Origin of the sequence: Paenibacillus xanthanilyticus, from assembly GCF_042682185.1 — a bacterium.
Classification (GTDB): domain Bacteria; phylum Bacillota; class Bacilli; order Paenibacillales; family Paenibacillaceae; genus Paenibacillus_Z; species Paenibacillus_Z xanthanilyticus.
In genome coordinates, this window is sequence record NZ_JBHUHA010000001.1 from 1,090,290 (window position 1) to 1,147,960 (window position 57,671).

Sequence of the window (57,671 nt, forward strand, 5' to 3'; positions counted from 1 at the left end):
CGTTCGGCGCGAATTGGACGTAATCGAACGACTTGGCGACGTTGCTTTGCATCTCGAGCGCTTGGAATTCCGCGCTCTCGAGCATCGGCTTCGAAGCCAGCGCCTGGCCGGAAGCCGCCCAGTCCATCGAGTTCGTGGACACGTATTTCAGGAAGTCGCCAATGCCTTTGATCACCGCCGCGTCCGTCACGTCCTTCGGCACGACGAAGTTATGGGAGCCGCCATAGACCGCTTGCTTCGCTTTGCCGATCTGCGGCACCGGCGCGACGCCGTAGTTGATGCCCGCTTCGTCGAATTGCCCTTTCATCCAAGGACCGTTGAATTGGATCGCGTTCTTGCCCTGCAGGAAGAGCGTATTCTCGCCGTCCTGCTGCACGTTCGCCGGGGAGACGCCTTTGTCGACCAAGCCGCGCATCCACTGTACCATCTCGACCGCTTCCGGCGAATTGTACGCGACGTCCGTACCGTTCCACAGCTCGCCGCCGTTCTGCCAGACGAGCGACGGGAAGATGAATTGCTGCGGCCAAAGCGTCGGAACCACGTAGCCGTAGATTTTCTTGTCCTTGTCCGTTAATTTCTCGACCGCGGCGTCGAACTCCGCCCGATTCGTCGGCGGCGCCGTGATGCCCGCCTTCTCGAACAGGTCTTTGTTGTAGTACATGACGAGCGGATGGATGTCGAGCGGGATGCCGTACCACTTGCCTTCGATCGTCTCGTAGTTGACCGGCGCTTCGACGTAGTCGGCTTTGTTGATGCCTGCCGCGCCTGCGAGATCGTCCATGGGCTGAAGCTGGCCTTTGTTCTGATAGGTCGGGATTTGGTCCACGTGCATGATGGCCAGGTCCGGACGCTCCTTGCCCGCGCTCAGCGCGACGTCGAGCTGCTTGTAATATTCGCCGTTCGGCTGGATGACCAGCTTCACTTTGTACGTATCTTGGGCGGAATTGTACTTCTCGACGATCTTCTTCATGAATTCGCCGTCCGCGCCGGAGAACGGCGTCCAGAACAGAATATCCGCCTTCTCCGCGACCTCGCTCTCGCCGCTGCCTTCCGCCGCGTTCGTGCCGGCGTTCGTGCCGGCGTTCTCTCCGCCATTGGCCGCACCGTTGTTCGCGCCGCCTTCGTTCCCGCCATTATTGCCGCTGCAGCCGGCCGCCAGCACCAGGCTCGAAGCGAGCATCATTACGCTGAGCATCTTCACTGTTCTTGTCATGTCGTAACCCCCATGGTCGTCAGATAGGATTTCTTCGTCCTTCTGATCCTCATTCTAGCCGCACGGTGAAAGCGATCACATGCCGCTTTTTTGGGAGGGGTGGACATTTTTTTGGGAGCCCGGCTCCCGGCGGACTGTCCATGCAAAATGCCCTTTTAAATCCAGTATTTCGCCTCCACCTTCCCCTCCGCCGCAATGCTGTCAGGTTAAGAGGGCTTCGCCCCGTTGACCCCACTTTTGTTGCTCCCTCCTCCCACCTCCTCCGCCGAGGAGGCTCCAAAGGGCTTTGCCCAAGCGTATGCTTCCGATGTGCGTTTTCCTTAGAAAACGCTTAGGACTCCCGTTTTCGTGCTGGCATGTTTGTTCGTGGTCGGCGGGAAGGCTTGAGTGTGGCACGCGTTTGTCCTAACGGACAAAGCTTCAGTGGGTTTTAAGCCCTTCTCAGACATAAGCGTGTTGCATCCTGTTAACTGCTGGCCGTCGCTGGCTTCTCCCTACGCTTTTCCTTAACCTGACAGCATTGCCCTCCGCCGAGGGGAATCAGAAGGTTATAGCCTATGCTTCCGAAGTCGTTTTTCTCCGAAAAACGTTCACCTCTGGACTCTGCTAATTAGCGTGACTCGTGACGCGGCCGTCTTCGATGTGTCCTGTCGAGGGGGGCTCGCTTGTCCTTTGGACAGGCTCTTGTTCGCGCTTCGTTCGTTACGGTTTGCCTTGGGGTGGTATCCTGGGGGACATTGCGCTTGAATGAGCTATGTGCTGACCTTCGCTTTCGTCCGCTTGTGCGGACACGCTTTTCGACTAGACTAATGATCGCACTTGCTATGCGGTCGTCTTCGATGTGTCCTGTCGAGGGGGCTCGCTTGTCCTTTGGACAGGCTCTTGTTCGCGCTTCGTTTGTGACGGTTTGCCTTGGGGTGGAATCCGGGGGACCTTGCGCTTGATTGGACTCCGTGCTGACCTTCGCTTTCGTCCGCTTGTGCGGACACGCTTTACTTTTGTCTTTCGGTCAAAACAACAAAAAGGCCGCCGTCCCTGTATCGGGAGCAGCGGCCTTGGTGGGCTCGGCTAGTTGCCTTCGTTGATCGCCTTGATCAGATCAAGGGCGATCTTCGGTTTGCGGTCGTAGGTGAGCAGGCCGTTAATTTCCTGTTCGACGTCGGTGAGCTGCGTATAGCAGTAGCCCTGTACGACGCCGGAGCGTATCAGCGGTTGGATCACATTGCGAAGACGCAGTTCGAAATCTTCGTCGGATGACGCGCCCGAATAACCCCAGCCTTCCCAGTCGCTCTTCTTGTAGGCGATGCCGCCGAATTCGGTGATCAGAATCGGTTGACCGTCATACGCGAAGCCGCCGACGCTAAGGCGTCTGTTCGCCGGCATGGCGGAGACCGCCTGCTCGACGCTGCCGTAACGCGCCTCCAGCACCTCGCGGCGCCATTCATAGTCGTGGATGTTGTACAGATCGGTCGCGACCATCTCCCAGCCGTCATTGGAGACGACCAGCCGGGTCGGATCGAGCGATTTGGTCAGATGGTACATGGCGAGCGCATGCTGCTGCTGACGAACGTCGATCTGGATGTTCGGCACGCCCCAGCTTTCGTTCAGCGGCACCCAGACCGCGATGCACGGATGGTTGTAGTCGCGCTCGATCGCCTCCTGCCATTCCTTGGTGAACCGGCGTGCGTATTCCTCGGAATAATCGTAGGCGTTCGCCATCTCGCCCCACACGAGCAGGCCGAGCTTATCACACCAGTAGAGGTAGCGCGGGTCCTCGATTTTCTGATGCTTGCGCGCGCCGTTGAAGCCCATCGCCTTCGTCAGCTCGACGTCCTGCCGGATCGCGTCGTCGCTCGGCGGCGTCAGATTTCCCTCCGGGAAGTATCCCTGATCCAGCACCAGCTTCATGAAGTACGGCCGGTTATTGAGGTTGAATTTGCCGTTCTCCAACGAAATCTTCCGCATCCCGAAATAGCTCGTCACCCGGTCCGCTTCGCTGCCGTCCACGAGCAGCACGAATTCCACGTCATACAGGTTCGGCCGTTCCGGCCACCATAAGCGGTCCATGCCATGGTCGTTCAGACCGGCCAGCCGGATCGTGCGCGCTTCCTCGCCGGCGCGGACGGCGAATTCGTCGCTCGCCACCGCTTGGCCTTGGAAGGAAATGCGAACCTGCAGCCGAATATCTCCCGTCCCTGCCCCGGTACCTGCCACGAAGGCGCGGATGCCGATCTCGTTCGCGTCGATATTCGGCGTGAATTTCACCTTGCGCAGATGCGCGGGCGCTACCGCTTCCATCCATACCGTCTGCCAAATGCCCGTCGTACGCGTATACCAAATCGCCCGCGACTTCTCCTCCCAGAACTGCTTGCCGCGCGGCAAGTATACATCCGTGCCATAATCCTCGGCCCGGACGACGAGCATGTTGTCGCCATTCGCTTGTAGCGCGTCCGTAATATCCGCCTGGAACGGCGTATGTCCGCCCTCGTGGCTGGCAACCTGCCTCCCGTTCACCCACACTTGCGCTGCGTAATCGACCGCGCCAAAATGAAGCACGATCCGTTTGCCGGCAAAGTGCGCGGGAATCTCCAGCTTCCTGCGATACCAGACCACGTCGTGGAAACCGGGATCGCCGATGCCGCTCAACGGGCTCTCAAAGCTAAACGGCACTTGAATCGTCTTGGCGAACGGCGTCTGGCGGTTGTGCCAGCCCGCTTGTTCGCCAATTCGGTTATCATCGAATTCGAACTCCCACGTCCCGTTCAGATTCACCCATGCGTCACGTTGAAACTGCGGACGCGGATATTCGGCTCTAGGCATGCTTGTCATCGGTTTGTCCCTCCATTAGTTAACTTGTGAGTTGTTATATGAACCAATAAGTGCTATCATGGTGCCATTGTACCGATATTCGCTTTTACCGTCAACCAATAAGTTGTTTTATTAACTCACAGATTATATGATATAGGAATCAGAAAGCGAGGATGGTTATGCATATCCAAGTTCAAACCAAATATATGGCGATCCTGGAATGCTTCTCTTCGGAGACGCGCGTGCGCATGATCGAGTTGCTCGACGAACGGCCGCGCAGCATCAAGGATCTCGCCGATACGCTCGGCGTCTCCTCCGCGATCGTCACCAAGCATATTCAGAAGATGGAGGAAGCCGGGCTGATCGCCACGCAGAACTTGGCGGGCACGCGCGGAAGTCCCAAGATCTGCTCGCTCGCGATCGATTCGCTCACCCTTCATTTGAGAGGCGCCAAACCGAAGGAGGAGGAGCGCAAATATGCCGTCGAAATCCCGATCGGGCAATACTCGGATTATGCCGTTAAGCCGACGTGCGGCTTGGCCTCCGAGTCCAAAATTATCGGCTACGTCGACGACCCCCGCTATTTCTCCGACCCCGAGCGGATGAACGCCGCGCACATCTGGTTCGGCAGCGGTTACGTCGAATATCGCATTCCCAATTATCTTCATGCCGCGCAGACCGCCCGGCAGCTGGAATTCACGCTGGAGCTATGCTCGGAAGCGCCCTATTACAACGAGAACTGGCCTTCGGATATCAGCTTCTCCGTGAACGACGTCGAGACGTGCGTCTGGACCTGTCCCGGCGACTTCGGCGACAAGCGGGCGGTCCTGACGCCCTCCTGGTGGACGCTCGGCACGCAGCACGGCTTGCTCAAAAGCTTGACCATTCATGAAAGCGGCACGTTCCTCGACGGCATGAAGCTGTCGAACGTGACGATCAACGATCTCGGACTTCGGCACGGAGAGGATTTTCGGTTCCGGATCGCTTCGCCCGAGACGGCGCGCCATTGCGGCGGGGTCAGCTTGTTCGGACGCGGGTTCGGCAATTATGCGCAGGATATCGTGGTTCACGTCCATTACGAGGAGCGAGAACGACAAGGCGAAACGACTGTCTTTTAACGGCGCGGCGCATTACCCTATTGGTTAAAAAAAGAGGCAGGCCATCGTCTTCGACAATGGTCTGCCTCTTCGTGTTGCACCCGATGATATGACGTTAGCTCGCGTCAATGAGCTGATAGCGATTGATAATCGTGCCCATACCGCCCTGCTCCAAAAACCAAAATTGCCTGCCATACGTCTCGCACAAGAGCCAATCGAACGAAGCCAGACCGGGATAACCCGCGAGCGCATGCTCGATTTCCCGTTTGAATTCCGACAGCTTGGTGTGCATCGGCACCGCCTTCGTCACTTCGGCGATCCCGCGTCGCAGATCGTCCACATTATCGGTCAACGTATAGTCAAGCGTGCGGCATAACCGGCTCAGCACCAGATCCCGGCTTCGTTTCACCGTCGGCCGCTCGTGATCGGCATAGTACAGCTGGATGCGGCAGACCAGCTGTTTCATTTGGAGGTCGTCAATTATCGCGGCTTGGCTTCTCGTAAGTTGCTGTCCTCTCATCGTTATTCCCCTATTTCGTGTAGTGAGTGGTTCAATCGGCGGCTGGTTGCGCAATGTTTATAGTCCTATGGTACTATTTCATTTACGCTAAATAAAGGACCAATATTAGCAAATTACCACCGCGATTAAAGTCTGCCATGCCTGGGAACGACCAGCTTTCCGCCTTCGGTTCGCATCGAATTTGTCGAGGAAAATAGATGGTGGTGAATAATGCCTGCGCCGGGAGGAAACAAAGAAAGAAGCGTTAACTTTCGAACGAGGAGGAATTCCGACGGATGCCCACACAAGCTTCAGCGCCATCTTCGCGGCGCCTAGACCGAAATTTGTTGTCCGGCTGGCTGTTCGGACTCGGCTTCGTCGCTTTCATCGATGAAACCGTCTTTCACCAGCTCCTGCATTGGCATCACTTCTACGACAAGGCGACTACCAACATCGGCCTCGTGTCCGACGGTCTCTTCCACGCGTTCAGCTGGTTCGCGACGATCATCTCGCTCTTCCAGCTTGCCGAACTAAGACGCGGCGGCGCCTGGAACAAGCCGCGCTGGCTGGGAGCTTCTTGGATGGGAGCCGGCGTCTTCCAGCTGTATGACGGTCTAATCCAGCATAAACTGATGCGATTGCATCAGATCCGGTACGTAGCCAATGTCGCGGTTTACGATATCATCTGGAATGCGCTCGCTGCCTGTATCCTACTGGCGGGTATCGCGATGATCCGCCGCGCTTCAGGAGCGACACACGAAGCGGACGGAGCGAGACGATGACGATTCTGCCGACATGGGGTGCCTGGGCATGGATACATCATCATCCAAGCACATTCTCGGATCCTTGGGCGGTAGCATCCTTCGTATTGGCCATCGTGTTCGCCCTTCTATCCTTGGGTTATGCTGCATCGGTAGTAAAAGTCAATCGTCGGTACGCGAAATCTTGGCCTGCAAGCCGTTCGTTATACTGGCACACGGGGATGACGCTCGCCGCAAGCGCATGCGTGTCGCCTCTCGTATTGCCAGGAAGCCATGCGATCGCCAACCACATGGTCGTCCATCTCCTGCTCGGCATGTTTGTTCCGCTGATTCTGGTCTTTGCGGCCCCAATGACGCTGCTGATGCGTGCGCTGCCCGCGCCCGCAGCGAGGTCATTCATCCGCCTGCTCAAGCAACCCGTCCTGCGAATTGTCGTTCATCCGGCCGTCGGCGCCTTTGTGAATATCGGCAGTATGTGGGCGCTGTATCGAACCCCGATATATGCGACGATGCAGGAGTCCCCAGCCTTGTATGTCGTGGTACATGTTCACTTCGCGGCGGCGGGTTATCTCTTCACGGCTAGCGTATTACGATTTGATCGCTGGATGCATGATTGGGGATTCCGCAGCCGCGTCATCTGGCTCATCATCTCGATGGCAGGTCACGGCATCTTGTCGAAGACGTTATTCGCCTCCCCACCTGCTGGCGTGCCCGCGATCCAAGCCGAATACGCGGCTCGCATGATGTATTACGGGGGCGATGCGGTAGAAATCACGCTCATTCTCAGCCTTTGTTATCTGCATTATCGTGCGCCTCGCAGGTTAAAACAATCCAGCTTGCCGTCTGCATGATTATCCCCGGATGGTCCGATAATAAGCAACGTAATTCCGATTCCGAATCCCTTTATATCCGAGAGGAGCTGCTCAAGATGAGAGAAGGACTTATTCCTGCTGTACTAGGCACGGCGGTTACCGCAACCGGAGCAGCGCTGCTTGGGAAGAACCGTCAAGTCGCGACCGCGATCATGGGCTTCGGCGCGGCGCATATCGTGCTCGGCGCGATCGATTTGGTGGAGCACCGCAAGCAGGATCAGGATCAAATTATTTAAAAGCAAAACAGCCCGGACAAATGTCTGGGCTGTTTTGTTATTTCATCCTCTATTCGGATCCGAGAGCCGGATCTACGTTCTGGCACGATGCTCGTCCATAAACAAATACTTCAGGCTGTACAACCCGCAAAGACCGACAAGACTGTACACGATGCGGCTGATCATCGACGATTCGCGGTGAGAATCCCCGCCTAACAAGGCGGATACCAAATCCCACTCGAACAAGCCGACCAACAGCCAGTTGATGGCGCCGATAATGACAAGCGTCAATGCGATTTTTCCCATAGTTCCCATCCTTTCGGCTCAGTCATATATTCACCAGACGTTCCTAATATTCGATCCCTGCCCCTCATTTATACCTCGCATGTCCGGATCCGAAACGAAATTGCGCGGACGCCGAACAGCCTCGCTTCGGGATTTGGCCCAAGGCAAGGCTGTTCGTTTATTCGTATTCGATTATTCGCCGTGTTTGAACAGTGCGTAGATCACGGACGCCGCTTGGGCTCTCGATGCCGTGGCTCTCGGTCCAAAGCTGCCATCCGGCAGTCCTTTCATCAAGCCCGCCGCCTGAATCCGATCGACGGCTTCTCTCGCGTAGCCCGCGACCTGGGATTCGTCCTTGAACGTCACGTTTTCCGCATCATTGGACCACATAATATCCAGAAGCTCAGCTGCCCGGTACAAAATCATCGCCATTTCTTCGCGCGTGATCGCGTCGTTGGCGCCGAACGAGCCGTCTGGCTTCCCGTTCACGAGTCCGAGCGCTTGCGCTTGCGCGACCGCCTCCGCGTACCACGCTTCGCCGTCCATATCGGAGAAGGTTTTCGCTTTCTCTTGGCCGCTGCCGAATTCGAACGATTCGAGCATCATCTTGACAAAAGCCGCGCGCGTCAATTCGCCGTTCGGCGCGAATTGGCCGCTGCCGATTCCGTTGATCGCGCCTCTGGCCGCCAGCGCCTCAATGCTTTCCTGCGCCCATACCGCATGACGCAGATCGCCGAATGTAACGTCCGCGTAACGGACTGCGAATTGCCCTAATTTGCCGGTCGAAGCCTGTGCTTGACCGATTGCCGCGTTGTAGCTGCCGTTCTTCACGATTGCCGCCTTGCCTTGTTCGTCGATCGCATAAACAATGACCGCATGCGGCTTCTCGCCCGCTTGCAGCGTATACGGGAACGTGACTCGGGCTTTGCTGCCACCCAGGTCCGTGACCGCCTTGCCGTCCGCTTGCAGCGAGAAGATGTAGCTAGCGCCGGACTTCAGCTGCGTTCCTTCAACATTCGCCAGCTTCGCATTGAACTGAATGCGTTCCGGCGACTTGCCGTCCGTGCCCTTTATCGATGACTTGTTCACAGTCAAGCTGCCCAAACCTGTCTCGATTCGGATGTCCGTAATCGCTTGATCCGCTTCAATGGCATGTACGGGAAGCTCCACGGTGACTTGCTTCATGCCCGCGGCTGGTTTGATCTGTACGACCAGCTGCTTGTTAGTCGCTTGTTTGAGCGCCCGCTTCACCTGCTCGGCCGAGACGTTCACGACCGCCATGCCGCTCGCGTCAACCTTCGCCTCCACGACGATCGCTTGCGGTTCCGGCTCTGCAACCGGAGGTACCGTTACGGGACCTGTCGATTGGCTCACGACTTTCAGCTCTGCCGTCGCTTCCCGCCCGCCGTCTTGCGTGACGACTTTAATCGTCGTCGTGCCAAGCGTAAGCGCCGTCACTTGACCGATTCCATCGATCGTGGCCACGTTCGGATTGCTCGAGGACCACGTCGCTGCGTCGTTCGTCACGATTGCCGGACGGAATACGGGCACAAGCCGCTGCTTCGTTCCGAGCGTCAATTCGATCGGTTGAAGCTTGATGCCCGACACCGGCACGGTGGAGAAATAAGCCGCATAGCTGTCAGTCATGCCGCTCTTGACGGCAACCGCGCGAATGACCGTATCCGCCGTCAACGCGATCGGACCGACATATTTCGAACTAGCCGCCGTCGGCAGCGTTCCGTCTGTCGTATACCGGATTTCCGCATCGGCGGTCGCTGTGCCGATCGCGACTTGCTTCGCGCCGTTCGAAGCTTTGATCAATTCGGCTTTCGGCGTTGCCGCCTGCTGCTTGGATGCGACCGGTACGCCCGGTTCGATCGTCAGCCAATCGAGGTTGAAGCCGTCGCCATTGTCCGCAATACGGAGCGTTTGTACGCCTTCATTCAGTTGAACGACACCGAACCCGGTCGTATAGGTGTCCCAGCCGCCGGTCGCCGGCAGGGCAAACGAGCCCTTGTCCGCGCCGTTCGCCGAGATCGCGGCGGATACGCCGCCCTGCGGCGTCGCGTATTGAAGCGTCACTTTGTAATAGCCGTCCGCCGGAATGTTGACCGCGTAATCGAAAGTCGTTCCCGCGACCGTATACCCGAGGTTCGTGCGGCTGCTGCCATATTGAATGACCTGTTGACCTGCCGCCGCGAATTGTTCGGCTTCGATATGGAGTTTGTTCTCGTTGTTCGCTTGGTGAACCGTCGAAGGTTCGATCGCGATCGACTTCATATCGAATTCGCCGCTGATTCCCTGCACGCGCAGCATCTGCACGCCGGCTTTTAATTCAACGCCTAGCCGTGCGCCGATCCATGCGGTCGAGTCGTGCAGATACGGGATGACGAACGTCCCGATCGTCGCCCCGTCAGACTGGAGCATGAATCCGCCGCCTTTCGGCGAGGCCGCCTGCACCGTCACGACGTATTTGCCCGCCGTTGGTACGCTGATTTTGAAATCCGCCCAATCGCCGGCCGCGAAGCCGTTAAGCCTTGCATTCGCGGTGCCCGCTTCCGCGATCGAGGTGCCTGACAATTGATAATACTTATTCGCGGTAACCGGACCTGTGCCGATATCGCTCGGCTCGGTCGTATATCCGGTGCCTTCCAGCATTACGGATGCGCTAAGCGCCTCATTCTGGCCGGAAGCGCCGCCGGAGTCGTTGCGATAAGCCGCTGCCGGAACGTGAATGTTCAGCTTGGCATTGGCATAATAAGGCTTCGTGCTGTCCCACAGCAATCGGATGCGGATGGATGACGGTCCTTCGGCCGCCGATATCGCAGCGATCGCCTTCTCGTTCGTGTCCGCAGACGCTGTTTCGTCTTCGGCAGACGGCTCGGTTGGCGAGGCTGCATGCCCTGCTGCTTCCTCTACTGCCGGAGCAGCTTCCTCTTGCGTTTCTGCAGCCGGCTCGCTTGGCGCGACGGTCTCGCCGCCCGCCTCTTCCGTCGCCGCAGCGGATGCGTCCGCGTCGGCTGCCGGTTGTTCGGCCGGGGCCGCGTTATCAGCGGTTGCCGCTTCTTCCGCAGGCGGCGCCGATTCGCCTTCGCCTGCTGCTGGTTGATCGCCCTGCTCCGCTTCTTCAGCGGATCCTTCTTCGACCGGCGCTTCCGCTTCTTGCTCTGCGCCATCGCCGGCATCAATGCCGCTCGGCTGCGCAATGGACTTCTGCCCTTCGTACGTTACGCCGCCGATCGAGATGCCCATCGCCTGCGCTTCGCTGCCCAGCCTGATCTCACCGAGCTTCTCGGTTACGAAGGTCCCGCCGTCCAAGGTCAGCGTAATTTCTTTCTGATGTACGTTGTAAGGCAATGCTTCCGGAGTCGCCGATATCGTCGCCGGTTCGAACGCCTCGGTAACAAGTCGATCCCATTGGTACGTAATAACCGATTTCGCCGGAATCGTGTCCGCGATTTGGGTGCCGTCGCTGACGATTTTGAACGTTTGCGGCTTATCCGTGCGGTTGATGACGACCGTGACGATCGTCTTCTTGTCCGGACTCATGAACGACACGTTGGTGACGCTGTCTTCCGAGCCGTAATTGCTGTCGATCCGGATATACCCCGGCTTGACGAATTTGGTGTAGTTGCCCAGCATGTAGAATTCCGGCGTCAGCCAGTAATTCTCCGGGTTCCCGGAATCCTGGACGATCATGGTCGGATCCGGCGTTCCTACCCATTGGTGAGTGGAAATGTCGCTGTCGAGCATGAGCACCCACGAGTTGTAGCTCCTCGCCCAGTTGCGGAAGTACTGCGCCATCCGGTCCGCTCCCTTGGTGCCCCACACGGCGCGTTCGGTCAAGTAGATATTCTCGTCAGGATACATATCGTGCAAGCGAGACATCTCGGTCGGCTCGCCGCCGTAATCATGGAACGCCGTGCCGTCCACCGCTTCGCGGTTCGCCGGGTCGGCCAGCAGCGGCGCCGGATAGCTCATCGTGTCGTTGAAGTTATGGTCGAAGATCCACAGCTTCACGTCGAGCCCCGCCGCCTTCAGCTTCGCGCTGAGCAGCTTCGCAAGCTCCGCTTCCTGCTGCCACGGCATCTTCGTGCTCGGATATTCGATCTCGAGCAGCGGCTCGTTCTGCAGCGTCATCGCGGAGATGTTGATCCCTTGCGCCTTATACGCTTGGATGAATTTCACGTAGTAGTCCGCGAGCACGGGCAGGTATTCGTCCTTCACCGAGCCCTTGATCATGCTGTCCGTCGTCTTCATCCAGCCCGGCGGGCTCCATGGCGACGCGAAGAACTGCATGTTCGGGTTATGCTTGAGAATGCGCTTGAGCGCATCGATAATGCCAAAGTCGATATCCTTCTGAATCGAGAAGTTCGCGAGCGTCGGGTCGGTCTGCCCCGGCGGCATGTCGTCATAGGAATAGAACTTCTGCGCCGTGAAGTCCGCCGTGCCAATCGTGACCCGCGTCATGCTGACGCCAATGCCGTCGACCGGGCTGACCAGCTTCTTGATCAATTCGTCCTGCTTCGCGGGCGACATCTTGATCAGGTTGTAGACCGTCGATTCCTCCATCGAGGAGCCGATGCCCATCATGCTCTGATAGGTCTTCGACGGATTGAGTTTAATCGTCGTGACGTTCGCGTCATCGCCGATCGCCGTCAAATCCAGATTTTTGTCTCGCTGGGTCAATTGACCGGCTTCATCGCCGGCTTGCCATTGCGGCGCATAATACCATTTCATGCTCTGGCTGTCGCGCTCGGTGGAGATCCAGCTTTCCACCTTGCCCTTACCGCCTTCGACCGGGTCTTGCGGTTCGATCTTGCCGCCAGGACCGCCGGTTGCGGGAGGCGCCGGGACGAAGCCTGCGGAGCCGAACCAGTTGAAGTTCAAGCCGCCGTCGACGAACACGAGCTTGATCGTCTGCACGCCTTTCTGGAGCGTCACGTCCTTGAGCGTCGCCGTCTTCCACGTCTGCCAGCCGCCCGTATGGCCGATGCCGCTTAACGTGCCGAGCGTCTCTCCGGCTTCGTTCAACACGCGGAAGCCGGAGTTCGTCATGCTCGCTTCGCCGCCCGCATACCGGAAGTCGATATCGTACGTGCCGGCCGTCTCCACGTTAATGCGGTATTCGAGCCATTGGTCCTTGCTCGTGTAGCCGATATTCTGGCCGCCGCCCGTGTCGGAGGTGCCTTCCGTTCTCAAACCATCCGACTTGGCCGTGAAGCTCTCGGCTTCCACCTTCACATATGGCGCGTTATCGCCCGGCTTGGCCGGAACCGGCTTCAGGGCCGGCGTCTCTTGCGCCTTCGTCAGTCCGTAGCCGTAATCGAACAGCACGTATTGCGGGTCCAGGTTGGATTTGCCCGCCGCCGGATTCGTATACGCCTCCGTATAGAACGGCCAACGAACCGGCAGCTTGCCCGCGAAGTCCTTGCCGCCAATCAGAACATCCGCGACGCCGGCGCCTTCGGTACCCGGCAGCCAAGCCGCCACGAGCCCGTCCCAATCGCCCAAGCGGTCGTTCACGATGAGCGGACGGCCAGATACGAGCACGACGACCGTCGGCACGCCGGACGCTTTCACGTTGTCGAGCGTCGCGAGGTCTTCGGTATCCAGCTGCAGCTTGTTCAGCGCGTCGCCGTTACCTTCCGCATACGGCTTCTCGCCGACGAACACGATCGCGACGTCATGACCGGCCGCCCCGCGTCCGTGCTTGTTGTACGTGACTTTCTTCGCGTCGCCAGCGACTTCGCGAATGCCTTGTAGCAGCGTCGTGCCTTCCGTCGTCTTGCCGGCCGCGCCCTGCCACGTGATCGACCAGCCGCCGGCTTGCAAGCCGATGTCGTCCGCGTTCTTGCCCGCGACGAAGATATCGTCCATGCCAGGGAGCTGCGACATGATCGGCGCTTCGCCCTCCTTTGGCTTGTCGTTCTTCAGCAGCACGAGCGACTCGGCGACCGCCTGACGGGCGAGTTCGCGATGCGCGTCCGAGCCGAAGTCTTCGGCCAAGCTCTGATCCGTCATCGGATGCTCGAACACGCCCGATTCGAATTTGACGCGAAGGATGCGCGTCACCGCGTCGTCGATCCGCGCCTGCGTGATCGCGCCTTCGCCTACAAGCGCTTTCAAGTGATCGATCGTCGCTTTCCATTCCGTCGGCATCATCATCATGTCGACGCCCGCATTGACCGAGACGCGGATTTGATTCTTCAGTCCGCTGACGGCATTGCCATCCCAATCCTTCGTAATCTGCTGCACCGCGTTATAGTCCGAGATAACGAAGCCCGTGAAGCCGAGCTGTCCCTCGCCGGTTCCCTTCAACAGATCGGTGAGCAGCCGCTTGTTGGCATGCATCTTGATGCCTTTAATGCTGTTATAAGACGCCATGACCGTCCGAGCGCCGGCATCGATCGCCGCTTTGTACATCGGCAGATTCAGCGCCGCGACTTCCGCTTCGGTCATGCCGGTAATATCGCCTTGGTTCGCGCCGCCGTCCGTCAAGCCTTCGCCGAGATAATGCTTCACGGATGAGACGACGCGATCCGTCTCGGCCAATTCTGCGCGCGATTCGCCTTGCAAGCCTTTCACGAAAGCGGCGCCCATCTCGGCGACAAGCTGTTGGTTATCGCCAAAGCCTTCGTAGGTGCGGCCCCAGTTGATATTCTGCGGATCCGCGATCGTCGGCGCGAACGCCCAGTTCGTGCCCGCCGCCTTCACCTCGGAAGCCGTCGCCGCCCCGATCTGCTCCACCAGCGCGGTATTGCGCGTGGCGCCAAGTCCGATGTTGTGCGGGAACAAGGTCGCGCCGATCAGGTTGCTATTCCCGTGAATGGCATCGACGCCGTATAAGATCGGTATGCCCAGGCGTGTTGATAACGCACCGGTCTGATAGCCGTCGACCAGTTCGGCCCACTTCTCCCGGGTGCTGTCGGACTGCTTGCCGTTCGGGAACGAGCCCCCGCCCGATAGCACCGAGCCCAGGTAATAGTCCCGCACGTCCTGCGGCGTCACGGAGGCCCGCTCCGCCTGAACCATTTGGCCGACCTTCTCGTCCAAATTCATTCTGCCCAGCAGGTCGGATACGCGCTGCTCTACAGGCGCCTTCGCTTGCAAATACAGCGGCAGCGCGGCGGTTTCCGCGGCCTGCGCGGGCGCGACGCCCGCCAGCATCGACCAGACGAGCGAAGCTGAAGCCGTTAACGCGATGCTTCTTCTCGCCTTCTTCACGTTGTACACGTTGCTCAAGTTGCTATCCCTCCAATTTGTTGTAAACGATTACAATAAATCCGGCAGCGGACGCATGTTCCGTCCTTCGCCTATGTATGTGACGGTCTGCCACACGTCCCTTCAAGGCGAAGGGACGCATAAACATGCCGTTAATACCGAAATGTCGAACCCGGCTCGCCGCTTTCGCTTATCTAGATTCGGCGACCGATTTGCCGGCGGCGGAGGAGATCGCGGAGGCGAACGCCTCCGGACTTATGCTGCCGCCTTCGAGCTTCTGCAGCGCGTCATAATACGTCTTCTGCGTCTCCGACGTGAATTTGTCCTGTGAGACCGTTCCGCTGTAGCTCGACGCGCCGGTGTAGATCTCGTTCAACTCGCGCTGCAGCGCCGATTCGCTGCCTGTCATGAAGCCGTCGTAACGCTGCGCCGGGAACGTAATGCCGTTCTGCCAGACCCTTTTGGCCCAGTTGTCCGGCTGGAACATCCACTTCAAGAAGGCGATCGCTTCGGCTTTGCGCGGAGATTGCGCGGACACGGAATACCCGCCGCCGAACCAAGCGGTCAAATCCTTCGCGGTGCCTCGGCCGCCGCCAACCGACGGAATCGGAATGGCGCCGATGTGATCTCTGACGTCCGCGGGGAAGCTGCCATCGGCCGACATGCCCATCTCCCATTCGCCCATCATGAACATCGCGGCCTTCCCTTGACCGAACAAGCTGCGCGCCGCGCCGTAGTCCTGATTGAGGAACCCGTCGCCGAAGGCGCCCGCTTCGATCCAGCGCCGCATCGCCTTCGCCGCCTCGATCGTCTCGGGACCGCCGAAGCTTCCCGTTCCCGCCATCGCTTGGGCAGCCGTATCCCACGTGCCCGTCACGCGCTGCAGCATCGTATCGAACCAGATGCCGGACGTCCAAGCTTCCCGCCCGTCCATCGCGATCGGCACGATCCCCTTTGTCTTCAGGACGGCGACGACGTCCATCAGTTCGGATTCGGTAGCAGGCGGCGCCAAGCCGTTCTCCGCGAAAATCCGTTTGTTGTAATACAACACCCAGAAATCCGAGTTGCGCGGGAAGCCGTACAGTTTCCCGTCGATGCTGTAGGAGTCCAGCGCCGCTGCTTCGAATTGATGCCCGTCCAGCTCGCTTCTGTCGATCTCCGCAAGCGCCCCGCTCTCGACGAGCGGCTTCAGGAAGCTCATATTCCCCCAGGAGCTAATAATGTCCGGCAGTTTGTTGGACGCGTTGTACACTTTGATTTTGTCCTGGTACTGCGGATCGGGCGACAGCGTCTCTACTTCGATCGTCACATTCGGATGGTCCCGCATGTAGGCGTCGATCAGATCCTGCTCCATCTTGCCCTGTCCGACCGCGCGATCGGAGTTGTTCGTGAAGAACGTCAGCGTGTAAGCCTCTTCGGCGGCGCCCTTCTCCGTACTGCCCGGGGCCGCGATGACCGCGTTGCCAGCCTCTCCGCCGGACGGACCGCTTTCACAGCCTGCGAGCAAGATCGCCGCCGCGCAGACCGCAAGCCCCGTTCTCGGTAAATGACGGACGAAGCCGTTCATGCCTTTCCCACCTTTGGTCGTAATGTCGCTATGTCTAATTATAGAAAGCCCCTCCGGTTTTTGTTAGCACCTATTCTTGCGGATTCCTTGTATAATTTTCGGGTTACGCGCCGGATCTCCTCTGTCCGGTCTCCTCCCGAAGCGGCTGGACGGCGGCGGAAAACCGATCGTTTTTCAGATGTTGTTGTACATTCTATCGATTCGGCCGGCCCCGACAGGGACGAGCGTAGCAATCGGAGGCGAATCTCATTTATAGTAGGAATAGAAACCACGTTCAAGGCGAAACGGCTATCGCCGTCTTTTAGCGGCGAGACGAGTTTCGTTCCGGATAAGCGGATTGGTTTGCGTTCACAATCCAAGGATTGGGAATGCAGCATTCCGCGACGAGAAAAAGAGGATGATGTATAAGTGTGAGACTTATAATATCCTAGATTTGAATGAAAGAGGTCCGCTTCATGCTGCTGCAACCGATTCGCAGACGTTATCTCGATATGCCGATCCGGCGCAAAATTTTGCTCTGGTTCATCCCGCTGCTCATCGTCACGATTACGGTGACCGGCGTCTTCGCCTTCCGGATCGCCACGCGCGAGATCATCACCAAGATGGCGGCCGAACAGCAGGCGACGGCCAAGCAGGCGATCGATCATCTCGATTACATCGCCCAGGACGCGATCGATATCTCGGATTACTTGTTCCTGACTCCGGAGATTCAGTCGCTGCTTCGCTCGGATGCCCGCAACAACGCGTACGTCTCGAACCAGACGATTATCGATATGATCAACCGGCTCATGGTCACCCGGCCCTACTTTCAATTCCTCACGATCTACTCCGACCGCTTCGCCCCGCTGCAGTTCAACAACAAGGGGCTGTCGTCGGCGCTGCCGTTCGAGGATTACCGCGCGATTTACGACTATGACGAGGTATTGAAGCGTCCTCAGATCGAAATGTGGAGCGTCGAGGTGCCAGGCCGGACAAAGACGATTTTCTACGGGGACATGAAGAAAAAGGTGCTGCTCACCAAGGTATTGAAGAACAATGTCACGTATGAGCCCGCCGGCATCCTGCTCCTGGGCATCGACGAGACCGACATCCGCGAAACCTACACGTCCGGGACGACCAGTCTGAAGATCGCGGTCATTAATACCGACGGTATGGTGCTCTCGGAGAGCACCGGGCAGACAGTCGGCACGCCCATGAGCGAGCTGCCGTACGTGAACGACGCGGCAAGCGGAATAAAAGAGCTCGAATCGTCCATCGATTCATCCAAGTGGGTTTTCGCCACCATGACCTCGAAGCTGACCGGCTGGCGCGTGCTGGTCGTCCAGCCGCGCAGCGAGCTGCTGGAGCAGATGAACCGGATCATGCTCGTCACGCTGCTCATCATCGCCGCGACCATCATCGTCAGCCTCTATGTCTCCTGGGCCGTAGCCGGCGTGATCACCCGACCGATCCGGCGCATCCTGCAATCGATGAAAAAATTTCAGAAAGGCCACTTCGACGAACGGGTCCAGCTCGCCGGCATGGACGAGATCGGACAGCTCGGCGCGGGCTATAACATTATGGTCGGGCGCGTGCGCGAGCTGGTCGACGACATGTACGCCGCCCAGCTGAAGCAGAAGGAAGCCGAGCTAAAGGTGCTGCAGTCGCAGATCAACCCGCATTTTCTATACAACACGCTCAATACGATCGCCTGGACGGCGGAGAAGAACGGCGACAAGGTCGTCGGCGAGATGATCTACGCGCTGTCCGCGATCTTCACCATCAGCTTGAGCCAAGGACGAGACACCATCGCGCTGGAGGACGAATTCAAGCTCGTCGAGCATTACTTGTTCCTGCAGCAGATGCGGTTCAAGGACCGCTTGTCATACGAGCTGGAATTGGACCCGCAGGCGGCGGAATTCCCGATCCCGAAGCTGCTGCTGCAGCCGCTGGTGGAGAATTCCGTCGTGCACGGCATCGAGCCGCTGACGGACGATCTTGGATACGTGCACGTGCGCGCTTCGGCAGGCGACCACGCGATCCAAGTCGAAATTACCGATAATGGCGTGGGCATCGCCCCGGATAAGCAGCGCGATATGCTGAAAGGCCTGCGCGAGGGCGGCATGAACCCCACCCGAAGCGGCCAAAGCTACGCGCTGTACAATATCGGAGAACGCATCCGAATGTTCTACGGCGACGGCGCGACGATCGATATCCAGAGCGAACCCGGTTCCGGCACGCGCGTCTGCCTCACGCTCCCTATTACGTTCACGAGGAGGTAACCGATATGCTCAAGCTGCTTATTGCCGAAGACGAGGAATTAACGAGGGACGGATTAACGTCGCTAATCGATTGGGAATCGCTCGGCGTGCGGGTTAGCGGGGTCGCCGCGAACGGCCTGGAGGCGCTGCGCCTGCTCGAAGCGGAACCGGCCGACCTGCTGTTGACGGATATCCGCATGCCGCTGGTGGACGGCCTGCAGCTGATCGGCCACATCCGCGAGCGTGGTCTGGACACGGAATGCGTCCTGCTCTCCGGCTACGGCGATTTCCAATACGCGCAGCGGGCCATGCGCCTTGGCGTGACGGAATTCCTCGTCAAGCCTTGCTCGCCGGACGAAATCAAGCGCGTCTTCCGCGACATCGCGGCCAAACGAACCGAGGAGAGGCGGCTATCCGAAGAGGTGCGCGGCTTGGAGCGCCAGCTGCACGTCAATCTCCCCCATGCCAAGACCCAGCTGTACCGGCAGTGGCTGAGCGGTCCCGCCCTGCCTGCGGAGAACCGTCGGGAGCAGCACCGCCACGCGGGGATGCCCATCGCCTTCGAACACGTCATCGTCATGGCGCTGCGCCTGGATGGCAAATCGCTAGAAAGCCTCAATTACACGCAGGCCGACGCGCATCTGCTCGCCGTTGCCGCCTCCAACGTGGTGCAAGAGACGTTGGAGCACGGCTTGCTGCAGCCCGTCGAAGTCGTCATGGAGAACGGCGCGCTGATCGTGATCACGAACGGCCTGTTCGAATGGCTCGGCGTCAAGCTGCAGGAAAGTCTGGACGCCGTGCAGTCAAACTTGAGCGCCTATCTCAAAGTAACGGCCAGCATCGGCGTAAGCGGCGCGCATGCCGATCTCGACCGGCTGCACGCCGCTTACGGCGAGGCGCTGGAGGCGCTCGAGCAGCGGTTCTTTCACGGTCCCGGGAGCTGCCATTACTACGAGAAGCTTCGTGCGCTCGGCACGCCGAGCCTGCCTGTGCATATCAACAGCGTGCAGCTGTTGAAGCTGGAGCAATCCGCCCTCGAGCATCTGCGCAGCGGCTTGTTCGCCGAGATGCTGGGCGACGCGGAGCAATGGCTGACCGTCTTCACCGCGGATTATCCGCATTCGCGCAAGCAGATCAACGACCGGGCGCTCTCCTTCTTGGGCCGCTTGATTCAAGCCGTGCCGCAGCAGCCGGCGGACGACGCCGGCTGGCTTCGCAGCTTCGAGCAGCTTCGGGAGCGGATGACGGACTTGGAGACGCTGGAGGATCTGACCGGGTTCGTCTACCGGACGATCCGTCAGATCGTCGAGCGGGTCAATCCGCAGAAGACGCCGAAGCGCAAGGTGCAGCAGGCGATCGATTTCATCGAGCTGCACTACAACGAGCACGGCTTGTCGCTCGCCGGCGTCGCCAAGGCGCTGTTCGTCTCGAGCACGTATTTGTCCACGCTGTTCAAGCAGGAGCTTGGGGTGAATTTCCTGGATTACGTGCACCAATACCGCATCGACAAAGCCAAGGCGCTGCTGCAGGCCGGCGATCGGAAGATCCAGTCCGTCGCACGGGAAGTCGGGTATTATGACGAGGCGCATTTTACGAAGACCTTCAAGAAGTGGACCGGTCTTCTCCCTTCCCAATACAAGCGGGAGACGAGCGGCTAGCGCAAATGCCGACCCTCGTCTCCATCGCGCTTCCTCCTTCGGACTCATGCCCGGATATTGGCAATTCTGGTATGCTCTTCACGCCTGATCCTTGACAGGCGGCAAAGGAGGAATAATCATGCAATATACGGCACTTGGCCGTTCCGGCCTGCTCGTGTCCAGACTCGCCTTCGGGGCGATGACGTTCGGTTCCGGCAACAACCCCAGCGTGTATAAAGTCGATCACGGCGGCGCTAAGCAGCTGATCGACCGCGCATTGGAAGCCGGCATCAATTTCTTCGATACGGCGGACGGGTACGCGGATGGCCAAAGCGAGGAAATGCTCGGCCTGCTGATCGGCTCTCGCCGTCAGTCGGTTGTGATCGCGACCAAGGCAGGCTTCCGCGTCGGGCCGTCGCTTGTGCAGGCCGGGCTGTCGCGCAAGCATCTGTTCGCCGCCTGCGAAGCGAGCTTGAAGCGGCTGAACACCGACTACATCGACCTTTACATCGTACATAAGACCGATCCCCATACGCCGCTGGAAGAGACGCTCGAAGCGCTGAACGATCTCGTACGCGAAGGCAAAGTCCGGTATATCGGCTATTCGAACTGGCCGGCATGGCTTGCCGCCCAAGCCCTGACGATGCAGCGCGAGCGCGGGTGGGCCTCCTTCATCAACGGCCAGCTCTACTACTCGCTCGTCGGCCGCGATATCGAGCATGAGACCGTCCCCTTCGCGGTGCGCAACGGCGTCGGTATTACCGTTTGGAGTCCGCTTGCGGGCGGATTCCTGAGCGGCAAATACACGCGCGAGAACCTGAAGGACGAGCAGAACCGGTTGGGCGGATTCGACTTCCTGCCGCACGACAAGGAGTGGGGATTCCGTGTGCTCGATACGGTTCGCGAAATCGCCGAAGAGCACGAAGCGACGCCCGCGCAAGTATCGCTTGCTTGGCTGCTGGCCCAGCCTCATGTGGCAAGCGTGCTCGTCGGATCGAGCAAATTGGCGCAGCTGGAGGACAATCTGCGTGCAGCCGAGCTGCGGCTGAGCGAAGCCAACGTCGCCAAGCTGAACGAATTATCCCGACCGGCCGCCCTCTATCCGAACTGGTTCATCGCGATGACGGACGACACGCAGGTCGCAGATGTGCTGCGGCGCTAATCTTGGCGTTTGGCACCTCTGTGAATGTCTCGTTAAGCATGGAAAAGCCGCGACGCCATGATGGCGACGCGGCTTTCTCGCGTTGAAGCTGGGGATGCGCGATCCGACGAACGGCTAGCGTTAAGCACGGTTCGGCTCGCGCTGCAGATCTCGGATGTCGCGCGTTCGGCAGCCGATCCTAAGATCAGCCGCCGTACCTAGGAAGGGTGTCCCCTCTTATAACGTTCTCGTCATAAAGACGCTGTATGGATCGAGTACATAATCCCCGAACGGACCACAGTAGTCAAAGCCGAATCGCTCGTACAGCTTGCGGGCGGGCTCGAAGCTCTCCTGCGAACCGGTCTCCAGGCTGATTCGCTTATAGCCGCGTTCCTTCGCCTGCGCCAGGATATGCTCCAGGATCTGTTTCGCCACGCCTTTGCGAAGATGCCGGCTGGCCGTGCGCATCGACTTCAGCTCGACATGCTCGCTGTCGAGCTCCTTGATCGCGCCGCAGCCGAGCAGCTCGCCGTTCTCCCAGGCGCTCCAGAACGTAATTTCGGGTTTCTTCAACCCTTCCAAATCCAAGGCGTGCACGCTCTCCGGAGGGGAACCCGCGAACATGTCGCGCAGATGCTCGTTCAGCAGGTCGGCCACTTCCGGGCCGTTCAAATCGTCAATGATAATGTTCAAGCTCTTCCACTCCTTCACTCTCCGCTTCTCTCAGTATACGCGATGAAGAAAGGGATAAAAATAGAAATCGACCTGAAAAGCGCTTCTCCTTTTATCCCCTGTCGAACCTCGAATCCTCCCGGTAACTCGCGAACTTGACTGGACAGTCGGACACCTAAGCCTTGTCCAATCGGCGGTGCCAACCAGGCTTAGGTGAATCGCGCCCTCTCTTTTCGGAAATACTGGTTATTCAGAGAAAGTACGGCAGATCGAAGCATGGAGGGCGGCATGATCCAACATTTGTTCAATAACTTCGCGGTCTTGACGATCGAGGTGCTGCTTGGCGGATGGCTGCTGCGCAAATTCACGGATGTCAGGCCGTTCATCCGTCGATTGTTCATCGGCGTGATCAGCGGGTCCATCGGCATTCTGCTCATGCTGTTCACGATTAATTTAAGCAACACCGTTCTCCTTGACGCGAGGCAGATCGCGATCATCATGGCCGCTAATTTCGGAGGTTTGCCCGCTTCCTTCATCACCGCCCTCATGATCGCGCTATTCCGCGTCTCGTACTTCGGCGTCAGCACAGCTGCCTACCTTGCAATGGCGAGCGCGTTCCTTATGGCCTTCGCCACAGGTTGGATCAGCACCAAGGTGCATCGCTATACGCTAAAATGGCTATTCATGATCGGCGCGACGTTGACGATCAGCGTCTTCACAATATATCTGCAGCTGCCCGAGCAAGCGCTGGAGGCGCTGCCAGCCTATGCTTTCTTCATCCTTGCCTGCGGCATATACAGCATGCTCGTCCTCGGCTTGCAGCAGCGGGTCAATGAAGAGCACCAGATTAAGACGGCGTTCACGTCGCTGGCGAAGGTGTATTACGAGACCAAGGACGCTTCGGAAATTTACGCCGCCACGTTGAAGCGCCTCATGGAGCTGTTCGGCGCGGAATTCGGCACCTTCTGCATCATTCAACAAGGACAGCTGCTGCTCGTCCTGCGCATCGAAGGCGGCCGGCAGGAGCGGATCAAACGCCTCGTGCCGGAGGACGCCCAAAGCCGGCAAGCGTTAAGAACCCGCAAATCGGTCTTCTATACGGATTGGAACCGACACCGTCCGCATAATCCCGAGGATGACGAGCTCTATCGGCAAGGCGTGCGCTCCTCCGCGCAAATTCCCTTCTTCCATGGGGATAAAGCGGTCGCGCTCGCCAATATCGGGGCTAGCAAAGCCGGCACGTTCTCGGTGGCGGACGAGATGGCATTCTCGTTCTTGAGTCCCCTCATCGGCATGGGCATCGCGCACAAGAACGCGGAAGCCAACTTTCAGATCATCAGCGAGGCGACGTCGGACGCCATCGTCATCGCCGACAAGGCTGGCCGAATCATACATTGGAACCGCGGCGCGGAGCGCATGTTCGGATACACAGCCGGGGAGGTCGCAGGCCAATCGCTGACGATGATCATGCCCGAACGCTATCGCCGGGCGCATGAAGAAGGATACGCGCGCGCGGCCGAATCCGGCACCTCCACGGTCATGAACAAGCTGATCGAAATGTACGGCTTGCGCAAGAACGGCACCGAGTTTCCGCTTGAACTAACCATTAACAACCATGACCGCACCGGCTTTACGCTGTTCATCGGGATAATTCGGGATGTTACGGTTCGAAAACTGGTGGAGAAAGAACTGCGGGAGAGCGAGCTGCGGCACCGCAGGCTGATCGAACTTAGTCCGGAGGCGATCGTCGTCGTGACGGTGGGCCGCATCGGCTTCGTCAACGCCCAAGCGCTTCGCCTCATCGGCGCCTCGGACGAGAATGACCTGATCGGGCGAGAAGTGCTCGATTTCGTGCACGAGGAAGACCGCGACGCGGTCCGGCATGCGCTGCAAAACGTGACGCTGGAGAGCGAGCCGCTCGAGAATTGGGATAGCCGCTACATTCGGATGGACGGCAGTCTCATCGACGTCGAGATTGCGGTCGCGGCGATCCCGTATCACGACCAAGTCGGCGTCATGCTCATCGTCCGCGATGTCACCGAACGCAAGCAAGCGCAGATGAAACTCGAAGCCGCCAACCAGCTGCTCACCGATTTGGCGGTGCGGGACGGATTGACGGGCATTGCGAACCGAAGGCATTTTGAAGAGCGCCTAACGGATGCATGGGCGCATGCGGTCCAGCATGAGACGACGGTGGCGCTCCTTCTATGCGATATCGATTTCTTCAAAAATTATAACGACACGTATGGGCACCCCGAAGGGGACCACTGCCTGAAGCAGGTCGCGCAAGCGCTCGAGCATGCGGCAGCAGCGGCCGGAGAAGGCGCGCTCGCCGCCCGGTACGGCGGCGAGGAATTCGTCCTGCTGCTGCCTCGCGGGAATCTGGAAGCAGCGCTGCGGGCCGCCGGCACCTTCCGCTTCGGCGTCGCGGAGCTGGCGATCCCGCATTCCACCTCGAATGCCGACGACTACGTTACGGTCAGCATCGGGGCCGCCAGTCTTCGGGCGGTTGCCGGACGCGATCCCGGCGACCTCGTCAATCTGGCAGACCGGATGCTGTACCGCGCCAAGCAGGAAGGCCGCAACCAGGTGATCGGGGCGGACTAAGCAGCGATTCAGGTCTATAAGCGGACGCCGGCGTCATGCAGGCGGGCCGCTTTTTTTGGCGAGTGAAGGAAAATTCTACTCATAAGCCGTTGCCCTCTTGCATCCGCGTCATATGGTAGTACTAGAATCCGACGATAGCAAGGGGATCGATGCCATGAATGACAGACTGCGAGAGCAGCTCGCGCAGTTAGGCGTATCCGTCGTGACATGCACGAATCGGGCCGCCTATATCGACAATCTCTTTAAGAATTTCGCAAGCCAGCGCCATGAGCGGAAAGAACTCATTTTGGTCGTAAACGATGACCAAATTCCGCTTGCCCCCTATATGAAAATCGCCCAAGCGATGGGCAATGTCCGCCTCTATCGGCAGCCCGGGAAACGATCGCTCGGCGCGTGCTTGAATTTCGCGGTACGGCAAGCCCGCTTCGGCTATGTGGCTAAGTTCGACGACGATGATTATTACGCTCCCTACTATTTGACCGAAGGACTGCTCACCTTCCGAGATTCCGGCGCAGACGTAATTGGCAAACGCTCCCACTATATGTATTTGAAAGGTTCTCGCACGCTCATTCACCGCTTTCCCCGAGACGAGCACCGTAAAGTCGCCGTGCTGCCCGGCGCCACGCTGATCATGAAGCGCAAAGTGGCCCTGCGCGTTCGTTTCCCCGATATTAGCGTCGGCGAGGATGACCTATTCTGCCTCCGCAGCCGCAGACTTGGTTACGTCGTCTATTCGGGCGGCAAATCCAATTTCGCGGCGGTCCGGCGCAAAAACTCGGTCCAGCACACCTGGGTGATCAGCGATAGCACGCTGCTGAAGCATCATAAACGGGTGCCCGGCGTCCGCAAATACAAACGGTTCGTGCAGCGCCGTCCCGAAGGCGTGGATTGAATGCGTCTCTCCCGTTCCAGCAGCTCGGCTCCGCCCGTCTCCGTCCTCGTCTGCACGAAGCGTCCGGCCTTATTGCGCAACTTGATCGACAACTACGCCCGGCAGCGTTACCCGTACAAAGAACTGGTCATCCTCATCAATCATGACGAAGAACCATTGGCCGACTATTACCGTGCCGCGCGCGATGACCGGACCATTCGCATTGCCGCGCTGCCGCCGGAAACCTCGCTCGGCGCTTGTCTGAATTACGCCGCAGGACTCGCGCGTTATGACTGGATCGCCAAATTCGACGACGACGACTATTACGCGCCGAACTACCTGTCGGAGAGCGTGGACACCATGCTGCGCACGAACGCGGATATCGTCGGCAAACGCGCGCACTATATGTATTTGAGCGGACGCGGCTTGCTGCTGCTTCGTTATCGCCGCATGGAGAACCGTCCTGTCGATCAGGTTCAAGGCGCGACGCTCCTCTTCAAACGGAGCGTGCTTCGCCGCATCCGATTCCGCGACGCGAACCGCGGCGAATGCGTGCGATTCTGCGCCGACGCGCGGGAGGCCGGCTATGCCGTCTACGCCGGCAGCCGCCATAACTTCGCCGCGGTCCGCCAAGCGGACCGCATGGCGCATACGTGGCGGGTGCGGGACCGGAAGCTGCTCTCGCAGAATGTCCGCAAGCTGAAAGTAACGGATTTTCGAAGTTTTGTAAGCAAGTAAAAGCGGCTTGTAACGCTGCCTATGCCGCACACTGACGAGGCATAGGCTTTTTTGCGACGCTTGATTGAAAGCCGGTCGAATGGGATAAGGTTAAAGTAGGATCGAATCGTCAGGAGGATGAACATGAAAGTACAAGCGTCGATCATCGTCGCGTTCTTGTTCGCGCTCATCATTGCGCTCTTCGCCGTCGTCAACGTGGAAGCCGTACCGGTCGACTATGTATGGGGGCAGTCGAACGTGCCGCTTATTTTGGTTATTATCGGGTCGGCGCTGTTCGGCGGACTCGCCGTCGGCCTCTTCGGCCTCGTGCGCCAATACCGGCTGACCCGCCGTATTCGGGCGTTGGAGAAGCAGGCTGCGGGGCTGCAAAGCTTTGAAGGCGATTACGTCCCTGCGGCGCAGGTCAAAGCAGCGTCTTCCGGTCCGCTGGACGAGCCGGATCGCACTCAAGAACGTTTGACGTAATAAGCGCCGTAGAGCGTCTACATCTGGCTATCCCATCGTGTCCCCCTTTGTTCGCGTTAGGCGTGCGGCCTATCGGTACAATAGGGGTTTTTGCCGTGGCGGCATCGGACGGCGAATAGGCAATAAACCATAACATTTTCCCCAAAGCCTGTCTCGTTTGCGCCGGTAGACACGTTATAATGAGGAGAGAAAGCAGCATTTTCCATTCTAAATCTCGGGAGTGAACCACGTATGGCTAAACCGATAGTCGGGTTGCAGTTGTATACGCTGCGCGATCAAACGGAGAAGGATTTTCTGGGCACGATACGTAAAGTGGCGGCAATGGGGTATCGGGCGGTGGAGTTTGCCGGGTATTTCAACACGCCCGCGGCAGAGTTGAAAGCGCTTTTAGAAGAATTGAACCTGGAGGCGCCATCCGCGCATGTCGGCTTGAACTTCAAGGAACCGGACAAGATGTGGAGCGATCTGGCCAAGCAAATCGACTATGCCAAGGAAATCGGTCTTACCTATATCGTCGTCCCCGCCGCGCCGGTGCCGGAAAGCCCGACGATCGAGGATGTGAAGCAGCTCGCTTCCATTTTGGAACAAGCCGGCAAGCAAGTGACCGAAGCGGGTCTGAAGTTCGGCTACCATAACCACGATTTCGAATTCCGTCTCGTCGAAGGCAAGCCGGTCATCGATCATTTGCTGGAACTGGTGCCGGCCGAATATTTGATCGCCGAGTTCGACTTGGGCTGGGTGCACGTCGCCGGTCACAACCCGGCCGAATACGTGAGCAAATACGCGGGACGCGTGCCGCTCGCCCACTTCAAGGATTTCGGCGACGGCCGCAAGGATACCGAAGTCGGCACGGGCACGGTCGACCTGAAGAGCGTCCTGGCGATCGCGGAGGACGCGGGCGTCCGGTATTACATCGTCGAGCAGGAAGAATTCGCTTCGTCGTCGCTGGAGAGCGCCGAGATTTGCTTGCGCTTCTTCCGCGAGAACGGCGTCCTGTAGGCGGGACGTCCGCGTAACAGCGCAGTTATTCGCTAGTATATGGATATATCGTCCGATAGAGCTGGCCGGTCATTGACCGTGCCAGCTTTTCATTTACATTCCTTTCGACTCCATGTCGCAGCACAGGCAAAAGAGCCCTTCACCAAGAAGGGCCCTTCGCTTCAATGCTTAGCTTTAATGCTTAGCTTTAATGCTTAGCTTCCTTGCGCGGCCAGCGCCGGCATCGGTTCCGGTCTCGCGCAGCTGCTCGCCATGATATAGTGTACGCCGTCGCGCGAAGCATCGTGGATGCCGTGCATCGCTTCAAGCACGTGGTACGCCATCTCGCCGCTGGCGCGGTGCGGGCGGTTCTCCGCGATGGCGCGGGCCATGTCCGCCACGCCGATGCCGCGGTTGTTGTGCGTGTAGCCGTGCGTCAGCGGGATCTCTTCCCAGTCGCCGCCCGCGCGGCGCAGCTTCACGGTGCCGCCGAAGTTGTTCGGATCCGGCACGAGCAGCGTCCCCGCGCTGCCATGAATCTCGATGTTCGGCAGCGACGTCCCCGCCTTCGCGTCGAAGCTCGTGATCAGCGTGCCGACCGCGCCGCTGGCAAAATCCAGCACGCCCGCAAGATGCGTCGGCGTCTCGACCTTAATCGTCTGCCCACGCTTCTTCTCGCTCGTGATCGTGCGCTCCGGGTACGTGATCACCGCGCTGCCGGTGACGCGACGGATCGGACCGAGCAGCGTCACGAACGCCGTCAAATAATACGGGCCCATATCGAACATCGGTCCGCCGCCGATCGCGTAATAGAACTCCGGATCCGGATGCCAGCTCTCGTGGCCGCCGCCCAGCATGAAGCCGGAGACCGAGACCGGCTGGCCGATCGCGCCTTCGTCGATCAGCTTGCGGCAGGTCTGAATGCCGCCGCCAAGGAACGTCTCGGGCGCGCTGGCCACGCGCAGTCCCTTCTCCGCCGCGAGCGCCAGCACCTCGCGGCCTTCCTCGCGGGTGACCGCAAGCGGCTTCTCGACGTAGACATGCTTCCCGGCTTCGAGCGCGCGCTTGCAGATCGAGGCGTGCGCCGCGGGAATCGTGAGATTCACGACGATCTCGATCTCCGGGTCAGCCAACAGCTCGTCGACCGTGTACGCCTTCGCGACGCCGTATTCCTCGGCACGCTCCCGCGCGCGCTCGATATCCAGATCGGCCGCGGCGACGAGATCGATCTCGGGGTACTCCAGCAAATTCTTAAAATAAATCCGGCTAATATTGCCGCAGCCGATAATGCCCGTCTTAATCGGTTTCATGCGTCAATTCCTCCATTCGCTTCTCGCGTACGCCCTTCGCTACCCTCTTGCCGCCCACAGAAATCCGCGCCGCATCAGTTCGAGCGTCTGCGGCATCGCCACGATGTTCGCCTGATGGCCGAGCGAGTTGTAATAGACGCGCCCGCTGCCCCACGTCTTGGTCCAGACGACCGGCATCGCCACATCGCCGAACGAAGTCGTCGCGTGCACCTTGATCGCCGGATCGACGTGCATGTAATACTGCTCCGAGCACACCTCGAAATCGCCGATCCCCGCCGTCAACGGTTCGTCCTCGCTCACCATGTTGACCATATACCGCACGCCGTCATTGCCCGGATGCGCCACCCATTGTCCGCCGACCATGTGCTGGAATTCGACTTCATTGCGGAACGAGTCGCCCATGCCGCCGTGACAGCCCGCGATGCCGCAGCCGGCGCTCACCGTGTCGAGCAGCGGCTTAAGCTGCTCCTTCGTGATCGTGCCCATCGTCCAGACCGGCACGATCAGATCCTGCTTCGCCATCAGCTCCGCATCCGCGAACGCGTCCAGCGAGTCGCTTACCGTCACGTCGAATGATTCCTTGCGTAGCACATCGGCGAAAATCTCGCCCACTTCCTTCGGCTGATGGCCGTCCCATCCGCCCCATACGATCAACGCATTCCGCATATCCGCATCTACCTGCTTTCCTCGAATTCGCTTAACGACACCCAGCGGCGCTCCGCGATGGAGCGGTCCACGGCTTCCAGCACGGCCTGGCACGCGACTCCGTCGACGAAGCTCGGCGAAGCCGGACGGTCCTCGGCAATGGCGTGCATCAACTCCAAGACCTCATGCGTGAACGTGTGCTCGTACCCGATCGTATGACCGGCCGGCCACCACGCATCCATGTAGGCATGCGACGCGTCGGTCGCCAGCACGCGACGGAAGCCCTGCACGTCATCCGCATCGTCCGTGAAATACACCTGCAGCTCGTTCACCCGCTCAAAATCGAACTTGATGCTGCCTTTGCTGCCGTTGATCTCGAACGCATTCGTACAGCGATGGCCGGCGGCGAACCGCGTCGCTTCGATGCTGCCCAGCGCGCCGTTCTCGAAGCGGGACAGGAACAGCGTCGCGTCGTCCACGGTAACCGCGCCGCGCGGCGCGTCCTTGTCGCCCTTGGCCGACAAGCCCGTCATCGCGGTCGGCATCGGCCGTTCCTTGACGAACGTCTCGCTCATGCCGATCACTTCGCGGAATTCGCCGACCAGGTAGCGGGCCAGATCGATGACGTGCGCGCCAAGGTCGCCATGGGAGCCGGAGCCGGCGATCTCCTTCTGCAGCCGCCAGACGAGCGGGAAGCTCGGATCGAGAATCCAGTCCTGCAGGAACCAGCCGCGGAAGTGGTAGATCTCTCCGATGCGGCCCTCGCTGATCAGCTTCTTCGCCAGCTGCACCGCCGGCGCGAACCGGTAATTGAAGCCGACCATATGCTTGACGCCCGCGGCTTCGGCCGCCTTCAGCATCTCCACGCTGTCGGACAGCGTAAGGGCAAGCGGCTTCTCGCAGAAAATATGCTTGCCTTCGGCGGCCGCGGCCAGCGCGATCTCCTTGTGCGCGTCGCTCGGGGCGTTGATATCGATCACATCGATATCGTCACGCTTCACCAGCTCGCGCCAGTCCGTCACGGCGCTCTCCCAGCCGAATTGCGCGCGCGCCGCTTCCAGCGCGTCCGCGTCGCGGCCGCAAATCGCTTTCATGACGGGTTTCGCCGCCGATTGCGGGAAGAACATCGGAAGCGCGCGGTACGCGTTGCTGTGCGCCTTGCCCATAAATTTATAGCCGACCATGCCGACGTTAACGGATTTCATTTGGCAGCTCCACCTTTCTTCTCCTTGGAAAATGGATGTGCATGAATGATTGATTCCTGCTTGTGCCCGAACGGAAACGCTGGACGTTAACCGCCCGACGATCCACGCGCGATCAGCTCGACCGGCAGCTTGAGCTCGAAGGACGAGGACGTCTCTCCCTTCGAGAGCGGAGCGAGCAATTGATGGGCGGCCTGGCTCCCCATCTCGTAGAAAGGCACCGCGACCGAGGACAGCATGGGCTCGGTCAGCTTCGCCCCTTCGGTATCGTCGCAGCCGACGAGACCATAATCGCGACCAGCGAGCAGCCCCTTCTCCTTCAACCCTTGCAGCACGCCGATCGCCATCCGGTCGCTGCCCGCCACAATCGCGTCCACCTCGCCCGAACGAAGGCGCTGCTCGATTTCGGCCGACAGCCGGTAACCGCTCGTTCGGCTGTAATTGCCGACCAGCACATGCCCCGGTTCGAACGCCGCACCGCGCTCCAGCAGCGCCTCTTGATACCCTTGCAGCCGATCCGCGCTGTTCGAATACGACGGAGGTCCGTTCAAGAACCAGATCCGGGAATAGCCACGATTCAGCAAATGATGGACCGCCGCCCGCGTCCCTTCGGCATGATCCGCGTCTACCGTGTTATAGCCGGCTCCCGCGAATCGCTGGCTCACCAGGCAAAATTGCCGGCCGGCCGCCGCAAGCTCCGCCAGCGCAAGCCGCTCGGGCTCGATGTCCTGCGCGCCGAGAATCAGACAGGCGTCGATCTTCTGGGCCTGGAACAAACGCTCGTATTCGCGCGGTTCATCGGGTTCGCGGAACAGAAGAAGCAGGTCGTAGCCGTGCCGCCTCGCCGCAGCGCCGATGCCGCTGAGCAGCTCCGAGAAGTAATGCGTGGAGAACAGATTCACCTTCGGCAGCAGCGGCAGGATGACGCCCAGATTCCCGCTGCGCTTGCGGGCGAAGCCCTGCGCGAGCGCGCTCGGCACGTAATTAAGCGCTTTCGCCGCCTCCATGACGCGTTCTCTCGTCTTCTCCTTGATCGGGCCGACGCCGTTCAGTACCCGGGATACGGTCGCCTCGGAGACGCCGGCGAGCCTGGCCACTTCTTTTCTGTTGATAGAGATTCCTCCGCCTTCGATATGCTGAATGATAAATATGTACGCGCGTACATTTTCGCATGCGCAAGAATTGTCTGTCAATAACCAAGTTGTCAAGGCGAAACGGCCGTCGCCGTCTTTTAGTCGAAATACAAGATGAATAAATAAACGTGAAACTATACATTCTTGTATTTCGCAAAAGCCCCTTCGCCTCGGTTCAAAGCACCTAAACGGCGCATTAAACCGATGGCGAAGAGGCCATCCACCATTGCGGAGCAGCTACAGCGAACCCGCGTTCGCCGTCGCCGCACTGCGTTCATTGATCGTCCACTTATCAGCTGGCAGCTTGATCGTCCGTCGCTTCCGCCGATTCCCCGGATTCGCGTCCTATGCCATAGGGCAGCTCGACCGACACCTCGCGCTTCGCTTCGGCAGACCGGAGTATCCCGTCGATGATCGCCTGCTGAATGACGATTTCGTCGGCCGGGATCGGCGCGGGACGTCCATCGCGGACGGCCTCCGCGAAATCTCTGATCTTCTCGAAGAATAGATCCAAATCATGGCCGATCAGCGGCACCTCGGTCGTCGTATGCCCGCCGAACTCATCGTGGAACAAGGTCATGCCGCCGATTTTGCCATCCCAGACGCCGGACCACGGCCCCGTCCCGAACGGCTGCACCTTCAGCCCCGCATCCGTGCCGAGGAACATCGTCGAGCCGAGCGAATCCATGTGCATCGCCCACGAAATTTTGAATTGGAGCACCATGTCATTCTCGAAACGCACCATCGCCGCGCCGAAATCCTCGACCTCGAACTGGTCGGCTTCCCGATGATAGAGCGGATTGCGGCCGAAATGGTTCGACGTGAACGCCGACACCGCCACCGGGCGCGGATGTCCCATCGTGTTCAGCGCCATGTCGAGCGAGTAGCAGCCGATGTCGGCCATCGCGCCGGCGCCGGCCAGCTCCTTGCGGATGAACGTGCCGCCCGGCATGCCGCGACGGCGTCCGCCGCCCGTCTCCGCGTAGTACACCTGCCCCAGACGTCCGCTCTGCACGATCCGCTGCAGCAGCTTCATGTTCGGGTCATACCGCGGCTGGAACCCGATGGACAGCATGCAGCCGGATTCGCGCGATGCTTCGACCATCTCGAGCCCTTCCTGGAGCGTGACCGACATGGGCTTCTCGAGCAGCACCTGCTTGCCCGCCCGGAGAGCGTCCACGGCGATCCGATGGTGAGAGGCGTTGGGCGTACAGATGCTGACCGCGTCGAGCTCTTGGCGGAGCAGCTCGGCATGGCTGTCGTACGCGGCTACATCGCCGAGGCCGTGACGCTCGATGAACGCGGCCGCGCGCCCGGGCACGATATCCGCGACGGCGACGACGTCGACGAAGGGCAGCTTGCGGTATGCGGCCGCATGCGCGCCCGCGATGCCTCCGCTGCCGATAATTCCGATTCTTACGTTGTTCATTCGGATGTCTCCTTCTGGAGGGGATTCGTTTTGGCCATCGCTTGGCGCTTGCGGTACGCGGCTGGCGTCAGGCCGAATTTCTTCTTGAAGACGGGGTACAAGTAGTTGACGTTGGCGTAGCCGTGCGCCTGCGCGATCGCGTCGATCGGCTTCGTGCTGACGGCAAGGTCCGAGCAGATGCGCGTCATTCGCATCTCTTCAAGCTCTTCCCGGAACGACAGACTCCCCTCCTGGACGAAAATCCGCTGCAGCTGCCGAGGGCTCACTCCGGCCGCCAGCGCGACTTCCTCCAGCGTGATCGGTCTAGAGGCGTTGTCCTCCATATATTGCTTCGCCTGCCGATACCGGTGGGCGTTCATGTCCCGCTCCGGGATCGACACGGTTTGCTCCGCCGGGGCGAACGGCCGGACGGCGCGAAGCAGGATTTGAATGATGGCGCTCTTCAGCGAGGTATAGAACCCGACGCGCTGCTCGTCATAGATGCGATACGCGTCCATGAAGCAGTTCATCGCGTTGAACCGGTCGGCGACGGGAATCGCGGAGGAGCTGCCAAGCAAGCGCACGCATTCCTCGGCTTCGCCGCGCTCGATCGTCTCGCCCCACGCCGCGCCGACCGCCGCCCCGCCTTCATCCAGCGGTTGAATGTCGACATGCAGGCAGAACTCGTACATCGGCTCTTCCTCATCGGACCACTGCTGATGCATGACCCCGGGGCCGGTAATGTAGAACATGCCCGCCTTCAGCTCGTATTCATGATGTTGGAACGCCACCTTCCCGCGCCCTTGCGGGATAAAATGCAGCTCGTACTCGGAATGTTGGTGGAACGAGATCGTCTGGCCCGGCGAGAAGGCGGTCAGATGGCAGCGCAGCACCCGGACGCCGTAACCGCCCCAACGGAATTGCAGGTCCAGCCGGTCCAGCACGTCCCATCTCCGGTTCGACCACAGCCGGGTGAACAAATCATATTGGCGCAGCTGCTCCTTCGCGGCCGCGATTCCGGGTTCCTCCTGCTTCTTCATCGCCTTCCCCCTCCTCCGACCGATCATGCAAAATGAGATATTCGCATGATCGATCAGCGTTTTATTTGATAGGGCTCTTTATTGCTCGAGTTCGTCCAACCTTACGGACCGGCCGGATTGGGCGGACCGATTCGCCGCTTCCATCAGTGCGGTCAAATCGCGGGCGAACGTCAGGTTCTCCTCGGCTTCCGTCCCGTGCTGAATGTGCGCGATCCATTGTTGGAACGCCATCGGCTCGCGGTCGCCCACCGGCACTTCTTCCCAGCCCTCTTGATTGCTGACCAGAAGCTTGTTCTCCGGCAATCCGTACAATAAGGTTCCCTTCGTGCCGTGAAGCTCGATCGAGAACGGCGAACGGTCATTCACGAAGCCCGCTTCGACGACGCCAATCGCGCCATTCGCGCAGCCGAGCAGCACGATCGCGTTGTCCTCGACCTCTTTGCCCGTCACATACCCATATTGCGCGCTTACCTGCTCGGGCTGGCCGAGGAACAGACGGACGAGATACATCGGATGACAGCCCAGATCGATCATGGCGCCGCCCGCGGTCTCGCTCTTGTTATAGAAATGCGCCGGCAGCCAGTTCGCGGTCGCCCCGTTGTGGGATAAGCGCACGCGCGCCTGCGTCAGCGTCCCGAGTCGGCCCGATTCCAGCACGCCGCGTATTGCAACGGTATAGGCATCGTACAGTCTCGGCAGCGAGACAGCCATGCGGACCCCGGCCTTCTCGACTTCGCTCCGCACTTCATTCACTTCCCGCAGCGTCGGCGCGATCACTTTCTCCGTGAAAATATGCTTGCCCGCCCGGGCCGCCTGCACCATAATGTCGCGGTGCTTCGTGGTCGGCGCATCGATGACGACGGCGTCGATATCGTCGCGGCCGAGCAGTTCCTCGAGCGACGAGACGAACGGCGCGCCGTATTTCTCGGCCATCCGCTTCCCGCGTTCGGCGTCTTCGTCCCAGATCGCGGCCAGCTCGCTGTCCGGATGGTTCAAGATTGCTTGCGTGTATTCTTCTGCATGCACATGCCAATAACTGATTTTCCCGATTCGAATCATGGTTGGCTCGCCCCTATCTATGAATGTACGACATCACCGTTAAGGTATCACAGGTTCGGCTTTAATGTTATGCATGAACGCGCCACTTCAACTATAAATTTACGACATTATCCTTTCTTCTGCTTGCGGACGCCAATCTCCTTCTGTCGTAATTTTATAGTCCGGATTGCGCGTAATCGTAATAGTCGCATCGCATGCGCTATGCTACATTGGGAGTGACCAACGAGCATGACAGCGCTTTACCAAACAAAACTAACTAAGGGGATGGGAAGGACATGACTCAAACCTTTCGAATTGGCATTATCGGCTGCGGGGGCATCGCCAACGGCAAGCATCTGCCGAGCTTAAGCAAGCTGCCCAATGCGCAGCTGGTCGCGTTCTGCGACATCGTCTCCGAACGCGCGGAGCAAGCCCGCGAGAAGTACGGTACGGATGACGCCGCGGTCTACGCGCAGTATACGGAATTGCTGCAGGACGAGACGATCGAGATCGTCCATGTCTGTACGCCGAACGACTCCCACGCCGAGATCGCGATCGCGGCGCTCGAAGCCGGCAAGCACGTGATGTGCGAGAAGCCGATGGCCAAGACCGCGGCGGACGCCAAGCGAATGGTCGAAGCGGCCAAGCGGACCGGCAAGAAGCTGACGATCGGCTATAACAACCGGTACCGGCCGGACAGCCTCCATTTGAAGCGGCTTTGCGAAGAAGGCGCGCTCGGCGACATCTACTTTGCGAAAGCGCATGCCGTGCGCCGCAGAGCGGTGCCGACTTGGGGCGTGTTCCTCGACGAAGAAAAGCAAGGCGGCGGACCGCTGATCGACATCGGCACCCACGCGCTGGACTTGACGTTGTGGATGCTCGACAACTACAAGCCGAAGCTCGTGCTCGGGACCTCCTATCACAAGCTGTCGCAGCGCGAGAACGCCGCTAACGCTTGGGGCCCTTGGGATCCGGCCAAGTTCACGGTCGAAGACTCCGCCTTCGGCATGATCGTCATGGAGAACGGCGCCACCATCATGCTCGAGTCGAGCTGGGCGCTCAATACGCTGGAGGTCGACGAAGCCAAGTGTACGCTGAGCGGCACCGAAGCCGGCGCCGATATGAAGAACGGGCTTCGCATCAACGGCGAGCAGCACAGCCGCCTGTACGTGACCGAAGTCGACCTGAAAGCCGGCGGCGTGGCGTTCTATTCCGGCAAAGCGGAGGATGCGGCGGACGTCGAGATGCGCATGTGGCTGCAGGCGATCGAACAGGATACCGACCCGATCGTGACGCCCGAGCAGGCCTACGTCGTCTCCCAAATCCTCGAGGCGCTCTATGAATCCGCGCGCACGGGCGAAGCGGTGTATTTGAACCAAGCTTAGAACGCGATTGACGGCGCGGCATAGCTGCCCCCGTTAACTTATGGGATAGTACGGATTTGCGACACGTTTCGACCGTGACAGCGACAGGGTTGTCACTATCGAACCGATTGCATCGCGTCCAAGACAACTAAGATCAGTCGCTGGTTGTTCGCCGATCGCAGCGGGAAGCGAGTGCAAATGAGCTGATGAATCAGAGGAGCCCTTCGTCATCTTCGATGGCATGGGGGGGGCTCCTCTTCGTCGGTTAATGCGTCGCGCCTTCAATTCTTAATCGCGCTGAGGCACGGCAAGAGCTATAATGAATGCGTATACATTGCAGACCGCAAACAAGCGCACAGATGCCATCATGTCTATTGGCCATGCTTTGTTTGTGCGCAGGCATGCTTTCCATATCTAATTTATAGTCCGCCTCGTTGCGGATTCTCTCTATCGCTCTTATGCAAGACGAGTCCGATTTTGCGAAAGGTGAAGGTCCGATGACATACCCCAAGGAGCTGCGCGAGCATACCCGTTTGGACGAGAAGACGCATCCCGTCCAGTTCTTCTTCAACCGCTGTCCGAATGCGAAAGACGGCCAACAAATCCTCTTTCTGCATTGGCACGAGCACTTCGAGATCATCGTCATGCAGCAGGGCGCGGGCGTGTTCCATATCGACAGCCAGCCTTACGAAGCCGTCCCCGGCGACGTGTTGATCGTGCCGGCCGGCGGTCTTCACGTCGGTTACAGCTCCTGCGAGGGCGATGTGGCCTTCCTCTCCATCGTGTTCAACAGCGCCTTGTTTCAGCATTGGGTCCATGATCCGATCCATGCCCAATACGTGCTTCCCTTCCTGGAAGGGCGCGTCCACTACCCCGTGAAGCCCTCCGCCTCGAATCCGGACGTGATGCGGCATTACGGCCTGCTCGATCAAGCCGCGGCCGAGTTCGCGTCCAAGGAGCCCGGTTACCTCCTGATCGTCAAGGCACAGCTGCACATGCTGCTCACCCACCTGTCGCGCGCGTTCCTGCCGCTGCAGCTGCCGGAATTTCGAGCTCGGCCGTTCATCCATAATCGAGAGAGATTCAAAGCGCTAATTCTTGATCTCGAAACCCGCTATGCGGACAAGCATTCCGCGGCCGACGCCGCCCGCGCGATGAACATGAGCCTGCACCATTTCTGCAAAATGTTCAAAAAGCTCACCGGCCGCACCTTTATCGAATACGTCCACGTATGCAAGGTCAACGAAGCCGAAAGGCTCCTGCTGGAATCGGATCTGACGATGACCGAGATCGCGGAGCAGATCGGCTGCGACAACCCGAACTACTTCACGAAACTGTTCAAACAATACAAGGGTGTCGCGCCGTCTCTTTTGCGCAAATCAAACCACTCGCCAAAATAAGGAATTTCCACCCATAAATATGGAACCTAGGTCTCTAGTCCGACACCCGGTGATTCGATATGCTGATATGGTTGTATGACCAAATCTTTCCTATGCCACCGATTAGGAGTGTGTATCATGAAGAAGAAGTGGATCATTGCCGGGGCTGCCGGCCTCTTCCTGTTAAGCACCAGCGCAGGCGTTTATGCAGGTTCCAATTTGCAGCAGATCAAGGCGTTCCTCGATCCGTCGATGAAGTTCCTGGTGAACGGCAAACCGTTCCAGCCGCAGAACGACAAAGGCGCGGCGCTTGCCCCGATCTCCTACAACGGCAGCACGTATCTGCCGGTTCGGGCGATCTCGAACGCGCTCGGCGTCAGCATCGAATATAACGGCGCGACGAATACCGTCATTCTGGGCGAGAAGCTCGCCGGCGTACCGATCGCCGATAGCTATAGCAACAGCAGCGGTCGTCGGACGAAAGATCCTCAATCCACCAGCTACAACGGCAAAGACTACAAGGACGTCCACTTCAACAACTTGAACGGCGCGCGCTCGGACGGATTCATGCTGTACCCGAAAGGCAAATACCAGAAGCTCGTGCTGCAAGCCGCCGCGATCGGGGAGGACATCGAGGAATTCTTCGTCTCCGACAGCGATACCGACGTGAAGCTGAAGAGCGATTCCATCGCGGTCGCCGACGGTCTCAAGACCTACGAGATCGACATTAGCGGCTACGAATCGCTGTTTGTTCATGCGAAGATCAAGGATGGCGGCAGCTTCTTCGTGCCGCTGACGACCTCGTACTTTAAATAAGGGACAAGCCATTCGCGCGATTAGCCTTAACTTGTCCGCAAGCCCGACGAAAAGCCGCTCCGTTCACAACGGAATGCGGCTTTTCGTCATGGATGAAGGGCGAACCGAAAGTCCGTACGCAGCCTCCGCCAGTTCCACTAGGGCCACTACGCAACCGTTAGTAACCACATCCGCATGTGCATCCAAGCAAACGCCTGCCCTGCCGCATACCGTATACCAAAACGCGGGGAGTGATCGGGATGGTGAATATTGCGCATGGCACGACCCGGGGCGCTGCCCGGAAACGAAACGGTCGCCGCGAGACTCGTACGGAAAGCGGCATCCGCGACGACCGATTTCCGTCTGTTCGCGCAAGCCGTAAACAGAACTTGAATGCCGAGTCAAGTCAGTCAGCCCCCGCCTCCGGAAAGGCGAATGCCAAGCGCGGCGACCAAACAGCCAAAAGCGTCACCCGTCTGGCCGCCTCCCTGCTCCCTTGGTACAAGAAGCTGGCTAGCGACAAAGCGTATGCCTGGTCGATCTATCTGGCCGCGATGAAAGGCGACGCCGACGAGCTTCGCGACCTCGTCACGCCCGAAGTGAAGCATGACGGCGTGCTCTCATTTACGGCGACGCCGGGCCGAATCATCGTCAGTCTGCGGCTTCGAGGGGCGATGTTCTCGAATCGGTTCGACGTGAAATAACAAATCGCAACTTAAAAAGCCGCTAACGCCTCCCTTTCCCAAGACGGCGTTAGCGGCTTCTATTATCGCGGTTCAGCAGCAGTCAGCTCCGTCACCGTAATCCCTTCAAACCGCGCTCTCCCCCGGCAACCGAACCCGAACCGTTCGTCCTCGAACGCGGTCAGATCGTCGTAGATGACCGTCTCGTTCAGCATGACGAACAACCGCTCATGGTGCTTCTTGAAGCGGAAGGCATGCAGAACCTGCTGCTCCAAGTCTCCCGCGAGCCGGATCGGCGGCAAGTCGAGCTTATCGCCGGCGCGGCACATCTGGCCGCGCACCTCCGCCGACGCGAAGTCCGCCTCGAACTTCAAGTAATTCGTCGCATCCACGTAAGCTGCGTAGAAGACGGCCGATCGGCTAGCGGCCTGCGATTCGCGGGCGAAATCAACTTGGACTTGGCATCCCGCCGGCAGGCGATCGGTCGAGAAGACGGCATGCTCGGCTGCCGGTCTATCTGTCCCGCAGACGAATGCGCCTTGCTCGAACGTCCATGCGGCGGCGGCTCCGCCAGTCTCCGCGGCTTCGAACAACGCCGCGAATTCTCCGTCGGCCCCGGCCGCGCATTGCAGATGGCCCGTCACCTCGACCGACGCGAACGACGCCGCAGAATAGCGGGTAGCCAGACCAATCGCCCCGACCTGCAAGCTATATCTTTCGCCAAGCCGCGGCAGTCCGTCGAGCAGCACGCGGCAATAGCCCCCGACCTTCTCGATCCGCAGCTGATGGCTGCAATCGAAGCGGAAGTCCTTCGGAAGCATAACTTCGCTTACCTGCCCGCGGATCCCGCCGCGAACCTCATGCATCGACAAGCTTCTTCGCCCGGCATCAAGCTGCACGAGGATATAATTGCCATCGTCCTGATAGCAGGCGTAGACGCCATAGACGCCGCCGGTAAAATAGTGGTGCCCCCTCAAGCTAACCTCGCCAACGTAATGCCGGAACGCGGACGCGGAGACGATCGCCCCGGCACAGGCGCGGCTCGTTTGGGTCAGTTCGCCCCCGCGCTGCTCCCATTCCCCGGCCAGCACCTGCCACCTGACCTCAGCCGGCTTGCCGTCCGCGTCCTCGAACAAATCCCGAAAAGTCGGCATGGCCGGCGCATCCTGCGGGACGTACGTCGGACCCGGCGTCCACATCCGTTCGCCGTTCCAGAGCAGCGGATCCATCCGCAGCTGGCGCTGTTCGCGTGCGGGATCCAGCGGCTGCGTCGCATCGCGGCCATGATAGACCATCCACAGGTCCACATTATTCGGCGCCAAGGCGAGCGAATGATGGCCGGTTCCTTCGACGCGCGCGTTCCGCCGGATAACCGGGCCGTACGTATAGTCGTCCGGGTATTTGCGCCAATTCCGCCCGTCCGCCGACACGGCGTAACCGACGTAGTAGTGCTCATGGGTGAACGCATTGCCGCTATACATGACATAATGTTTGCCTCGGCGCCGCAGGTAGAACGCGCCTTCGATCGTATGCCAATCGCGGCCGTCGCCGAACCGGTTGCGCGCGAATATCTCTTCGTCCATCGAAGGGGTCAGCACGAGCTCCGGCTTGCCTTCCGGCGTCAATAGATCGACCATCCGGTCCCTCAAGATGACCGTACCCGGCCGCGATGCCGCAGTGCCGGTATAATCGTTGACGGAATAATAGAGATACAAGTCGCCGTCTTCCTGGCGCACGACATGCGCGTCGATGCTGAAGTTGCCGAAGAACGTCTTCACATAGCGGAAGGGTCCCCCGGGCGAGCTCGATACGGCGACCTTCATGAATTCGAGATGCACGTCGTCTTCTTGTTCAGGCATCGACGAATAGTACATGTAGAAGGTACCATTCTCGTAAATGACCGACGGCGCCCAGAAATTCTTCTGTCCTTCCTGCTGAAGCGCGCAGCCATGATAAGTCCAGCTGACCAAGTCCTTGGAACGGAGCAGCTTGACGCCATGTCCGCCGGTGGCATAGGCGTAATATTCGCCGTTATGCTTCAGCACGTACGGATCAGGCAGCACTTGCGCTTCCTGCTCCTGGTCGCGGTTCTCGACCTCGACCGTCAGCGGATTCTGATAAGCAGCGCCGCCCAATTGCGGTAAATAGTAAGCCTTTTGGTTCATAGTCGCCCTTCTTTCCCTCATAAGTCCAGCCTGCCGGGAACGCGCGCGTCGTCCGGGCCGCAATCTTTAACGTCATCGTAAAACATTCGCACCTCTAGCTTGAAGGACTTATTTTTGGGTTTGTCCGGCTTTTTCTTTGAGACTTCCTACGCCGCGATTGTTCCCGATTTCGCGGCCAGCACGTTCACCGCCCGTCACCGCCCCGTCTAAACTCCCGATTGCCCAGCTCGACCTTCGCGCTCTGCGTGGACAAGCATGCCAAAAAAGCGCCACGGGGTGGAGATCCCGTGACGCCCGATTTGTCCGCATCGAAGAACGCGGGTAATACGTGACTTGAGCAGCGTCAAGCCGAGGCAGGCGCTTAGCTGCTCGATTGTTCGGTCTTAAAGGTTCGGATGAGTTCCGCTACGCGATGATTCAGATCCCGCATGCGTTCCGCCGAAACGGACAGCGCTTTGGATGCCGACTTCTGATCAGAGGAAGATGCGCTGATCTGCTCGGTCGCCGCGGCCGCGTTGTGCGCGACATCGGCGATTTGACGGATTGAGGCGACGACCGTTTCCTTCAATATTCGGACTTCGCCTACCCCGTCGTTCACGTCTTGAACCGAAGCAAGAATGGCATTGACGGTTTCGGCGACGGATTGGAAGGCAGCAGCCGCCTCCTTCACCATGCCGGATTGTTCCGCCGCAAGCGTCTCCGTTCGGCCCATGACGCGCATGGCGTCCGCGAACTCTCTGCCCAGACCGTCGATCGTCTCGTAGATCTCGCTCGTCGACGAGGAAGCTTGCGTCGCCAGCTTCCGGATCTCCGAGGCCACGACGGCAAAGCCTTGTCCGGATTCCCCGGCCCTCGCCGCTTCGATGCTCGCATTGAGCGCCAGCAGCTTCGTTTGGTCCGCGATGCCGTAGATCGTATGGACGATTTCCCGAATGCCGTTCATGCGGCTTGCGAGCGACCCGATTGTCTCGGTGATTTCGCCGTTGGCCTGATCCGTCTCCTTGGCGTGCGTTTGGAGAGATCCCATCTGATCAGCGCCTGCGACGAGCACGCTCTCTGCTCTCTCGGACAGCGAAGCGATATTCGCAGCGCTTCCGTGAACGCGCTCGACGAGCTGCGACAGGTGCTGCGTCTTAAGGTTCGCGCTCTCCGTCAGCGCCGCCTGCGTAGCGGCGCCGTGCGCGATGTCGGTCAGCGCATGCTCGATCTCCTCGCTCGTCGCCGACGTCTCCACCGCGATCGCGCTCACTTGGTCCGAGGCGCGTCCGACCTCGGATAACGAATGATTCACCGTGCCGATCAGCGTCTTGGTCCGATCGACCATCGCGTTGAAATCGTTCGTGAGCGCGCCGAACTCGTCGTCGTTAATCGCTTCAAGCGACAGGGTCAAATCGCCGTCGGCCATACGGCTTACGCCTGCTCGCAAATGGCGAATCGGACGGATAACCGAGCGGATAATGACGAATCCAAGCAGCGACGTGACGATCACGCAGGCAAGAATAGCCCCAAGAGAAATCGCCACGATCCGCTTGTAATCCGCCTTGGCCTGTTCCAACATGCGCGAGTTGTCCTCGCCATACAGGTCGCCGATCTCGTCCAAGGCCGATTCCGTGGCGTCGAAGTGCTCGAAGCCTTCGCCGAACGATCGCTCGTTCGCCTGCTTGCGCGTCGCCGGATCGGAGGATGCGAGCGAAGTCGTGATGTCGCCGCTTATTGTCGAATAGGTTCCGAATGCGTCCTCGAATTTCTGAATAAGCTCTTCTTCGCCGGCGATCGATGAACGATTCTCGCGATAGGCGCTGAAGCGCTCCTGGATCTGTCCGAGCTGCTTCTCGTAATCTTCCTTCTGCTCGTTGAATTCATCCGTGCCCGGCTCGAAATTATACATGGCGCGTTGGGCAATCAGCAATTGGTGCAAATCCACGCCGGCGGCCCGAATGTAATCGGTATTGACGGCATGTACGTTGATCGTATCCTCCAGCGCCTGTTGAACGCGCGTCAAGCCGATCATCCCGACTGCCCCGATCAACAAATTCGTCATGACGACGATCACGATCGTCGCGACCACTTTCGCCCGAATCGATATTCTGCGGTGCATAGTTATGAATGCTCCTTTCGATAAATAAGTCGTACTTCATTTATCGTCAAGCGCATCCTTATTTTACACTGTAAATAAATTGCTGCAGATCGCCTGCGCCAAGACTAATCTCCGCCTGAGCTGGGAATTCTATCATCGGGCACAAGCGATTGCATATAGGGCGTCATACCGTCAAATACCGCCGAATTACTTCGTCATTCAGCGCCTCGGGTCCGCCCTCCCAAGCGACTTGCCCTTTCTCCAGAATGTAAAAATAATCGCCGACGCTCTTCACGAACTCCAGGCTTTGCTCCGCCAGTAAAATGGCCGTGGCGCCTTGCGCTTTGATCGAACGGATTACGTCCCGAATTTCCTCGACGATGGAAGGCTGGATGCCTTCGCACGGCTCGTCGAGCAGCAGCAGGTCCGGCTCCGACGCGAGCGCGCGCGCGAAGGCGAGCTGCTGCTGCTGGCCGCCGCTCAGATCCCCGCCGCGCCTGCCGTACATTGTCGGCAGCACCGGGAATTTGTCGACGGCCGCGTCCGGCACGACGCCGCGCTTCCCGCGGCCTGCTTCCAGGCCGAGCAGCACATTCTCGTACACGGTCAGCTGGGGGAAAATCTCGCGTCCTTGCGGCACGTAGCCGATGCCTCGCTTGGCCCGATCGCCCGGCGGCCGCCGCGTCAAATCCGCGCCTTTGTAGGCAACCGCCCCGCGCCGCGCTTTCAGCGCGCCCATAATGCTTTTCATGAGCGTTGTCTTGCCCACCCCGTTGCGCCCTAGCAGGCAGACGCATTGGCCAGGTCGAACCGATAGCGTAACATTCCGCAAAATGACGCTCTCCCCGTAGCCCGATTCAAGCGCTTGTACGTCCAGCATCGCTCTCCCTCCTCTTTCCCAAATACACTTCGGCGACGCGTTCGTCCCGCTGTACGTCTTCCATCGTGCCTTCCTTCAGCAGCTCGCCCTCATGCATGACCGTTACTTTGCTGGCGAAATTGCGCACGAATTCCATGTCGTGCTCGACGACGATGACCGATTGCGTCCTCGTGATCTCTCGCAGCAGCTCGCCTGTCTTCTCGGTCTCGGCATCGGTCATTCCGGCGACCGGCTCATCCAGCAGCAGCACCTTCGGCTCCTGCATGAGCAGCATGCCGATTTCCAGCCACTGCTTCTCGCCGTGCGATAAGCCGCCCGCGATCCATTCGCCCTTGCGCTCGAGGCCGATCATGGCCAGCTGCGCCTCGATGCGCTCCCGCTCCTCGCCCGTCAGCTTCGCCCGCATGACCGCGAAGACGCCCCTGCGCTGCTTCATGGCCAACTCCATATGCTCGCGCACCGTCAGCGTCCGGAAGATCGACGGCGTCTGGAATTTGCGTCCGATGCCGAGTTCGGCGATCTGGTGCTCCTTCTTCCGGGTAATGTCCGTGCCGCCGAACACGATTTTGCCGGTTGCCGGCTTCGTCTTGCCGCAGATCATGTCCAGCATCGTCGTCTTGCCCGCGCCATTGGGCCCGATCAGGAATCGCAGCTCCCCTTGATGCAGCGCAAGACTCATCCCTTGTACCGCCTTGAACCCGTCGAATTCGGCCGTGAGCGAATCACACTGCAGGATAACGGGCGGAGTCTGCTCCTTCATCGGCGACCCTCCTCCTTCTAAGTCGTTTCAACTGACCGAGCAAGCCGGCTGCCCCCTTAGGCAGGAACACCACGACGACGACGAACAGCGCCCCCATCAGGAACAGCCACGCGTCCGGGTAGGACTCGCTGAACGCGCTCTTCGCGGAATTGAGCAATACGGCGCCAAGCACCGCCCCGATGAGCGTCCCCCGTCCGCCGATAGCCACCCACAGCACCATTTCGATCGAAGTGACGATCCCCATCATCGACGGTGAAATGATGCCCACGTGAAGCACGAACAGCATGCCCGCCAATCCCGCAAGGCCCGCTGACACGCTGAAGACGACCATCTGGTAGACCGCAGGATCAAAGCCGATGAACCGCACCCGGTTCTCGCCGTCGTTAATGGCTCTCAGCACTTTGCCGAACCGGCTGCCGACGAGCAGCCGGCAGAGCGCGAAAGCAGCGATAAGGACGACTACGGTCACCAGGTAAAGTACCGTCTTCGTCGTCTCCGACGCGATCGGGAAGCCAAAGATCTTCGAGTAGCCGGTCAGCCCGTTCGTCCCGCCCGTATACGCCTGTTGGCCGATGAACAGCGTCGTGGCAATAATTACGAGCGCCTGCGTGAGTATCGTAAAATAGACGCCTTTGATCCGGTTGCGGAATGTAAAGTAGCCGAGCGCCAGCGCCAAGAACGCGGGAACGAGAATGCCGGCCGCCAACGCGAACGGAAAGCTCGCGAACGGCTTCCAAAACCAAGGCAGCGCCGTCAAGCCGCTCCACTCCATAAAATCCGGCAGCCGGCCGCCGCTCGCATCCAGCTTCAAGTACATCGCCATCGCATAGCCGCCCAGACCGAAGAACACGCCATGGCCCAAGCTGAGAATGCCCGTATAGCCCCAGATCAAATCAAGCCCCAGCGCGACGATCGCATACGCGAGGAATTTGGCCAGCAAATTAAGACGAAAATCGCTCAAATACAGCGGCGCGCAAAATAACAGAATCGCGACGGCCGTATAGACCGCGAGCAGCCACAGCCGCTGATTGCCCATGAATCGGTTGTGCAGCATCACCATACCTCCTTCGTTAGCGTTAATCCAGCGACCGCGTTCGCATCGCGATCAGCCCGGACGGCCGCCATTGCAGGAACGCGACGATGCATAGGAAGACGAGCACCTTGCCAAGCGAAGCCGTCGTCCAATATTCGAACAGCGTGTTCGATAGGCCGATCCCGAGCGCGCCGAATACGGTGCCGACGAGTTTGCCGACGCCGCCCAGCACGACGACCATGAAGGCGTCGACGATGTAGTAGGTGCCGATGGACGGCCCGATCGGACCCATTAGCGTCAACGCGCATCCGGCGATCCCCGCGATTCCAGAGCCGATTGCAAAGGTGACCGCATCGACCCGCCGGGTAGAGATGCCAAGGCAAGCAGCCATGTCGCGGTTCTGCATGACCGCCCGCATCCGCCTTCCCGCATGACTGCGGTTAATGTAGACATACATGGCAAGCAATACGACTGCCACCAGCCCGATAATGAACAGCCGTTTATACGGGAGGACGACGTCGCCGAGAATCGTCGCTCCGCCATCCAGCCATGCCGGACTGGTAACGCCGACGTTCGGCGCGCCGAAGATCGTGCGGGCGAGCTGTTGGAGCATAAGCCCTACGCCCCAGGTCGCCAGCAGGCTGTCGAGCGGACGACCGTACAAGAATCGGATGAGCACGGTCTCGAGCAGCAGGCCGACGAGGAACGACACCGCGAAGCTGAACGGAATCGCCGCCGCGAAATACCAGCCGAATGCGGATTCCGGCAGATAGGATTGAAACAGGTTCTGCATGACGTAAGCCGAATAAGCGCCGATCATAATAAGCTCGCCGTGCGCCATGTTGATCACTTTCATCAGACCGAACGTGATCGCCAGTCCGAGCGCGATCAGCAGCAGGATCGAGCTGACGCTAACGCCGTTGAACAATTGAAGCACCGTGACTTCCATCTCTTGCGATCACCTCATGCCTTCTTGTTGGTCGCGACAAAGCAAGGTGAAACGGCATCGCCCTTTTTTGGGGCGATGCGCGTTTCATTCCGATGAAATACAAGGCGGAGGAATAAGCGTTAAACTTATGAACGCTTGTATTTCGAAAAAAGGAAGCATCCCGTGGCGAGGGCGCCTTGCGATCCTTCCTTTCCTTCCGCTCTGTCTTTGCGATTGTTCCAGCCGTTCGTCCGCTTCGCGCGAGCTGGCTCGTTAGGTCAATTGCCCGCGCTCAAGCTTGCCGCCCAGTCGTAGCCCTTCAAGTAAGGATCAGGCTTGACCGGCTCGCCCGAATTCCACACTTCCTTGAACTGACCGTCCGCTTGCACCTCTCCGATCCGCACGGTTTTGTATAAATGCTGCGTCTCGCCGTCGATTTTCACCTTGCCCTCCGGCGCGTCCCACTCGAGCTCCTTGGCCGCTTCCTTCACCTTCGCGACATCGGTGGAGCCGGCCTTCTCGACCGCGGCCGCCCACAGATAGACCGCATCGTAACCTGCTTCGATCGGGTCCGCCGTGACGCGGTCCTCGCCGTACTTCTTCTTGTAATTCTCGACGAACGTCTTGTTCGCCGGCGTGTCGGTCGTCTGATAATAGTTCCAAGCGGCGAGATGACCAGCCAACACGTCAGCGCCGATGCCGCGGATTTCCTCCTCTGCGACGGACACCGACAGCGTCGTCAAATCCTGCGCCGTAATGCCCGCGTCCTTTAACTGTTTGAAGAACGCCACGTTGCTGTCGCCGTTCAGCGTATTGAAGACGACCTCCGGCTTCGCTTCCTTGATTTTGCTAATGATCGTGCTATAGTCCGTATGGCCGAGCGGCGTGTATTCTTCCCCGACCAGCTCCCCGCCCTCCGCTTTCAGCTGCTCCTTGATAATCTTGTTCGCGGTGCGCGGGAAGACATAATCCGAGCCAAGCAGGTAGAACTTCTTGCCGCGATTCTCGAGCAGCCACGTCACGGCCGGCACGATCTGCTGATTCGTCGTCGCGCCGGTGTAGAAAATGTTCGGCGACGATTCGAGCCCTTCATACTGCACCGGATACCACAGCAAGCCGTTCAGCTCCTCGAACACCGGCAGCATCGCCTTGCGGCTGGCCGACGTCCATCCGCCAAAGACGGTCGCGACCTGGTCCTCGGAGATTAGCTTCCGCGCCTTCTCCGCGAACGTCGGCCAATCCGATGCGCCGTCCTCCACGACCGGCACGAGCTTCTTCCCTAACACGCCCCCTTTGGCGTTGATTTCCTCGATCGCCATCATTTCCGCGTCCTTGACGGATACTTCGCTGATTGCCATCGTGCCGCTTAACGAGTGCAGAATGCCAACTTTGATTTCCCCGCCGTCCCCCGATTCGCCGCCTCCATTGCTTGCCGCGCTTTCCGTTCCTGCGTTCGTCTCCGTGGTGGTCGTCTCTTTGGCGTTATTGCTGCAACCCGCGATAACGATGCAGAGCGCAATCAGAAGCAGCGATACTCGTTTCCCAATTCTTTGACTCATTCTCCCACTCCTCAGCGTTTTCTCTCTATCCGAACGATGGATTGGATGACTGTTCCAACCGTTCGTGATTCAGATTATAGGTAGTATGGGATTATCGTGTCAACAATAGTTACGCAAATGATTGCAATTCGAATGATAAGGCGTGAATTGAATTATCGTAATTAATTTTTTGTGAATTTTTAGTTCACTTTTTTGAGTGTTTACATCATTTAATCATATTAAACTAACTTATATATAACACTAATTGTTATAATCACTCATACCTCTCAAGCTTGGCTTCTGATTCCAATGTTTCGATTTGAGAATCACAGATACGCAAAAAAAGCCTAGGTTCGGATAGAATCCAAACCAAGGCATCGGATTAAGGATCGGTCTAATCGAAATACGGAATGCCGATTCATACGTAATCATGACTTTTAGAATCGCGTGCCGACCTATTTGTGCTTCTGCGTGTTCATTTTGCCGTTATCCCGAAGCTCCGACTCACCGCGTCTTGCCTTGTCTAATAGGTCCACGCGCAATCGTCTGCTCGCTTGTCCGGCAGGAAGCTTAGGAACGTCGTCCCGCTAAGCTCGTGCCAATCGCTCCGATCCCGGTATTCGATCCGGCAGCACAGCTCCGGACGCAGCCACTGCGTCGGTCCTTCCTTATTCGCCAGCAGGCCTCGCGCGATATTGAGGAACGCTTCTCGCTGCTCTTCGCCGATGCCGGTCTCCACGAGACCGACTGGCTTAAACCGCACGGTACGAAAATGCAGTCCGATCACAAGCGCGAAGACGGGCGCGGTCCGGTAACCGAGGATCATGACGTCGATTTCCACCGGATGCTTGACCTTGATCCACTCTTCCGAGACGACTCCCGGACGATAGACCGACCCCCGCCTCTTGGCGACGATGCCTTCTATTCGATGCGCCTTCGTCCAGGCATAGAGCGCCGTGCCCTGTCCCGGTACGAACGCGCACGCGGCAAGTTTCTCCGACGACAAGATGGACTCGCGTAAAATATCCTTGCGGACAATCAAATGCTCCCGAAGATGCTCCACCGTCGTCCCGAGCACGTCGAAGGCGATCCACGAAGCGGGATGCGATCGGACCGCCGCGGCAATGCGCCGCGAATCGCGAAGCCGAAGCCGATACGCGAAATCGTCGAACACCGCTCTGCCGCCGTTTAAGCAGATGCCCTCGCAATCGAGCACGGCCTCTTTTGCGCTTATGGCGGAGGCCGCTTCTTTTAACTCGGGGAAATTGTCGGTTACGCGCCGACCGCTCCTTGTGTAGGCTTCCAGCCGTTCGCCTTGCTTGTGGAGGATCATTCGCGCGCCATCCCACTTGGGCTCGAACAAGAAATCTTCATCGTCGAACGCCTCATTCGCGCTCACGGCCAACATCGGCCTGACGCCTGTGAACAAGTGACGATTCATCGCATTTCACCCCCTGATCGCTTCAGCTATCTGCTGCCGCTTGTCCGGAGGTCGTAATCTGCCAGCCGACGCCGTATCGATCGATAAGTCTGCCGTACATTCTTCCCCAGAACATGGACGTGAACGGCACCAGCACCGTGCTGCCTTCCGCCAGCGCCTCGAAGACGCGACCGGCTTCTTCATCCGTTCCATATTCCAGCGTTAAGTCCAGCGCATTTCCCCGTACGATGCCCTTCATGTCAGCCAAGTAAAACACCGCACCGGCAGCGTGCAGCTCCAGATGCTCCACCCGGTCCGTAGCCTGATGCTCACTGACCGCAAGCTCGTCGTAGATGTGGAGAAGCACGACCTTTCCGTCCAATATTCGCGCGTAATAGTCCGCCTGCTCGCGCGCATTATCGCTAAAAATATAAGCTTTCAAAACCGCCATGCCTAAACACTCCTTCGCGCCAGTTGCGACCGGCCCGCGATCAACCCCATCCTTCCTCATTGTTGGCTTTTCCAGACCGTTCCAATCATGCGCATGGATGAAATCGAATCGGGCGTCGTTATACAATGGAGATTAACCAGAGCTCGACCCCATTTATGACGAGAAGGGAATGAATGGCCAGATGGCCGAAATAGAAGATTTCATGCAGCTTGATATCCGAATCGGCACGATCGTGAAAGCCGAGCCTTTCCCAGAAGCGCGCAAGCCCGCCATTAAGCTGGAGATCGATTTCGGACCGCTGGGGATGAAGCGTTCGTCCGCCCAAATTACGAGGCGCTATGATCCGGAGCAGCTGACCGGACGGCAGGTAGCCGCCATCGTTAATTTCCCGCCACGGCGGATCGCCGGTTTCGTATCGGAGGTGCTGGTGCTCGGCGGCGTGCCCGATGAAGGTGACGTCGTGCTGCTGCGACCCGACGAACGGGTGCCGGACGGCACATCGATCGCATGATCCGTGCATGCAAATGACAAAGCACCCGGTGACATCCGGGTGCTTTGCTTCATTTTCATGGCACCAACGCGTCGCCCGTCAGGCGGCGAGGCCTTGCTGCGAATTTCGTTTGCCTCTAAGTCTGCGGAGCGCAGGGAGCAAGTAGTAGTCCAGGCCGAATCTCCCGGCGTTCGAGCCCGAGATGGCGACGATCGCGCCAAGCAGGATCATCCAAGGATTCGTGCTAACCGATCCGGCGAACACGAACATAAAGTTCATGAATACGCCGAAGAATGCGGCGATGGCAGTAAGACCGCCAAGAATGAGTCCAAGCCCGACCAGCGTCTCGCCGATCGGAATAAGCCAGTTGAACAAGCCGACGTTCGGCTGCGCGAACTGCTCAATGAAGCCGGTGTACGTCGGGTAAATCAGTTCGTTCGTCCCGCGGTCGACGACCGGATTGGCAACGGCGTTCTTCAAAAATCCCGAAGCGTCGAAGCCGTCTTTCAATTTGTGATATCCTGCGTCCAGCCATTTCCAGCCCACGTACAGCCGGAGCAGCAGCAGCAACCCCGCCGCATAAACGTTTTCGCGTAAAAATCGAATAATCATAATTTCACCCCCTCTCACGGGTTTATTTAACATCTTTTATACTAACATATAATTCCTGATCGAAAATACCTCCTTTTTACATTTATGACACTGGACCGCGGGCATGAGAAAAGGCTTAAGCACCTAGGTACTTAAGCCTCCCTCATATGTCGAGCAAGTCGGTTTAACCGAGTATCCATCTGGCGATGCGGGCCAAATCTTCGATGTCGATCTTGCCGTCGCCCGTCACATCCGACTTCTTCAGGTTATTCCAATTCGGGTCGGTCGACGTTTTGCCATATTGGGCGGCCGCGATCGACAGATCTCCGATGCTGTATTTGCCATCCTCGTTAATATCGCCCTGCTGAACCGGGATAACGGCGTCCTTGAACGCTTGAATCGCGGCATGAAGACGATCCGTCGCCTCCTTGACCTGCTGGGCCGTCGCGGCATCGTTTGCGGCAACCGCCCGCGCAGCCGCTATAGCCTGTCGAAGCGCGGCCTTCGCACCTGCGCGGTATTCGCCAGGCTTGGCGCCTTCGATCGCGGCGTCGTGCAGCGATTGCGCGCTCGCGATCAAGCTGTTCAGTTCCGTCTTATCCACCGGCGCATCCGCCGGCTGGAGCTGAATGCGCAGCGATTCTCCCGTCGCCTGCCGGGTTTCGTCGCCCTCCGCGTTCGCCGTCAAGACTTCGCGGAGCGAGACTGCCGCCATCGCCGCCTCCTCCACCGGGCGAACGGCGAACTTCAGCTTCAACAGCGCCTTCGTCCCGCTTGCATCCAAGCCTGCCGGATCGGTCGAGGCGAGCAGCAGCCGAAGTTGGCCCGAGTCGCCTGGTTCGGTCCGACCCACGACCTGCATATCGTCCGCCAACGGCTCCGCCGAGCGGAATTCCAGTCGGCTTGGGTCATAGGCGATCTTCACATCGTTGGCATAGATGGCTTCCGCCAGTCCGGAGAGACTGTAGACCACGTCGACCAGCTCGTCTTCCTTCGCGGATGCAGGTCCTGACAAACTCGCGCCGTCTTGCGCGGCAGACGCTTCCGTCACCCGAATCAGCGCCTCTGCCTGTAAATACGTGCCTTCGATCGCGCCCCGGATTCGGAATATTCCCGTCTTGGCGACCTGCTCCTGATCGACTGCGTTCCACGCGACGTTCGCTTGCTTCACGCCGCCGTTAACCGTGACGTTAACGGTCTTCGGGAACTCCGGCAGCTTGCCTTTCGCCGTCGCGAGTTCAATCGGCGTTACCGATTCGATGAGCGCCGATGGCGTTGTTTTCAGGCGCAGCACCGTAACCGAGTAGGCCGGGAATTCATACGTGAAGGTTTGGCCGAAGCCGGACTTCACGCTCGTCTGCGGACTTACGGCATCCGGCTGGCTGAAGGAGTTCTCGGCCGTCAGGGCATCCGCCTTCAATTCGATGACGGTCGCCTTCGGATTGATGTACGCCGCCTCGACGCTGACGTTCGCGGATTGCGCGTTGCCCGAAGCGTTCACGGTCTTCACGATCAGATCGCCCGTCGCGGCATCCTTCGTCGTTACGCTGTAGAGCGGTCCTTGCGCCGGCTGTACTTCGTTCACCAGCTTGCCGTCCAGGTAGGCGCGGATGCCGCTGCCCTGCACCTCGATCTTAATCTCGTACCAGCGGTTCGTCTCGACGCCGCCCGCGGCCGTATTGCCGACGATCGCCTTCTGTCCGTTCGTCGCTTTCTCGACGACGGTCTGCGTGTTATTCCAGCCGCCGAGGTTCCACCAGTAGTAATTGTTCGTATCCTTGGCACCGAATCCGACCAGGAAGCCTTCGGAGCCGCTCGTCTTGCGAGCCTTCATCGTTACGGTATAATTGGTCCAGTCCGCGCCCGTCTTCAGCGCAAGTCTCGCATCGGCCGTCGTCGCGGACAGCTGCTTCACCGAGCCGCCGCTCACGGACCAATTGCCCTGCAGCGGGCTCCACTTCTCGATTGCCGCTTCGTCGCCGAAATTTTCCGCGAACAGCTCGGTACCGTCCGCCTTCGCGACCTTGATTTCGTCATACTCGACGGCCGTATTCCACGAACCGAGCATGATCGAGCCCGCGATGTCGTTCACCGAAGCTTTCTTCCTCGTCAGCTTCGTCGGCATCACTTCCTGCCCGACGTGATTGCCGAACAGCTGCTGGACGTAATAGTTCGGGGTCGCGTACGCTTCCGCGTTGTTGAACCAGATCAAGTCCGTCGTCCATTGCGTATTGCTCTGGCGGGCGAACAGCGGCGCGAACGACGCCATGCCGACGACGTCGGAATTCCGTTCCAAACCAGTCATGAAGGCCGCTTCCGCGAGCGCGCTCTCCATGTTGTTCTTCTTGCCGACGCCGTGCGCCGCGTATTCGCCCACGAATACTTTCGGACCGGTGCGGCTGTAATTGTCGTAACGGGTGACATTGTTGTAGAACCAATCCGGCGACTGGTACATATGCTCGTCGACCAGATCGGCTTTGTTGCCGTTCTTCGCCAGCCATTCATAAGCTTTGCGGAAATTCTCGTCGCTCGGAGAATAACCCGCGCTCAGCACCAGCTGCATATCGGGGTATTTCGCTTTGATCGCGTCATAGAACACCTGGTACCGGTCCAAGTAATCCTGTCCCCATAATTCGTTGCCGACGCCGAGATACTTCATGTTGAACGGCTCCGGATGGCCGTTCGCCGCGCGCTTGGCGCCCCACTCCGTCGTCGCGTCGCCGTTGGCGTATTCGATCAGGTCAAGCGCGTCTTGAATATAAGGCCCCAACTGGTCCATGGGCACCTTCGGCGGGTTCGAATGGCAGGACACTTGCCCGATGAAAATGATCGGGAGCGGCTCCGCGCCGATATCCTCGGCCAATTGGAAATATTCATGGAAGCCCAGGCCGAACGATTGATAGTAATTGGCCGCCCACTGGTTCGGCTGTACTTGCCGCTGCGCCACGTCGCCAATCGTATTCTTCCACCGGTAGCGGTTCTCAAGCGAACCGCCCTCGACGATGCAGCCGCCCGGGAACCGAAGGAAGCCCGGGGTCAGATCATCCAGCATCTCCGCCAGATCGTAACGCAAGCCGTTGCCGCGATTATGCCACGTCTTCTCCGGGAACAGCGAGACCATGTCCAGCTCGATCGTCGCCTTCTCGGCTGCCGTCACGTCGAAGCTCGCATGCGAGGACGAGGCGCTCGCTTGGATCGAGCAGCCGAGCTTCTTCCATTCGGAGCCGATGCCCGAGGTTTCGCAGCTGCCGAGCACCGCCTGGTCCGCACCGCGCAGCGTGGCGGCGAGCGGCTTCGTCACCGCGTCCGCGCTTCTGGCGTACACCGTGAAATGATAGCTTTCCCCTGCCTTGACCGCGATGCCGCCGCTGTAGCCGGCATTCGAGATGCCTACCCCGGTTCCGGGTTCCGCGACCGTAATCCGGGCATAACGGGGATTGTTCGCGTTCAGCGGCAATTCCGTCGCCGTCGACACTTGGCCTTCACCGCCGCCAAGCGCCTTCTTCGTCCAGGCAAAGAGCGGCGTGCCGAACTCGAAGGAACGGTTCTCGATCAGATCCCCGTACAGCCCGCCGTCGGCCGCGTAGTTGATATCCTCATAGAAGATGCCGTAGAGCGTCGGACTAACGGCGTGCGCGGCGTGCTTGCCGTCGATCTCCAGCGTATACGCCGCCGATCCCGCTTCCGTCACGATCACCGTGAACGTCTTCGTATCCTGCGCTGCGCCCTTCGTCAGCGTGGCCGTCAGCGTGACGGTCTTATCCCCCTCGCCGGGCTGCGGACGCGTGACTTTGCCCTGCGTGCTGACAATCTCCGGGTTGGAGGAAGCCCACCCGATCGAAGAGCCCGCGATGCCCGTCTGCGGCAGCGTCAAGTCTTTGGTCTGCTCGGACGTATCGCCCAGACTGAGCCAATTCTTGTCGTAAGCGAGCATCTCCGCGTCGGTCATCCCGCCTGTCGCGATGCCAGCCAGCTCCGTCCCGGATAGCGCCCGGCTGTAAATGCGGAAATCGTCGATCCGCCCGTCGAAATACGGGTCAGCACTGAATTGGGACTTGCCCAAATAGTTCCGGTTCGTCTGTCCAAGCTCGGAAGGATCGACCTGCACGTTGCTCACGCTGGCGACCTGAATGCCGTTGAAGTAGAGCGTATACGTGTTGCCGTCGATGACGGCCGCGACGTGCTGCCATGATTTCGAATTCGGGAATGCCGGGCCGATCAGCGTCGACTCCCCGCTGCCGGACGGCCGGACGCCGAACCGCGCGTTGCCTTCGTGGTCCCGCAGCGACAGAAACATATAATTCGTATCGCTCGTGCCCAAATCGAACACGCGGCTCCAAGCGCCGAGCGTATCCGCATTCACCCATGCAGCGACCGTCACGTTATGCTGCTGGGCCAATAATCCGTCCGGCAGCTGCAGGTAACCGTTCGTCCCGTTCAGATCCAGCGCGCCGCCCGTCTTGCCGGTCGCGCTCCAGGCCGCCCCGCCGTGCGGCGTCCCGTCATGGCCATGCCCTGAAGCATCCTTCCACGCTGCATCTCCCTCGCCGTCGAACGTATAATGCAGCAGCAAATCCTCGGTCGACGCCTGTGCTGGCGCCGCGGCAGCCGCACCGTCACCGGCGCTTAATCCGTCCGCTAGCGCGGGCGGCACCAGCGTACCGCACAATGCGGCCAGCGTGCCATAGACCGTGGCCGTTCGCGCGAACCTTCTTTTCCAACCATGCCTCAATTCCTGTTCCTCCTCGGCGGTTCAAGTGATGGCTAATTGCTTTGCATAGTTAATATAAATGCAAACTAATTAGTCTGGGCTAAATGCCGCATTCCTTAACATGAATGCGAACCAATTAGCCAGGGCTAAATGCCGCATTCCTTAACATGAATGCGAACCAATTAGCCAGGGCTAAATGCCGCATTCCTTAACATGAATGCGAACCAATTAGCCAGATACATTACGTATCAACTATAAAGCGCTTACAGGAGGGTTGGAATGGTTTCTTTTTTTCATTTATTGTGTTTTTTTATTCGGATGCCGGGGCATGATTCACACGTCGCGCTCGATGCAAGAATAAAAAGGGCATCCCGCCCATGGACGGAATGCCCTACAACCATTCAAATATTAACGTTACGCTTTACGCGCCGAAACGCTGCCTATACCCGCATCGACGGCACAGCTCCTCGACAGCTTCGCGGCGGGAAAACCCTTCGACCAGCTTGCTCGCCCGCTCACCGTTCACGATTTCCGCGAAGGACGTTTCGTTGACGTTGCCCAAGTTAATAACGCCCTCTCCGTCCAGGCAGCAAGGCACGACCGTGCCGTTCGAGAGAATCGCCGCCTGGCTGCGCAGCGCGTAACAGAAGCCTTTGCCGTCATCCTCAGGGGCGTCCAGGCTTGGCCATTGGAATTCATGGTCCTGATTCAAATAGACGCGTTCGGCGATCCGCACGCCG

General features: G+C 59.1%; 43 protein-coding genes (2 of these 43 cut by a window edge). 17 read left to right on the plus strand and 26 right to left on the minus strand.

Features of this window, described 5'->3' with window-relative positions:
- A protein-coding gene (locus ACFSKT_RS04610) for an ABC transporter substrate-binding protein (protein ID WP_377718882.1) crosses the window boundary here: on the minus strand, positions 1 to 1,213 show its 5' portion. The gene continues 128 nt to the left of window position 1, outside the view; the window shows 1,213 of its 1,341 coding nt (coding positions 1-1,213); it begins with the start codon at positions 1,211 to 1,213; its stop codon lies beyond the left edge, outside the window.
- Between the two features lie 1,068 nt (positions 1,214 to 2,281).
- Entirely contained in the window at positions 2,282 to 4,042 is a 1,761-nt protein-coding gene (locus tag ACFSKT_RS04615) for a glycoside hydrolase family 2 protein (protein ID WP_377718883.1), read from the minus strand.
- A gap of 158 nt (positions 4,043 to 4,200) precedes the next feature.
- Between ACFSKT_RS04615 and ACFSKT_RS04620 the strand changes: the two genes are divergently transcribed.
- Complete coding sequence (locus ACFSKT_RS04620; protein WP_377718884.1) at positions 4,201 to 5,139, plus strand: ArsR/SmtB family transcription factor; 939 nt, start codon at positions 4,201 to 4,203, stop codon at positions 5,137 to 5,139.
- A 94-nt stretch (positions 5,140 to 5,233) separates the two neighbouring features.
- On the opposite strand, the gene ACFSKT_RS04625 is transcribed toward ACFSKT_RS04620, so the two are convergent.
- Complete coding sequence (locus ACFSKT_RS04625) at positions 5,234 to 5,638, minus strand: hypothetical protein (protein ID WP_377718885.1); 405 nt, start codon at positions 5,636 to 5,638, stop codon at positions 5,234 to 5,236.
- A 275-nt stretch (positions 5,639 to 5,913) separates the two neighbouring features.
- Here ACFSKT_RS04625 and ACFSKT_RS04630 point away from each other — a divergent pair, with 275 nt between their 5' ends.
- From ACFSKT_RS04630 to ACFSKT_RS04640, 3 genes are all read left to right on the plus strand, one after another.
- Positions 5,914 to 6,399 (plus strand): DUF2243 domain-containing protein, encoded by a 486-nt coding sequence (locus ACFSKT_RS04630; protein ID WP_377718886.1) that lies wholly within the window; start codon positions 5,914 to 5,916, stop codon positions 6,397 to 6,399.
- Positions 6,396 to 7,229, plus strand: coding sequence for a cytochrome c oxidase assembly protein (locus tag ACFSKT_RS04635; protein WP_377718887.1), 834 nt, complete (start codon positions 6,396 to 6,398; stop codon positions 7,227 to 7,229). The genes ACFSKT_RS04630 and ACFSKT_RS04635 overlap by 4 nt, the downstream gene beginning before the upstream one ends.
- A gap of 77 nt (positions 7,230 to 7,306) precedes the next feature.
- Positions 7,307 to 7,486, plus strand: coding sequence for an asparagine synthase (locus ACFSKT_RS04640; RefSeq protein ID WP_148927805.1), 180 nt, complete (start codon positions 7,307 to 7,309; stop codon positions 7,484 to 7,486).
- A gap of 72 nt (positions 7,487 to 7,558) precedes the next feature.
- On the opposite strand, the gene ACFSKT_RS04645 is transcribed toward ACFSKT_RS04640, so the two are convergent.
- The 3 genes from ACFSKT_RS04645 to ACFSKT_RS04655 all read right to left on the minus strand — a co-directional run bounded on the left by ACFSKT_RS04645 (position 7,559) and on the right by ACFSKT_RS04655 (position 16,541).
- Positions 7,559 to 7,771 carry a DUF378 domain-containing protein gene (locus ACFSKT_RS04645; RefSeq protein WP_377718888.1) on the minus strand — a complete coding sequence of 71 codons (213 nt, stop codon included), beginning with the start codon at positions 7,769 to 7,771 and terminating at the stop codon, positions 7,559 to 7,561.
- Positions 7,772 to 7,942: 171 nt separating this feature from the next.
- A complete protein-coding gene (locus ACFSKT_RS04650; protein WP_377719013.1) occupies positions 7,943 to 14,986 on the minus strand; it encodes a glycoside hydrolase family 3 N-terminal domain-containing protein in 7,044 nt (2,347 codons plus the stop codon).
- 178 nt (positions 14,987 to 15,164) lie between these two features.
- Positions 15,165 to 16,541, minus strand: a complete 1,377-nt coding sequence (locus ACFSKT_RS04655) for an ABC transporter substrate-binding protein (RefSeq protein ID WP_377718889.1) — start codon at positions 16,539 to 16,541, stop codon at positions 15,165 to 15,167.
- Between the two features lie 455 nt (positions 16,542 to 16,996).
- Between ACFSKT_RS04655 and ACFSKT_RS04660 the strand changes: the two genes are divergently transcribed.
- From ACFSKT_RS04660 to ACFSKT_RS04670, 3 genes are all read left to right on the plus strand, one after another.
- Positions 16,997 to 18,802, plus strand: a complete 1,806-nt coding sequence (locus tag ACFSKT_RS04660) for a sensor histidine kinase (RefSeq protein ID WP_377718890.1) — start codon at positions 16,997 to 16,999, stop codon at positions 18,800 to 18,802.
- Between the two features lie 5 nt (positions 18,803 to 18,807).
- Entirely contained in the window at positions 18,808 to 20,439 is a 1,632-nt protein-coding gene (locus ACFSKT_RS04665; protein ID WP_377718891.1) for a response regulator, read from the plus strand.
- A 118-nt stretch (positions 20,440 to 20,557) separates the two neighbouring features.
- Positions 20,558 to 21,580, plus strand: a complete 1,023-nt coding sequence (locus tag ACFSKT_RS04670) for an aldo/keto reductase (RefSeq protein ID WP_377718892.1) — start codon at positions 20,558 to 20,560, stop codon at positions 21,578 to 21,580.
- Between the two features lie 216 nt (positions 21,581 to 21,796).
- Here ACFSKT_RS04670 and ACFSKT_RS04675 read toward each other — a convergent pair whose 3' ends face one another.
- On the minus strand, positions 21,797 to 22,252 hold the full coding sequence (locus ACFSKT_RS04675) for a GNAT family N-acetyltransferase (RefSeq protein ID WP_377718893.1): 456 nt from the start codon (positions 22,250 to 22,252) through the stop codon (positions 21,797 to 21,799).
- 267 nt (positions 22,253 to 22,519) lie between these two features.
- Here ACFSKT_RS04675 and ACFSKT_RS04680 point away from each other — a divergent pair, with 267 nt between their 5' ends.
- From ACFSKT_RS04680 to ACFSKT_RS04700, 5 genes are all read left to right on the plus strand, one after another.
- On the plus strand, positions 22,520 to 24,838 hold the full coding sequence (locus ACFSKT_RS04680) for a diguanylate cyclase domain-containing protein (RefSeq protein WP_377718894.1): 2,319 nt from the start codon (positions 22,520 to 22,522) through the stop codon (positions 24,836 to 24,838).
- A gap of 154 nt (positions 24,839 to 24,992) precedes the next feature.
- The gene (locus ACFSKT_RS04685; RefSeq protein WP_377718895.1) at positions 24,993 to 25,730 is read left to right on the plus strand and encodes a glycosyltransferase family 2 protein; all 738 of its coding nucleotides are present in this window, start codon (positions 24,993 to 24,995) and stop codon (positions 25,728 to 25,730) included.
- Positions 25,731 to 26,447 (plus strand): glycosyltransferase family 2 protein, encoded by a 717-nt coding sequence (locus ACFSKT_RS04690; RefSeq protein ID WP_377718896.1) that lies wholly within the window; start codon positions 25,731 to 25,733, stop codon positions 26,445 to 26,447.
- Between the two features lie 123 nt (positions 26,448 to 26,570).
- Complete coding sequence (locus ACFSKT_RS04695) at positions 26,571 to 26,912, plus strand: LapA family protein (protein WP_377718897.1); 342 nt, start codon at positions 26,571 to 26,573, stop codon at positions 26,910 to 26,912.
- Positions 26,913 to 27,143: 231 nt separating this feature from the next.
- The gene (locus ACFSKT_RS04700) at positions 27,144 to 27,911 is read left to right on the plus strand and encodes a sugar phosphate isomerase/epimerase family protein (protein WP_377718898.1); all 768 of its coding nucleotides are present in this window, start codon (positions 27,144 to 27,146) and stop codon (positions 27,909 to 27,911) included.
- 194 nt (positions 27,912 to 28,105) lie between these two features.
- Here ACFSKT_RS04700 and ACFSKT_RS04705 read toward each other — a convergent pair whose 3' ends face one another.
- The 7 genes from ACFSKT_RS04705 to ACFSKT_RS04735 form a co-directional block, all read right to left on the minus strand.
- Entirely contained in the window at positions 28,106 to 29,200 is a 1,095-nt protein-coding gene (locus tag ACFSKT_RS04705; protein ID WP_377718899.1) for a Gfo/Idh/MocA family protein, read from the minus strand.
- A gap of 39 nt (positions 29,201 to 29,239) precedes the next feature.
- Entirely contained in the window at positions 29,240 to 29,866 is a 627-nt protein-coding gene (locus ACFSKT_RS04710; RefSeq protein ID WP_377718900.1) for a ThuA domain-containing protein, read from the minus strand.
- Between the two features lie 8 nt (positions 29,867 to 29,874).
- Positions 29,875 to 31,050, minus strand: a complete 1,176-nt coding sequence (locus ACFSKT_RS04715; RefSeq protein WP_377718901.1) for a Gfo/Idh/MocA family protein — start codon at positions 31,048 to 31,050, stop codon at positions 29,875 to 29,877.
- 86 nt (positions 31,051 to 31,136) lie between these two features.
- A complete protein-coding gene (locus ACFSKT_RS04720; RefSeq protein WP_377718902.1) occupies positions 31,137 to 32,144 on the minus strand; it encodes a LacI family DNA-binding transcriptional regulator in 1,008 nt (335 codons plus the stop codon).
- Positions 32,145 to 32,472: 328 nt separating this feature from the next.
- Complete coding sequence (locus ACFSKT_RS04725) at positions 32,473 to 33,609, minus strand: Gfo/Idh/MocA family protein (protein ID WP_377718903.1); 1,137 nt, start codon at positions 33,607 to 33,609, stop codon at positions 32,473 to 32,475.
- Positions 33,606 to 34,628, minus strand: a complete 1,023-nt coding sequence (locus ACFSKT_RS04730; protein ID WP_377718904.1) for an AraC family transcriptional regulator — start codon at positions 34,626 to 34,628, stop codon at positions 33,606 to 33,608. Before ACFSKT_RS04730 ends, ACFSKT_RS04725 begins: the two co-directional genes overlap by 4 nt.
- A 78-nt stretch (positions 34,629 to 34,706) precedes the next feature.
- On the minus strand, positions 34,707 to 35,687 hold the full coding sequence (locus tag ACFSKT_RS04735; RefSeq protein ID WP_377718905.1) for a Gfo/Idh/MocA family protein: 981 nt from the start codon (positions 35,685 to 35,687) through the stop codon (positions 34,707 to 34,709).
- 275 nt (positions 35,688 to 35,962) lie between these two features.
- Here ACFSKT_RS04735 and ACFSKT_RS04740 point away from each other — a divergent pair, with 275 nt between their 5' ends.
- The 4 genes from ACFSKT_RS04740 (at position 35,963) to ACFSKT_RS04755 (ending at position 39,908) form a co-directional block, all read left to right on the plus strand.
- On the plus strand, positions 35,963 to 37,051 hold the full coding sequence (locus tag ACFSKT_RS04740; RefSeq protein WP_377718906.1) for a Gfo/Idh/MocA family protein: 1,089 nt from the start codon (positions 35,963 to 35,965) through the stop codon (positions 37,049 to 37,051).
- 476 nt (positions 37,052 to 37,527) lie between these two features.
- Positions 37,528 to 38,430, plus strand: a complete 903-nt coding sequence (locus ACFSKT_RS04745) for a helix-turn-helix transcriptional regulator (protein ID WP_377718907.1) — start codon at positions 37,528 to 37,530, stop codon at positions 38,428 to 38,430.
- A gap of 117 nt (positions 38,431 to 38,547) precedes the next feature.
- Positions 38,548 to 39,225: a stalk domain-containing protein gene (locus ACFSKT_RS04750; protein ID WP_377718908.1), complete on the plus strand. Its 678-nt coding sequence runs from the start codon at positions 38,548 to 38,550 to the stop codon at positions 39,223 to 39,225.
- Between the two features lie 239 nt (positions 39,226 to 39,464).
- Positions 39,465 to 39,908, plus strand: coding sequence for a hypothetical protein (locus ACFSKT_RS04755; RefSeq protein ID WP_377718909.1), 444 nt, complete (start codon positions 39,465 to 39,467; stop codon positions 39,906 to 39,908).
- A gap of 62 nt (positions 39,909 to 39,970) precedes the next feature.
- Here ACFSKT_RS04755 and ACFSKT_RS04760 read toward each other — a convergent pair whose 3' ends face one another.
- From ACFSKT_RS04760 to ACFSKT_RS04800, 9 genes are all read right to left on the minus strand, one after another.
- Positions 39,971 to 42,052, minus strand: coding sequence for a glycoside hydrolase family 43 protein (locus ACFSKT_RS04760; protein WP_377718910.1), 2,082 nt, complete (start codon positions 42,050 to 42,052; stop codon positions 39,971 to 39,973).
- Between the two features lie 361 nt (positions 42,053 to 42,413).
- Entirely contained in the window at positions 42,414 to 44,150 is a 1,737-nt protein-coding gene (locus ACFSKT_RS04765; protein WP_377718911.1) for a methyl-accepting chemotaxis protein, read from the minus strand.
- A 163-nt stretch (positions 44,151 to 44,313) separates the two neighbouring features.
- Positions 44,314 to 45,009, minus strand: a complete 696-nt coding sequence (urtE, locus tag ACFSKT_RS04770; protein ID WP_377718912.1) for an urea ABC transporter ATP-binding subunit UrtE — start codon at positions 45,007 to 45,009, stop codon at positions 44,314 to 44,316.
- On the minus strand, positions 44,987 to 45,769 hold the full coding sequence (gene urtD / locus ACFSKT_RS04775) for an urea ABC transporter ATP-binding protein UrtD (RefSeq protein WP_377718913.1): 783 nt from the start codon (positions 45,767 to 45,769) through the stop codon (positions 44,987 to 44,989). Before urtD ends, urtE begins: the two co-directional genes overlap by 23 nt.
- Entirely contained in the window at positions 45,732 to 46,823 is a 1,092-nt protein-coding gene (gene urtC, locus ACFSKT_RS04780) for an urea ABC transporter permease subunit UrtC (protein WP_377718914.1), read from the minus strand. The genes urtD and urtC overlap by 38 nt, the downstream gene beginning before the upstream one ends.
- A 22-nt stretch (positions 46,824 to 46,845) precedes the next feature.
- On the minus strand, positions 46,846 to 47,751 hold the full coding sequence (gene urtB, locus ACFSKT_RS04785; protein WP_377718915.1) for an urea ABC transporter permease subunit UrtB: 906 nt from the start codon (positions 47,749 to 47,751) through the stop codon (positions 46,846 to 46,848).
- Positions 47,752 to 48,008: 257 nt separating this feature from the next.
- Positions 48,009 to 49,289: an urea ABC transporter substrate-binding protein gene (gene urtA, locus ACFSKT_RS04790; RefSeq protein WP_377718916.1), complete on the minus strand. Its 1,281-nt coding sequence runs from the start codon at positions 49,287 to 49,289 to the stop codon at positions 48,009 to 48,011.
- 502 nt (positions 49,290 to 49,791) lie between these two features.
- Complete coding sequence (locus ACFSKT_RS04795) at positions 49,792 to 50,709, minus strand: ATP-dependent DNA ligase (protein WP_377718917.1); 918 nt, start codon at positions 50,707 to 50,709, stop codon at positions 49,792 to 49,794.
- A 22-nt stretch (positions 50,710 to 50,731) separates the two neighbouring features.
- Complete coding sequence (locus ACFSKT_RS04800; RefSeq protein ID WP_377718918.1) at positions 50,732 to 51,139, minus strand: VOC family protein; 408 nt, start codon at positions 51,137 to 51,139, stop codon at positions 50,732 to 50,734.
- 181 nt (positions 51,140 to 51,320) lie between these two features.
- Here ACFSKT_RS04800 and csaA point away from each other — a divergent pair, with 181 nt between their 5' ends.
- A complete protein-coding gene (gene csaA / locus ACFSKT_RS04805) occupies positions 51,321 to 51,650 on the plus strand; it encodes a chaperone CsaA (RefSeq protein WP_377718919.1) in 330 nt (109 codons plus the stop codon).
- A 78-nt stretch (positions 51,651 to 51,728) separates the two neighbouring features.
- Here the strand turns inward: csaA and ACFSKT_RS04810 are convergent, their stop codons facing one another.
- The 3 genes from ACFSKT_RS04810 to ACFSKT_RS04820 all read right to left on the minus strand — a co-directional run.
- Positions 51,729 to 52,241 carry a DoxX family membrane protein gene (locus tag ACFSKT_RS04810; protein ID WP_377718920.1) on the minus strand — a complete coding sequence of 171 codons (513 nt, stop codon included), beginning with the start codon at positions 52,239 to 52,241 and terminating at the stop codon, positions 51,729 to 51,731.
- A 163-nt stretch (positions 52,242 to 52,404) separates the two neighbouring features.
- On the minus strand, positions 52,405 to 56,952 hold the full coding sequence (locus tag ACFSKT_RS04815) for a LamG-like jellyroll fold domain-containing protein (RefSeq protein WP_377718921.1): 4,548 nt from the start codon (positions 56,950 to 56,952) through the stop codon (positions 52,405 to 52,407).
- A gap of 400 nt (positions 56,953 to 57,352) precedes the next feature.
- Positions 57,353 to 57,671 carry the end of a radical SAM/SPASM domain-containing protein gene (locus ACFSKT_RS04820; RefSeq protein ID WP_377718922.1) on the minus strand. It continues 557 nt past the right edge of the window, so the window shows 319 of its 876 coding nt (coding positions 558-876); its start codon lies beyond the right edge, outside the window — the gene reads right to left on this strand; its stop codon occupies positions 57,353 to 57,355.

Bases quoted from the DNA above. Each gene is read 5' to 3' on its own strand.
- ACFSKT_RS04615 (WP_377718883.1), bottom strand. From the start codon at position 4,042: ATGACAAGCATGCCTAGAGCCGAATATCCGCGTCCGCAGTTTCAACGT.
- ACFSKT_RS04620 (WP_377718884.1), top strand. From the start codon at position 4,201: ATGCATATCCAAGTTCAAACCAAATATATGGCGATCCTGGAATGCTTC.
- ACFSKT_RS04625 (WP_377718885.1), bottom strand. From the start codon at position 5,638: ATGAGAGGACAGCAACTTACGAGAAGCCAAGCCGCGATAATTGACGAC.
- ACFSKT_RS04630 (WP_377718886.1), top strand. From the start codon at position 5,914: ATGCCCACACAAGCTTCAGCGCCATCTTCGCGGCGCCTAGACCGAAAT.
- ACFSKT_RS04635 (WP_377718887.1), top strand. From the start codon at position 6,396: ATGACGATTCTGCCGACATGGGGTGCCTGGGCATGGATACATCATCAT.
- ACFSKT_RS04640 (WP_148927805.1), top strand. From the start codon at position 7,307: ATGAGAGAAGGACTTATTCCTGCTGTACTAGGCACGGCGGTTACCGCA.
- ACFSKT_RS04645 (WP_377718888.1), bottom strand. From the start codon at position 7,771: ATGGGAAAAATCGCATTGACGCTTGTCATTATCGGCGCCATCAACTGG.
- ACFSKT_RS04655 (WP_377718889.1), bottom strand. From the start codon at position 16,541: ATGAACGGCTTCGTCCGTCATTTACCGAGAACGGGGCTTGCGGTCTGC.
- ACFSKT_RS04660 (WP_377718890.1), top strand. From the start codon at position 16,997: ATGCTGCTGCAACCGATTCGCAGACGTTATCTCGATATGCCGATCCGG.
- ACFSKT_RS04665 (WP_377718891.1), top strand. From the start codon at position 18,808: ATGCTCAAGCTGCTTATTGCCGAAGACGAGGAATTAACGAGGGACGGA.
- ACFSKT_RS04670 (WP_377718892.1), top strand. From the start codon at position 20,558: ATGCAATATACGGCACTTGGCCGTTCCGGCCTGCTCGTGTCCAGACTC.
- ACFSKT_RS04680 (WP_377718894.1), top strand. From the start codon at position 22,520: ATGATCCAACATTTGTTCAATAACTTCGCGGTCTTGACGATCGAGGTG.
- ACFSKT_RS04685 (WP_377718895.1), top strand. From the start codon at position 24,993: ATGAATGACAGACTGCGAGAGCAGCTCGCGCAGTTAGGCGTATCCGTC.
- ACFSKT_RS04690 (WP_377718896.1), top strand. From the start codon at position 25,731: ATGCGTCTCTCCCGTTCCAGCAGCTCGGCTCCGCCCGTCTCCGTCCTC.
- ACFSKT_RS04695 (WP_377718897.1), top strand. From the start codon at position 26,571: ATGAAAGTACAAGCGTCGATCATCGTCGCGTTCTTGTTCGCGCTCATC.
- ACFSKT_RS04700 (WP_377718898.1), top strand. From the start codon at position 27,144: ATGGCTAAACCGATAGTCGGGTTGCAGTTGTATACGCTGCGCGATCAA.
- ACFSKT_RS04705 (WP_377718899.1), bottom strand. From the start codon at position 29,200: ATGAAACCGATTAAGACGGGCATTATCGGCTGCGGCAATATTAGCCGG.
- ACFSKT_RS04710 (WP_377718900.1), bottom strand. From the start codon at position 29,866: ATGCGGAATGCGTTGATCGTATGGGGCGGATGGGACGGCCATCAGCCG.
- ACFSKT_RS04715 (WP_377718901.1), bottom strand. From the start codon at position 31,050: ATGAAATCCGTTAACGTCGGCATGGTCGGCTATAAATTTATGGGCAAG.
- ACFSKT_RS04725 (WP_377718903.1), bottom strand. From the start codon at position 33,609: ATGAACAACGTAAGAATCGGAATTATCGGCAGCGGAGGCATCGCGGGC.
- ACFSKT_RS04730 (WP_377718904.1), bottom strand. From the start codon at position 34,628: ATGAAGAAGCAGGAGGAACCCGGAATCGCGGCCGCGAAGGAGCAGCTG.
- ACFSKT_RS04735 (WP_377718905.1), bottom strand. From the start codon at position 35,687: ATGATTCGAATCGGGAAAATCAGTTATTGGCATGTGCATGCAGAAGAA.
- ACFSKT_RS04740 (WP_377718906.1), top strand. From the start codon at position 35,963: ATGACTCAAACCTTTCGAATTGGCATTATCGGCTGCGGGGGCATCGCC.
- ACFSKT_RS04745 (WP_377718907.1), top strand. From the start codon at position 37,528: ATGACATACCCCAAGGAGCTGCGCGAGCATACCCGTTTGGACGAGAAG.
- ACFSKT_RS04750 (WP_377718908.1), top strand. From the start codon at position 38,548: ATGAAGAAGAAGTGGATCATTGCCGGGGCTGCCGGCCTCTTCCTGTTA.
- ACFSKT_RS04755 (WP_377718909.1), top strand. From the start codon at position 39,465: ATGGTGAATATTGCGCATGGCACGACCCGGGGCGCTGCCCGGAAACGA.
- ACFSKT_RS04760 (WP_377718910.1), bottom strand. From the start codon at position 42,052: ATGAACCAAAAGGCTTACTATTTACCGCAATTGGGCGGCGCTGCTTAT.
- ACFSKT_RS04765 (WP_377718911.1), bottom strand. From the start codon at position 44,150: ATGCACCGCAGAATATCGATTCGGGCGAAAGTGGTCGCGACGATCGTG.
- urtE (WP_377718912.1), bottom strand. From the start codon at position 45,009: ATGCTGGACGTACAAGCGCTTGAATCGGGCTACGGGGAGAGCGTCATT.
- urtD (WP_377718913.1), bottom strand. From the start codon at position 45,769: ATGAAGGAGCAGACTCCGCCCGTTATCCTGCAGTGTGATTCGCTCACG.
- urtC (WP_377718914.1), bottom strand. From the start codon at position 46,823: ATGCTGCACAACCGATTCATGGGCAATCAGCGGCTGTGGCTGCTCGCG.
- urtB (WP_377718915.1), bottom strand. From the start codon at position 47,751: ATGGAAGTCACGGTGCTTCAATTGTTCAACGGCGTTAGCGTCAGCTCG.
- urtA (WP_377718916.1), bottom strand. From the start codon at position 49,289: ATGAGTCAAAGAATTGGGAAACGAGTATCGCTGCTTCTGATTGCGCTC.
- ACFSKT_RS04795 (WP_377718917.1), bottom strand. From the start codon at position 50,709: ATGAATCGTCACTTGTTCACAGGCGTCAGGCCGATGTTGGCCGTGAGC.
- ACFSKT_RS04800 (WP_377718918.1), bottom strand. From the start codon at position 51,139: ATGGCGGTTTTGAAAGCTTATATTTTTAGCGATAATGCGCGCGAGCAG.
- csaA (WP_377718919.1), top strand. From the start codon at position 51,321: ATGGCCGAAATAGAAGATTTCATGCAGCTTGATATCCGAATCGGCACG.
- ACFSKT_RS04810 (WP_377718920.1), bottom strand. From the start codon at position 52,241: ATGATTATTCGATTTTTACGCGAAAACGTTTATGCGGCGGGGTTGCTG.